We start from the raw sequence: 56,346 nt of genomic DNA, 5'->3' as shown, positions 1-56,346 counted from the left end.
TCCAGACCGAGGATAGCGGCCATGCCACCCTGCCCGGCCGGAACCGCCTCTTGCATCAACTGGCCACGCCGTTCCACCAGCTTTACCGCGTCGCCAAGGCTCAGGCTGCCGGCCGCCACCAGGGCGCTGTACTCGCCCAGGCTGTGACCGGCGACAAACGCCGGACGCGCGCCGCCTTCAGCCAGCCACAAGCGCCACAGCGCAATGGAGGCGGTCAGGATCGCGGGTTGGGTCTTGTCGGTCTGGTTGAGCTGCTCTTCCGGCCCTTGCTGAGTCAGTGCCCACAAGTCGTAGCCGAGTGCATCGGATGCTTCTTTGAATGTTTCCAGGATCAACGGGTATTGCGCGCCCAACTCGGCCAGCATGCCGAGGGACTGCGAGCCCTGTCCTGGAAAGACGAATGCGAGGGAAGCAGACATGAAAACAAAGCCCCTAATGATCTTGTCGTCAAAAATTGACGCCCCTGGGGGCGCTAGGAAACTGACAGTTGGATGGCGGGTTGAACCGACCGGTCACATTTAAGCATTGTCGGACGAAAACGCCTAAGTTAACAAATCTTCAAGACGGCCATGCAGACGCTCAGGCAGGTTTTCCTCGATTTCAATCACCGCCCGGTTGATTGCACTCTGAAAGCCCTGCACCCCAGCCGAACCATGACTCTTGATCACGATGCCCTGCAGCCCGAGAAAACTCGCACCATTGTGCCGCGCCGGGGCCAGGTCCGCCTGCAGACGACGCATCAGCGGCAATGCCAGCGCACCCACCGCCCTGGAAGCCAGGCTCTGCTTGAACAGGGCCTCGATGCGGCCGCCAATCATGGTCGCCAGGCCTTCGCTGGACTTGAGCAGGATATTGCCGACAAAACCGTCGCATACCACCACGTCAGCCTCGCCGCGATATAGCCCGTCACCCTCGACAAAACCGATGTAATTGATGCCCCGGGCGCTTTGCAACAATGTGGCCGCGAGCTTGACCTGCTGATTACCCTTGATGTCTTCGGTGCCGATATTCAGCAGTGCCACGCGAGGGCGAGCGATGCCCAGGGTTTCAGCCGCGACCGAGCCCATCACCGCGAACTGCAGCAAATGCTCGGCGCTGCAGTCGACATTGGCGCCCAGGTCCAGTAGCTGGCAGAAACCGCGCTGGGTCGGGATCGCCGCGACCATGGCGGGCCGATCGATCCCCGGCAGGGTTTTCAGCACGTAGCGGGACAGCGCCATCAACGCCCCGGTATTACCCGCACTGACACACGCCTGGACCTTGTCGTCGCGCAGCAGCTCCAGCGCAACACGCATCGAGGCGTCGGGCTTGCCGCGCAGAGCCTGGGCAGGCTTCTCGTCCATGGCGATGACTTCGGCTGCCGGCGTAATCGTCAGGCGCGCGCGATCCGCAGCAGGATAACCACTGAGCAATTCTTCCAGGAGGGAGGGTTGACCGACGAGGGTCAGGTGCAGCGAGGGCGTAGCATTCAGGCAAGCGAGACTGGCCTGAACAATGCTGCGGGGACCGAAGTCCCCGCCCATTGCGTCAATCGCGATGACTTGAGCGGACAAGTGATTACTCGTCGGCGCCCTTGTCGATCACTTTACGGCCACGGTATACGCCTTCTGGCGATACGTGGTGACGCAGGTGAACTTCACCGGTGGTTTTTTCTACAGACAGGGTGCTAGCCTCGAGAGCGTCGTGCGAACGGCGCATGTCACGGGCAGAGCGGGATTTTTTGTTCTGCTGAACAGCCATAATTGATTAACTCCTAAACGTTTGGGTCACGCTTTAACTGCGCCAATACACTGAACGGGTTGGACCGCGTTACCTCGTCCTCGCTCGGTTCGGGCTCATCTGCTCCCGCCGGCTGCTGGCATTCTTCCGGATGATGAGCAGGCACAATGGGCAAGGCGAGCAGAAGCTCCTCCTCGATCAGTGACTGCAGATCCAATGGATCTTCGCCCAGTTCCAGCACGTCATAACCTTTCGGCAACGACTGGGTATTCGCACCCTCCTTCACCACGGCGTAACTGCATTCGCTGTGGATCGGCAGGGTGACCAGCTCAAGACAACGCTGGCAAACCATTTTGACTTCAGTGTCGATAAAGCTGTGGATCACCACAGATTTACGTTCATCTCGTTCAAAAACGAATTTGGCCTGGACCGTACCGACATCGTCGGAAAGCGGGTCGCAGAGTCTCTTCAAATCGGCCAGCAGCAATTCACCTTGAAGGGTGGTGCCACGGTCAGCCAATTTGCGCGGGTCAACGTGAGGTGGAATCGGGTCATTCAACATAGGCGCAGCATTATAGGGATGCACCGGGCCATGTCAAAGGAAATTCAGCCCTGTCCGTCACTTGCACGCCTCGCTAGAATCCTCTCCTGCCTCCTGGAGACGCCAATGCTGCCTTTATTACTTGCCTCAAGCTCGGTCTACCGTCGGGAACTGCTTGCCCGCCTGGGGCTGCCGTTCGTCTGCGACTCACCGGACATCGACGAAAGCCATCGCGCCGGCGAGGCCGCGCTCGAACTGGTGAAACGCCTGGCCCGGGAAAAAGCCTTCGCCCTGGCGGACCGTTACCCGGCACACCTGATCATTGGCTCGGACCAGGTCGCCGTGCTCGGCGAGCGCATCCTGGGCAAGCCCAACACCTTCGAGAACGCCCGCGAGCAACTGCTGGCCGCCAGCGGGACCAAGGTAACCTTCCTGACCGGCCTGGCACTGCTCAACAGCCAGACCGGCGCCTGCCAGGTCGATTGCGTTCCGTTTACCGTAACCATGCGGACATTGGATCAGGCTCGCGTGGAGCGCTATCTGCGCACCGAGCAACCGTACGACTGCGCCGGCAGCTTCAAGGCCGAAGGCCTGGGCGTGAGCCTGTTCCAGAGCACCGAAGGGCCGGACGCCACCAGCCTGGTCGGCCTGCCGCTGATTCGTCTTGTGGATATGTTGCTGGCTGAGGGTGTGCAGGTTCCCTGAACCGCCCTCCGTGGCGAGGGAGCTTGCTCCCGCTCGGTTGCGCAGCGACCGCAAAAATCCGGGGCCGCTGCGCAGCCCAGCGGGAGCAAGCTCCCTCGCCACAAGGGCAAATGCGTCACGCTTGAATCAGCGCAACGCCGGACCCTGGAAGCCCATCCACATCGCCAGATGCTCGGCGATGCTTGCGCCCAGCTTCTTCGAGAAGCGGTCAAACGGCGATTCTTCGATGGTGAAGTCCACCAGGTCCTTCTGACCGATCACATCCCGAGCCACCGAACTGGCGCTGCCCAGGCCGTCGATCAGGCCCAGCGGCAAAGCCTGCTCCCCGGACCAGACCAACCCGGAAAACAATTCCGGATGCTCCTTGTCCTTCAAGCGCTCGCCGCGGCCTTTCTTAACGCTGGCAATGAATTGCTTGTGAGTCGTGTCGAGTACGCCCTGCCAGAACGCGGTCTCTTCAGGCTTTTGCGGCTGGAACGGATCAAGGAACGACTTGTGCTCGCCAGAGGTATAGACCCGCCGCTCCACACCGAGCTTCTCCATGGTCCCGACAAAACCATAACCGGCCGCCGTCACGCCAATGGAGCCGACCAGGCTGGCCTTGTCGGCATAGATCTGGTCCGCGGCGCTGGCAATGTAATAGGCACCCGACGCGCCGAGATCGGCGATGACTGCATAGACCTTGGTGTTCGGGTGAAGCGCGCGCAACCGGACGATCTCGTCGTAGACGTAACCCGACTGCACCGGACTGCCGCCCGGGCTGTTGATGCGCAGCACCACGCCCTTGACCTTCGGATCTTCGAAGGCGGCCCGCAGACTGCCGACGATGTTATCCGCACTGGCTGGCTCCTTGTCGGCGATCACGCCTTGAATGTCGATCAACGCGGTATACGCCGAACCACTGACCGCACCTTTTTCGATACTCATCAACGGCGTGAACAGCAGCAGCGCAACGAAAAGATAAACGAAGGTCAGCAGCTTGAAGAAGATCCCCCAGCGGCGCGACCGACGCTGCTCTTGCACACCGGCCAGCAGGGTCTTTTCCAACAGCTTCCAGCTTTTTCCATCACCGCTCTCGGCATCTGCCTTGGCCGGTGCTTTCCATTCATCGGTCATGCATGCATCCCCATCAAAACGTCAACCGGCACGCTGGCTCAGCCACGCGTGCAATTCGGGAAAATGGTCAATCGCCAGGCACGGTTCAAACGCCCGGAGCGCCTCGATCGTCTGCGCGCCATAACTGACAGCGACAGAGCCCATGCCGGCATTTCGCGCCATCTGCAGGTCGAACGACGAATCCCCGACCATCAGCGCCTGCTCGGGCCGCACGTTACAGTGGGCCAGGATCTGTTCAAGCATCAGCGGATGCGGCTTGCTGGCGGTTTCGTCGGCGGCGCGGGTGATGTCGAAATAATCGTCCCAGCCATGGGACTTCAGCACCCGATCCAGCCCGCGTCGAGCCTTGCCGGTCGCGACAGCCAGGTGATAGCCCTCCTCCCGCAGGGCCTGGAGCGTGTCGGCCACGCCGTCGAACAGCGGCGAAGGCTCGGCCTCCAGCGCGATGTAGTGGTCGGCATAATGCTGGCGAAAAACGCTCAACTCTTCATCAGCGATTTCCGGGTACAGGCTGCGAATCGCTTCCGGCAGCCCGAGACCGATAATGCCCTTCACCGCAAAATCATCCCGCCGAGCAAAACCCGTACGGTCCGACGCGACGTGCATCGACTCGACAATCCGACCGATGGAGTTGGCCAGAGTGCCGTCCCAATCAAATATCAGCAGCTTGTAGTCAGGATGCACTCAACCGCTCCACGGTCTTGGCCCACATGTCATCCACGGGGGCCTGCAATTTCAGCTCGCCGCCGTCCGGCAACGGCACGGTCAGCATGTAGGCATGAAGGAACAGGCGCTTGCCGCCCAGGTCACGGATTTCCTTGCTGAAGTCATCGTCCCCGTACTTGCTGTCACCGGCAATGCAATGCCCGGCATGCAGGGTGTGGACGCGGATCTGGTGGGTCCGCCCAGTGACCGGCTTGGCCTCGACCATGGTGGCGAAGTCGCCGAAACGGCGCAGCACCTTGAACACGGTCAGCGCTTCCTTGCCTTCCTCGTTGACTTCCACCATGCGCTCGCCGGAGCGCAGGTTGCTCTTGAGCAGCGGCGCGCGGACCTGCTTGACGGATGTATCCCAACGACCGCGCACAAGCGCCATGTAGCGCTTGTCGACGCCATCGCCGCGCAACTGTTCGTGCAGATGGCGCAACATGCTGCGCTTCTTGGCAATCATCAACAGCCCGGAGGTGTCCCGATCCAGACGATGGACCAGCTCCAGCTCCTTGGCATCGGGACGCAGCTGACGGAAGGCTTCGATCACGCCGAAATTCAGGCCGCTGCCGCCGTGGACCGCGATGCCCGCGGGCTTGTTGACCACGATCAGCGCCTTGTCTTCGAAGACGATGGCGGCTTCCAGGCGTTGCAACAAGCCTTGTGCCAGTGGCACCGGCTCATCGCGCTCGGGCACGCGAACCGGCGGTACGCGCACGACGTCGCCCGCCTGGAGCTTGTATTCGGGCTTGATCCGACCTTTGTTCACCCGCACTTCGCCTTTGCGCAAAATGCGATAGATCAAGGTCTTGGGCACGCCTTTGAGCCGGGCAAGCAGGAAATTATCAATTCGTTGGCCGGCATATTCCGGCGAGACCTCAAGCAGTTGAACGCCTGGGGTCGAAGGGGCAGTAGTTGTCATGGCGGCGATGATAACAATTTTTTATGGAATTGAAGCACTTAATCATTGCTGCTATAGTCGCGAACGCCGCCAAAAGTGGCTGGACAGCGGACCAGCGGTCAAAAACCGGCCCTGACCAACGCAATTCACGAGGACGAGAGGCCGTCCTACGGGGCTTTTGCTACGTAACGGTAGAGTTCGCAGGTGTAACGAGCGCAGGTGACATGAGGCCTGAAATACGCCGCAAAGCAGAGTCTTGACTCGCCTTGCGCGCCACATTCACGGCCAGTTCACAAAGTGCAGTCGCCCGCAGACGACCCCGAGCGAGAGCTTCGGAAACAACGCCTAAATGAGCCATGATGCGTGACCTCCCCTTCCGGAGCTCACGGTAAATGCCAACCCGCTGCGGATTCTGCGCGCGGCAGCACCCGAATTATCAGGGATACGTGTAGGGTGGAGATGTACAACCGTCGGACTGTGTAGCACTAGGCTTATATTTAGACGCTTCATCTCGTCCACAGGCGCCGGTTGATTCCTCCTCCTGACTGAGTGCTTGAGTACCAGCAAGCAGGACGCGTCCGTCGCGACTTCGCCATCATTGGGTCGAACTCGCTGGACACTGGAATGGCCCCGCCATCGCCAGGACGCACCTGACACCGACCGTGAGAAGTCGTGTGTGCCGAACGCCGTTTCCGGCAGCCCGGAAACCGACGGTACTACATGAAAAGAATGCTGATTAACGCAACTCAACCCGAAGAGTTGCGTGTTGCACTGGTAGACGGCCAGCGCCTCTACGACCTGGATATCGAATCCGGTGCACGCGAGCAGAAGAAGGCCAACATCTATAAAGGCCGGATTACTCGCATCGAACCAAGCCTTGAGGCTGCCTTTGTCGATTTCGGCTCCGAGCGCCACGGCTTCCTGCCCCTCAAAGAAATCTCCCGCGAATACTTCAAGAAGGCCCCCGAAGGCCGCGTCAACATCAAGGACGTCCTGAGCGAAGGCCAGGAAGTCATCGTCCAGGTCGAAAAAGAAGAACGTGGCAACAAGGGCGCCGCCCTGACCACCTTCATCAGCCTCGCCGGCCGCTACCTGGTCCTGATGCCGAACAACCCACGTGCCGGCGGTATCTCCCGCCGCATCGAAGGCGAAGAGCGCAACGAACTGCGCGAAGCCCTGAACGGCCTGGTCGCACCCGCCGACATGGGCCTGATCGTGCGCACTGCCGGCCTGGGCCGCAGCAGCGAAGAAATGCAGTGGGACCTCGACTACCTGCTGCAACTCTGGACCGCGATCAAGGAAGCCTCGCTGGATCGTTCCGCACCTTTCCTGATCTACCAGGAAAGCAACGTGATCATCCGCGCCATCCGCGACTACCTGCGCCAGGACATCGGCGAAGTGCTGATCGACAGCGTCGAAGCCCAGGACGAAGCCCTGACCTTCATTCGCCAGGTGATGCCGCAGTACGCCAGCAAGATCAAGCTCTACGAAGACAGCGTTCCGCTGTTCAACCGTTTCCAGATCGAAAGCCAGATCGAGACCGCCTTCCAGCGCGTCGTCGAACTGCCGTCGGGCGGCTCCATCGTCATCGACCCGACCGAAGCCCTGGTGTCGATCGACATCAACTCGGCGCGCGCCACCAAAGGCAGCGACATCGAAGAAACCGCCCTGCAGACCAACCTTGAAGCCGCCGAAGAAATCGCCCGCCAGTTGCGCCTGCGCGACATCGGCGGCCTGATCGTCATCGACTTCATCGACATGACCCCGGCCAAGAACCAGCGCGCCGTGGAAGAAAAAGTCCGTGAATGCCTGGAAGCCGACCGTGCCCGCGTACAGGTCGGTCGTATCTCGCGCTTCGGCCTGCTGGAAATGTCCCGTCAGCGCCTGCGTCCATCCCTGGGCGAAAGCAGCGGCATCGTTTGCCCGCGCTGCAACGGCACCGGCATCATCCGTGACGTCGAGTCGTTGTCCCTGGCGATCCTGCGCCTGATCGAAGAAGAGGCCCTGAAGGACCGCACCGCTGAAGTTCGTGCCCAGGTGCCGATCCCGGTGGCCGCGTTCCTGCTCAACGAAAAACGCAACTCGATCACCAAGATCGAACTGCGCACCCGCGCCCGCATCGTGATCCTGCCGAACGACCACCTCGAGACGCCGCACTTCGAAGTGCAGCGCCTGCGTGATGACAGCCCCGAGGCCCACACCAACCAGTCCAGCTACGAAATCGCCGCGGCCGCCGCCGAAGTCGAAGACGTCCAGCCAGCTGCCGCCACCCGCACCCTGGTTCGCCAGGAAGCAGCGGTCAAGACCGCGCCGGCCCGTGCCAACGCTCCGGTCCCGACCGAAGCCGCCGCGCCGGTTGCCGCCCCAGCCGCAGCCCCGGAACCTAGCCTGTTCAAAGGCCTGGTGAAGTCCCTGGTCAGCCTGTTCGCCACCAAGGAAGAGCCTGCCGCCCCGGCCGTTGTCGCCAAGCCTGCCGCTACCGAGCGTCCGGCCCGCAACGAAGAACGCCGCAACGGTCGCCAGCAGACCCGCAACCGCAACGGTCGTCGCGACGAAGAACGCAAGCCGCGCGAAGAACGTGCCCCGCGTGAAGAGCGCGCACCCCGTGAGCCGCGTGAAGAGCGTCAACCACGCGAAGCCCGTGAGGAAGTTCCAGCGGTAGCCCGCGAAGAACGCGCACCGCGTCCGCCTCGCGAAGAGCGCCAGCCACGCGCACCACGTGAAGATCGCAAGCCGCGTGGCGAGCGTGAAGAACGTGTTCGCGAATTGCGCGAGCCTCTGGACGCCGCACCGGCTGTTGCTGCGACTCCTGCGACTCCGGCAGCAGAACGCCCGGCTCGCCAGCCTCGCGAAGAACGTGCACCGCGTCCGCCGCGTGAAGAGCGTCAGCCGCGCGCCGAGCAGGCAGCCGCCGAAGCCAGCGAAGAGGAAGTACTGAACACCGAGGAGCAGTTGCAGGAAGACGGTCAGGACAGCGCCGAGGGCGATCGTCCACGTCGTCGCTCCCGCGGCCAGCGTCGTCGCAGCAACCGTCGCGAGCGTCAACGCGATGCCAACGGCAACGTGATCGAAGGCTCGGAAGAGTCCGAAGCCGGCGAGAACGCCGAAGCGCCTAGCGCTGCCGACCTGGCCGCCGGCCTGGCCGTCACCGCGGCAGTTGCCAGCAGCGCGATCAGCGCCCCAGCCGAGGCCCAGGCACACGAGCAGGCCGAACGGGCCACCGCTGCGGTGGAAGAGGCAGCGGTCGAAGCGCCAGTTGTCGAAGCGACCACTCCGGTAGAAATCACTGCTTCGCCAGAAGTGGAACTCGCACCGGTTCGTGAAGCCGAGCCGCAAGCCGAAGCCGCCGCCGAGCCTGCCCCGGTCGTCGAGCAGCCGGTGGTAGCCGCTGAACCTGCCGTCGAAATGCCTGCCGAGGAAACCGCACCAGAGCCAGTACGCGAAGAGCAGACCGCTTTCAACTGGAATGCCGAGCCAGCCGCACCAGCGCCGGTTGCTGAACCGGAGCCGGTAGTAGTCGTCGAACCGCAAGTGGTCGAGCCTGCGCCAATGGTCGAGGCGCCAGTGATTGCCGAAGCAGTGGTTGCCGAAGCCCCTGCCCCGGTTGAAGCGCCTGCACCGGTCAGTGCCCTGACCCCTAACGGCCGCGCCCCGAACGATCCACGCGAAGTGCGTCGTCGCAAGCGTGAGGCCGAGCGTCTGCAGAAGGAAGCTGAACTGGCCGCCGCTGCTGCCGCTCAAGCGCCTGCCGCCGAACCGGCTCCGGTCGTGGAAGAAGTCGCCGAGGCAGCCCCTGCCCCGGTAGCTGAAGCCCCGACTGAATCGGCCCCGGTGATCGACGAACCTCAGCACGGTGCTGAAGAAGAAGTCGCTCCGCGTCACACTGAAGCCCTGGAAAAAGAGCACGAGCCTAAACCTCACGCCTGATTCCACCGCCCAGTAAAAAGCCCCGCCTGGTGATGCCAGGCGGGGCTTTTTTATGCCTTCGATTTGCAGGTCCCTATGAGAGCCTGGCACGAGATTTATATCCACTGAAAAACCCATGTGGGAGCGAGCTTGCTCGCGAAGGCGGTGGATCAGCTTGCATCACTGTTGAATATCAGACCGCTTTCGCGAGCAAGCTCGCTCCCACAGGGGAATTGCAACCACCATAAATTTTACAATCCTTCAAAAATCTATCTGAAGATCAATGCCTCCGGCACGTCAATGTCCCAAGTCACACCAGGATCGTCCACCGGCACCTCGGACACTTGCGCCCCGGCGAATAACACCTTCGCCCCACGATCACCGGTCAAGGCCATCAACTGCGGGCCAAACCCACGACCAAATCCCACCGGATGCCCATACTCCCCGGCAAAAACCGGCACGCTGATGCCATCCTCGCGAATCCCTGCCACCACCGTTTCGATGCTCGACGGCAGGATAAACGGCATGTCGCCCAGCACGATCAGCCACCCAGCCACATCCGGACAGGCTCGGACGCCGGCGGCAATACTATCTCCCAGTCCCGGTGAATCCAGCTCGACAAAATCGCATCCATAAGCCTGGGCCATGCGAATGGCCTGCGGACGGTCATTGCGGGTGACCAGCACGCGCTTGTCCAGGGAGGCTGGCAGATTGACCAGCACGTGCTCGATCACCGAGCGCACCGCGCCGTCACGGCCTGTGCAATCCGCGAGCAGCTTGTCCTTGTCGGCCCCGGCGACCTGCCGGAAACGGCGGCCCGAGCCCGCCGCGAGGATGATCACGCCAATGGACTCAGACATACCCTTCCCTCCTGGACTACAGCGGTTTCTTTTGACGCAATTCGACGCCATTCTTGATCGCGACGATTTCCGCCAGCAGCGACAAGGCGATTTCCGCCGGGGTGTGGCTGCCAATGTGCAGGCCGATGGGCCCGTGCAGCCGCTCGATGGCCTGTGCTGACAAGCCTAGCTGAGCGAGGTTGTCCCGGCGCTTCTGACTGTTGACCCGTGAGCCGAGGGCGCCCACATAAAAAGCCCTGGAATCCAGGGCGGTGAGCAAGGCCATGTCGTCCAGGCGTGGGTCATGGGTCAGGGCAACGATCGCGGTGCGTTCATCGGTCTCGATGCTCAGCACCGCCTCGTCGGGCATGCCCGGAACAAAGCGGCCATGCTGCTCTTCCCAACCGTAGACGAACTCCTTGCGCGGGTCGCAGATCAGCACTTCGAAATCCAGCAACCGGGCCATTTCCGCGACGTAACGCGACAGCTGTCCGGCGCCGATCAGCAACAGCCGCCAGCGCGGGCCATAAATCGCCCGCAGTGTTTCACCATCGAACATCAATGCATCGCTTTTGCTCGCTGGTGTCAGCACCACAGCGCCGGTCGCGATGGTCAATTCCCGGGCAACTATTTCGTGGGCCTCGCACCGCGCCAGCAACTCCGCGACCCAGCCTGGATCGCCGACTCGCTCCTCTGTCAGGCGCAAGGTGCCGCCGCACGGCAAGCCGAAACGCGCCGCTTCCTCGCGGGTGACACCGTAGGTGATGAGCTGCACGGGCGGGCCATCCGCCGGAATCCGGCCGTCGTGCAGCCGGGCGATCAGGTCATCCTCGACACAACCGCCCGATACCGAACCGATCACTACGCCGTCTTCGCGCAGGGCCAGCATGGCCCCCGGAGGTCTCGGCGCGGTGCCCCAAGTCTGGACCACGGTGAACAGCACCACCCGCTGCCCGGCGCGACGCCATTCCAGCACGCTGCGCAGCACGTTCAGATCAACGCTGTCCATCAGGCTTTGGCCTGCTGCCAGCCTTGCAACTGGTAACGCACAGGCAGATCACGGATGCGCTTGCCGGTGGCGGCGAAGATTGCGTTGCACAATGCCGGCGCGATCGGCGGCACGCCCGGTTCACCAACGCCTCCCAGCGGCACTTCGCCCGGCGGGGTGACCAGGTGCACGGCTACTTCCTTGGGTGCCAGGGACATACGCGCCACTTCGTACATGTGGAAATTGTCCTGCTGGACCTTGCCGTCCTTGAAGCTGATTTCCCCGACCATCGCGTTGCCCAGGCCCATCACGCAGGCGCCTTCGAACTGCGAGCGGATGCGCTCGGGATTGATCTGCGGCCCACAGTCCACGGCAATGTCCGCCTTGTGCACGATCACCGTGCCGTCATCCTTGACCTCGACTTCAATTGCCGCGGCCACGTAGGTGACGAAGCTGTAGTGCACCGCCAGCCCCAAGCCTCGGCCCTTGGGCAATTCACGGCCCCAGCCAGCGGCCTTCGCGGCAGTCTCCAGCACGGTGCGGATCCGCGCCGTATCGATGGGATAACGCTCGGGCGATTCGCCGTAGTTCCAGCTGTCATTCTGGCTGTTGGGGTTGATCTTGCGGTCCGGGCCGAGCAACTTCAGATGGTACTTGAGCGGATCCTGGCCGGCCTTGTGGGCCAGTTCGTCGATGAAGCTCTGGATCGCAAAACCATGGGGAATGTTCGACACCGAGCGATACCAGCCAACGCGGGTGTGGGCCACCGCCTCGGGGTTCTCCAGGCGCAGGTTAGGAATGGCATAGGCCATGTTGGTCACGCCCATGCCCACTTCGAACGGCGCTTCGTGGGTCATGCCCGGCGCGAACAGCGCGGTGATGGTCGGGGCCACGGTGCGATGCAGCCAACCGGAGGGCAGCCCGTCCTTGTTCAGGCCGGCCTTCAGGTATTCGGCCGATACGGTATGGAAATACGAGTGATGAATATCGTCCTCGCGGGTCCATTGCACCCGAACCGCCTGGCCGGGGAATTCCTTGGCGAGCACAGCCGCCTCGACGACGAAGTCGGATTTGGACTTGCGTCCGAAACCGCCGCCCAGCAATGTGATGTTTATCGTGACCTTCTCGAAAGGGATGCCCAGGCGTTCGGCGACGCGCTCGCGGGTGACCTGGGGTGCCTGGCTCGGTGCCCAGGCTTCGCATTGACCGTCCTTGAAGCGGGCGACCGCGACCATCGGCTCCATGGGTGACTGGGACAGGTGCGGCAGGTAGTAGGCAGCCTCCAACGTCGAATCGGCCTTGGCCAATGCGTCGTCAAGGTCGCCAGTGCTATGCAGGACTTTGCCCGGTTTCAGAGCAGCCGCTTGCAGTTCCTTGCGGTAGGCGATGGAGTCATAGCCGGCGTTCGGGCCATCGTCCCATTCGATTTTCAACGCTTCGCGGCCCTTGATCGCCGCCCAGGTGTTTTTCGCTACCACCGCCACGCCGCCCAGCGGCTGGAATTCGGAGGGCAAAGGGCGTCCTTCGATCTGCACGACCTTGATCACGCCCGGCACCTTCAACGCCGCGCTGCTGTCCACGCTCTTGACCTTGCCACCATAGACCCGTGGGCGGGCCACGACGGCGTAAAGCATGCCGTCGAAATGCACGTCGGCACCGAACACCGCTCGGCCGTTGACGATGTCCGCGCCGTCGATGGCACGGCTCGCTTCCTTGCCAATGTAACGAAACTCCGACGGCTGCTTGAGGCGCAGGCTGTCGCGGGCCGGAACCGGCAAGGCCGCCGCGGCGGCGGCCAACTCGCCATAACCCAGTTCGCGCCCCGAAGGCTGATGCACCACTTTATGCAGTTGCGCACGGCATTCGCCCACCGGCACTTTCCACTGGGCAGCGGCGGCCAATTCAAGCATGGTCCGGGCGGCGGCACCGCAGCGGCGCATCGGCTCGTACCAGTGACGCATGCTGCGCGAGCCGTCGGTGTCCTGGTTGCCGAAGCGCGCCTCGTCGGCTGGCGCCTGCCTGACCTTGACGAGCGCCCAGTCGGCGTCGAGTTCGTCGGCCACCACCATGCTCAGGCTGGTGCGCACGCCCTGGCCCATTTCCGAACGGTTGCAGATCACCGTGACGCTGCCGTCAGCGGCAATGCTTACGTAGACCTTGGGGTCGTCGACTGCACCATGGGGCATGCCCTCGGCGCCGAACTTCTTCTCTTCGGCAAAGGCCTCCGGCAGCCCCCAGCTGGCGGCCAGCACCAGCACACCCGTGGCGCTGGCGCCCTTGAGGAAACCCCGACGACTGAGGTTGCTCAGCACAAAATCATTCGGCAAGCGGCTCATGCCTTGGCCTCCTTCAGGTGAGTAGAGGCCTGACGGATCGCGGTCTTGATCCGGTTGTAGGTGCCGCAGCGGCAGAGGTTGCCGACCATGGCCTCTTCGATCTGTTCATCCGTCGGGTTGGGGTTGGTCTTGAGCAATGCCGTGGCGGACATGATCTGCCCGCCCTGGCAAAAACCACACTGGGCCACGGCGGTGTCCAGCCAGGCCTTCTGTACAACCTGGCCGACCGGGTCGACGTGAAGCGCATCAATCGTGCTGACGTTCTGGCCTTTCACCGAGCCGATCGGCGTGATGCAACTGCGCGCCGGGGCGCCATCGATGTGGATCGTGCACGCGCCGCACAGGCCCATGCCGCAGCCGAACTTGGTGCCGTTGTAGCCGGCCACGTCGCGGATCGCCCACAGCAGCGGCATGTCCTCGGTGACATCCAGTTGATGATCTGTTCCATTGAGTTTCAGGGTAATCATGGGCACGCCCGCATTCGTTTCGAGTTATGGGGTCGAGCAATCTGCCGTTGGGTGATCGGTTCGGTGTCGCAGACTGGCTCAGGCTGATCCGGCTCTCTTGTGCAAACGTCAACAGCGTCTGCACCGGGCCTTGGGGATGCGTATGCTCGCATCGTCAGCCAATTAAATTAACCCAGGAACAAGCAAAACGCCCTGCACAATCCTGCACGAATGAGCGTATGCAGGTCATGCAGGGCGTTTTTTTGTTCACGCAGGGCCAAGCGCCCGTCAGTACCGATTCGGCTCCATCTCCAGATCGACCTGGAAACGTTCGGCAATGTCCTTCTGGATCCGTTGAGCCAGGTCCAGCAACTGCAGGCCCGTGGCATTGCCATAGTTGACCAGCACCAGTGCCTGCAACTTATGGACGCCGGCGTCGCCCTCGCGAAAGCCCTTCCAGCCGGCGCGTTCGATCAGCCAGCCGGCAGCGATTTTCATCTGCCCCCCAGGCTGTGGATAAGCCACCAGGTCGGGGTATTGCAGCTTGAGATGGGCCACGTGGGTGGCGTGCACCAACGGGTTCTTGAAGAAGCTGCCGGCGTTGCCGAGTACGGCGGGGTCCGGAAGTTTTTCGCTGCGGATGCTGCAAATCGCCCGGCTGACATCCGAAGGCGTTGCCTGAGCAATGCCTTGCTCGCTCAGGCGCTGGCGGACCGGGCCGTACTCCAAGTGCAGATGCGCGACACGACTGAGGGCAAAACGTACCCGCAGGATCAGCCAGCGCCCCGCCTGCTGCTTGAACAGGCTGTCGCGGTAGGCGAAGGCGCACTCTTCAAGGGTGAAGTCGCGCAACTCGCCGGTATGGCGATCCAGCGCGGTAAGGCCGGCAAAGACATCCTTTATTTCCACGCCATAGGCACCGATATTCTGCATCGGTGCCGCCCCTACCGTACCGGGAATCAGGCTGAGGTTCTCCAGCCCCGACCAACCTTGCGCCAGCGTGTGCTGGACAAAAGGATGCCAGGGCTCCCCGGCCTCGGCCTCGATCACCAGACGTTCGCCGTCGTCGCTGAGCAGGCGGATCCCCCGACTGGCCATGCGCAACACCAGCGCGTCGATGTCGTCGGTCAATAGCAGGTTGCTGCCGCCGCCAATCACCAGCAACGGCAGATCATGCCCGGCGGCATAAGCCAGCGCCTCGCGGACATCGGCATCGCTGTGGGCCTCGGCGAACAACCGTGCGGCGACGTCCACGCCAAAGCTGTTGAACGGCTTGAGGCTGACGCCGGCCTGGACATGCAAGGTCATAACCGCCCCTTCAATTCGATGACCAGGCGATCCGTGGCACGTTCGATCAAGTCGAGTACCTGCTCGAAACCCTGTTCGCCGTCGTAGTACGGATCAGGGACATCATCGAGCTCAGCCTCGTAGCGACGCAGGAACAGATCGAGCTCGGCCTTGCCACTGGCCGGTTGCAGTGCCTTGAGGTTGCGCAGGTTGTTGCTGTCCATCGCCAGGATCAGGTCATAGGCGGCGAAATCGGCGCGGGTGACTTGCCGGGCCCGCTGGGCCGACAGATCGTAGCCACGTCGCAGGGCCGCGGCCATGCTGCGTTTATCAGGGGCCTTGCCGACGTGCCAGTCACCGGTACCGGCAGAGGCGACTTCCACTTGCCCCTCCAGCCCGGCTTCGCGCAGCTTATGGCGCAAAATGCCTTCGGCGGTGGGCGACCGGCAAATGTTGCCAAGGCAGACGAACAGAACCCGCATCAAGCCTCCAGCAGGCGACGAACGCGCTCGAGGTCTTCGGGAGTGTCTACACCGGTCGGCGGCGCGATCAGCGCATCGGCGACATGGATCCGCACGCCATGCCACAACGCCCGAAGCTGCTCGAGGGCTTCGGTGTTTTCCAGCCAGCACGGGCCCCAAGCGACGAAGTCCTGAAGGAAACCGGCGCGGTAGGCATAGATACCGATATGGCGACGGTACGGCACGCCTTCGGGCAACACGTCGCGGTCCTGAGCGAATGCCTCTCGGGCCCAAGGCAAAGTGGCACGACTGAACGTCAGCGCCAGGCCGTCGAGGTCGCTGACCACCTTGACCACGTTGGGATTGAACAGGGTCTGCACGTCCTCGATCGGCTCGGCCAGGGTGGCCATGCGCGCCTCTGGGTGCGCCGCCAGGTTCGCGGCGACCTGATCAATCACGCTCGGCGGGATCAGCGGCTCGTCACCCTGCACGTTGACGACGATGGCGTCGGGCGCCAGACCGAGTTTCCCAGCCACTTCCGCCAGGCGGTCAGTACCGGAGTTGTGATCCTCGCGGGTCATCACCACTTCGGCGCCAAAGCCCTGGCAGGCCTCCACGATGCGCGCATCGTCCGTTGCCACCACCACACGCTGGGCGCTGCTCTTGCAAGCCTGCTCCCAGACATGCTGGATCATCGGCTTGCCGGCGATCAGCAGCAACGGTTTACCGGGCAAGCGCGTGGAGGCAAAGCGCGACGGAATGACAACGGTAAAAGCTGTACTCATTTATCCAGGCGCTCATCAGTGGTCAGGGTACGGGCTTCGCTTTCGAGCATCACCGGGATGCCGTCGCGAATCGGATAGGCCAGGCCGGCGCCCTTGCTGATCAGCTCGGTCTTGTCGGCACTGAGCTTGAGCGGGCCTTTGCAGACCGGGCAAGCCAGGATGTCGAGCAGTTTGGTGTCCATGAAATTCCCCTGGGTATAACGTTTTAAGGCAAGAGCCGATCCGGCAACAGGCGCATCAGCTGCGTATCGAACCAGGCCGCGAAGGCTGGCGAAGGCGCTGCGTCAACCGCCAGGTACCACCAGTCGGGCGCGGCGAAGGCACGGCATTTGACCGCGTCCTTTTCCGTCATGACCACTGGCAATGACGGTTCGAAATCGAAGGCCTGGGCACTGTATTCGGCATGATCGGCAAACCCGTGCGGTACAGGCCGCCAGTGTAGCGTTTCGAGGGTATTGAAGAAACGCTGGGGGTTGCCGATACCGGCCACGGCATGCAGGGCCTGGCCGGGAGGAAAATGGTCGAGGGGGCGCCGTTCGCCACTGGCCAGGTTGATCAGCGCGGTGGGCCGCAACTCGAACGCGAAGCCGTCCTCGCGATCAGCGCTGGCGCCGTTGAACAGCACGGCGTCGACCGAGCGCAGGCGCTCCACCGGCTCGCGCAACGGACCGGCCGGCAGGCAACGGCGGTTGCCCAGGCCACGGACGCTGTCGATCAATACCAGTTCGAGGTCACGGGCCAGGCGGTAATGCTGCATACCATCGTCGGACAGGATCAGGTCCAGTGGCTCGGCGCCCAGCAGTGCCCGGACAGCGCGGCTGCGATCAGGATCGATCATCAACGGCACGCCGCTGCGCTGGACGATGAGCAGCGGTTCGTCGCCCGCGACGTCGGCGCCCTGCTCGGCCTCGACTCGCCATGGCAATTGCGGCGGCCTGGCGCCGTAACCCCGGCTGACCACGCCGACCCGCAGGCCACTGCGCTGGCAATGCTCGATCATCCAGAGGATCAACGGCGTCTTGCCGGTGCCGCCGACGGTAATGTTGCCCACCACAATCAGCGGCACCGGCGGCTGGTAGATCTCGCCCTCGCCCGCCAGGAAGCGCTCGCGCTTGCCGGTCACTACGCGTCGGTACAGCCATTCAAGCGGGCGCAGCAGCACCAGGGCGGGATGCCCCTTGTACCACGCGGCAAGCAATCGATCGGACATGGCCATCAAGGTGCCGGCGCCGCCTCGATCGTGGTCATGCGCAGGTGGCTGAAGCCGAGCTTGCCAGCCGCGTCCATGGCGGTGATGACCGATTGGTGAGGCGTCTTGCCGTCGGCGCTGATGGCAAGCGGCAGGTTGGTATCACCGCCGGACTCCCTCTGCAGGGCCTCGATCAGGCTCGCCAGGTCGCTCTTGGGCAGCAACTGGTTGTTCACCGAGAACGCGCCCTCGGCGCTGATGGTGACTTCCAGGTTTTTCAACTGCTGGTCCTCGGCCGGCGAACCACTCACCGCTTGCGGCAGCTCAACCTTCAACTGGGTTTCCCGGGTGAAGGTGGTGGTCACGACGAAAAACAGCAGCAGGATGAACACCACGTCGATCAGCGACGCCAGGTTGATCTCGATATTTTCCCGTGGTTTGCGGCGGAATTTCACTTCTTGCCCCCGGCCAGGTCCACGTCACGGTCGCCCTGCACCACCTCGACCAGCTTGATGGCTTCCTGCTCCATGCCCACCACCAGCTCGTCGACGCGGCGCTGCAGGAAGCGATGGAAGAACACGGCCGGGATACCGACCATCAGGCCCGCGGCGGTAGTGATCAGTGCCTTGGAAATACCGCCCGCCAGCACGGCGGCATTGGTGGTCATGCCGGAACCGGTGAACGCGCTGAAAATGTCGATCATGCCGAGGACCGTGCCCAACAGGCCCAGCAATGGCGACATGGCCGCGATGGTCCCAAGGGCATTGATGTAGCGCTCCAGGTCATGAATGACGCGCGCGGCGGCCTCCTCGATGCACTCCTTCATGATCTCGCGACCATGCTTGGAATTCGCCAGGCCTGCCGCGAGGATCTCCCCCAGCGGCGAGCTGGCTCGCAGCTCCTTGAGCTTGTCCTTGTTCAGCTGCTTGTCCTTGATCCAGACCCAGACCTGCCCGAGCAGATGCTCCGGGGTCACGCGGCTGGCCCGCAGGGTCCACAGGCGTTCGGCAACGATACCCAGTGCCGCGATGGAACTCAGAATGATCGGCAACATCATCCAGCCGCCGGATTTGACCAATTCCCACACAGTGACAGCCCCCTCGAAAAAGTGCGCCACTTTATCATACAGACTCGCTGTGCAGGCCCGCCCTGCCGACAACACGGCAAGAACGCTGCGCCAGATCAATGCTCCGACGCTGGCCCGGCAGGCGGCGGATCACGCCAGTAACGGCGAATGCCCGCCTGGCCAAGCGCAGGTGTAAAGGCGCCGAGTTGCAGACGAATGGCACCTTGTTCGGCACTGTCGTAGATAACCATGCCCAAGCGTCGATAACGCTCCATCACCCACGGATGGGGATGGCCGAACGCATTGTTGCGCCCCCGGGAAATCAATACCGAATGGGGCTCGAGGCGCGCCAGCAGCGCCATCGACGATGAGCTGCGGCTGCCATGGTGCGGCGCTGCCAGCCACTGGGTCGGCATCGCCAAGGGACTGTCGAGCAAGGCCCGTTCGGCATGGGTATCGATATCGCCGGTCAGCAGCAACCGCTCGCCACCGGCCTCGACCAGCAAGACACAGGATTTCTGGTTGCTCTCGACAGCCGATGCCCAGCGCCACAGTTCGAACCTCACCCCGTCCCATTCCCAGCGTTCGCCGCTATCGCACGCCCCTGCCTGCAGATCGACGGGCAGCGCCTCGGGATCGCCGCTGACCACCCGACGGGTCGGCAATCCGTTGCGTACGGCTTGTGCACCGCCGGCGTGATCGGCATCGGCGTGACTGAGCAGCAGCATGTCCAAGGTACGCACACCGAGCCTGTGCAAGGTCGGCACCACCACGCGCTCGCCCGCATCGGCGTCGCCAAAACGCGGCCCCGCGTCATAAAGCAAGACGTGCCGCTGGGTACGCACGAGGATCGCCAGCCCCTGGCCGACGTCCAGTTGCCAGATTTCGGCTTGCCCGTGGGGTACTTCTTCCCGTGGGGGAAAAACCATCAGCATCAGCATCGGCCAACCCAGGATCCGCAGCGGTACGCCCTGGGGCAGCAACAGCAGCGCAGTGCCGAGCGCCGCCACGCACCAGGCCCACAGCGGCACCGCGGGAGGCACCCAGGCTGGCATCTGCCCGGCTGCCAGCGCGAGCGCCTTGAACAGCAGATCGAGCAAGCCGCCGGCAATCCAGAGGAGGCTCTCGCCTATGTAAGGTATCGGTAGCAACGCGGTGCCAAGCAAGGCCGAAGGCAACACCAGCAGACTGACCCAGGGCACCGCCAGCAGATTGGCCAACGGACCGCTGAGGCTGACCGGCAGCCCGAGGATCAAGAGTAGCGGGCATAGCCCGAGAGCAATCAGCCACTGGGCGCGGGTCCAGGTCTGCCACCAACGCCAGGGGCCCAGGCGACCGCCGAAGGTAAACATCAGAACGGCCACCGCGGCGAACGACAACCAGAACCCCGGCCGCAGGCTCGCCAGCGGATTGAGCAGCAGTACTGCCAGGAGCGCCAACAGCCAGGCTTTCCAAGGATCGGCCTGGCGAAAGCGCAAGCGCCACAGCAGCACCAGTCCGATCATCACACAGGCCCGCCGCACCGGCACTTCGAAACCGGCGAGCAGGCCGTAACCCAGCGCCGCGGTGAACGCCAGCACGCACGCCCAAGGCAGCCATGGCAACCACGCCGGCCAGACACCATGACGCGCCGCGCCGGCGACCAGCAGGTATACGAGGCCGGCGAACAGACCGATGTGCTGCCCGGAAATGACCAGCAGATGGATCGTGCCGGTGTCTTGCAGCACCTGCCAATCTTCGCGACTCAACCCGGAGCCATCGCCAAGGACCAATGCCATCAGCGCCCCGGAACGCCCTTGGGCATCGACTTTCGCCAATGCCTGGCGCACCCCGTCGCGCCAGGCACCCTGGGCCGGTTGCAGGCGTCGCCCTTGCTTGACGCTGCCGGTCGCGCCAATGCCGCGGCTCAACAGCCACGCCTCATAGTCGAAGCCATGGGGATTGAGCAGCCCCGCGGGTCGCTTGAGCTTTACCGCCAGGCGCCATTTCTCACCGCTGCTGACCGGCGGCCCGCCATACCAGGCCAGGCGCATCGAGGTTGGCAAGCGCGTGCGCCTTGACTGGATATCGGCCAATTCGAAACGCACCGCTCCATCGCCGTGTTGCGGCAAACCGACGACCCGCCCTTCGACCCAGCGCGTCTCGCCGTCAAGTGCGGAGGGCAACCGTCCGTCCAGTGCATGGTGTGCGGCGAGGCTCGCCCAGACCAGCCCGAAGAGGAAGCAACCCGCCGGGTACAGGCGAAACGGCAGTACCATCAACGCCAGCGTCGCCATGGCTGCGATCAGCCATGGCGACGGCAGTACCGGTAGAAAAACCGGGGCCAGCAGCCCCAGTGCAAGCGCGACCATTGCCGTGCGCATAAGCCCATCCTTGAGAGTCCCTCTCCAGGCTTAGCCGGTGCGGGGCACCGTGGGCGTTAACAATTGTCACAAAGTCTGAATCTCCCGGTTGTAGAATCCGGACATACTTGCGGCCTTACTGCTTTGACCCGACCGAGAAGCCTTATGCCCCGGCGATTATTCAAACGTTACATGCCTGACCCCGCGAGCATTCGGGAACATAAATCCTTACGCTTTCTCGGCACCCTGCTGCACGATCCCAACCTCTGGCACCTCAATCGTCATTCGGTGGCGCGGGCGATGGCCGTTGGCCTGTTCGCCGCTTTTCTGCCGATACCGCTGCAAATGCTCCTGGCCGCCGCGCTGGCCGTCACGGTTCGCGGCAACATCCCGATCGCGGTAAGCCTGGTCTGGTTGACCAACCCCATCACCATGCCCGCGGTATTCTTCTGCACCTATCAGACCGGCGCCTGGCTGATGGACGTTCCAGCCCGGACGCTGCCGGACGAATTGACCTGGGAGTGGATCACCAACCAGCTGTCAACATTGTGGCAGCCATTTTTGCTGGGGTCGGTGGTCACTGGGTTGGTGCTTGGAGTCTTGGCTTATTTCGTCACCATGGCGTATTGGCGATGGTGGGTTGCCAGGCAGTGGCGGCGGCGCAAGCGCAGTCGGATGAGAGAAAAGCTGGACTGACCGCGTTTCCCCCCAGACACGACATTCGGGGGTAAGCCGAAGTCCTTGTGGGAGCGAGCCTGCTCGCGAAGAGGCCATCACATCCAACATCTGCATCGGATGACGCTCAGCCTTCGCGAGCAGGCTCGCTCCCACAGGTACGACACTTCAGACACGGACAGTGTCAGGTACGCATCCCTCGCCCACTCACCAGCAACCGCGCACAGCCCACATAAAGCACCACGGTCGCCACCAGCATGAAGGTAATTGCAATACTGATGCGAATGTCCGAAACGCCAAGAATCCCGTATCGGAAAGCATTGACCATATGCAGCACCGGGTTGGCCAGCGATACGGTCTGCCAGAACGGTGGCAGCAGGGAAATCGAGTAGAACACCCCGCCCAGATACGTCAGCGGCGTGAGCACGAACGTCGGGATGATGGAGATGTCATCGAAGTTTCTCGCGAACACCGCGTTGATGAAGCCCAGCAGCGAAAAGATCGTCGCCGTCAGGACCACCACCAGGATCGTCACCCCCAGGTGATGCACCTGCAGATCGGTGAAGAACAGCGACAGCAGCGTCACGATCAGGCCGACCGCCAGCCCGCGCAGCACGCCGCCCAGGGTGAAGCCGATCAGGATCGTATGGGGTGAAACCGGCGAAACCATCAGCTCTTCAATGGAGCGCTGGAACTTGCTGCCGAAGAAACTCGATACCACGTTGCCGTAGGAGTTGGTGATCACCGACATCATGATCAGCCCCGGCACAATGTAGTCCATGTACGTGAAACCGCCCATGTCGCCGATCTGCCGGCCGATCAGGTTACCGAAAATCACGAAGTACAGGACCATGGTGATCGCCGGGGGCAGCAAGGTCTGCGGCCAGATCCGCATGAAGCGCCGGACTTCACGATAAACAATGGTATTGAGGGCGATGAGGTTGGGGCGCAGTTCCGAACTCATACTCATACCGCCACCTTCGCCAGGTTTTTTTCCACCAGGGACACGAACAACTCCTCAAGGCGATTGGTCTTGTTGCGCAGGCTCAGCACTTCGATGTTTTGCACGGCCAGCTGGGTGAACAGCCCGGTGATACCAGCGGACTTGTCGACCTGGACCTCCAGGGTATGGCCGTCGAGCAGGCGAGCCGGATAACCCACCAGCTGCGGCGCGGCGCTCAGGTCATGCTTGAGATCCAGCAGGAAGGTTTCCACATGCAGCTGACTCAGCAACTGCCGCATGCTGGTGTTCTCGACGATGGTGCCGTGGTCGATGATGCCGATGTTGCGGCACAGCTGCTCGGCCTCTTCCAGGTAGTGCGTGGTGAGGATGATGGTGATGCCTTTCTGGTTCAGCTCGGTGAGGAAGGTCCACATCGAACGACGCAGCTCGATGTCCACGCCGGCGGTGGGTTCGTCGAGAATCAGCAGGCGCGGTTCATGCACCAGCGCGCGGGCAATCATCAGGCGTCGCTTCATGCCGCCGGACAACGAACGGGACGGCACATCGCGCTTGTCCCACAAGCCGAGCTGGGTCAGATACTGCTCGGCGCGCTCGTTGGCGATCTTCGGCGGGATGCCGTAGTAGCCGGCCTGGGTCACGACGATGTCGAAGGTCTTTTCGAACTGGTTGAAGTTGAATTCCTGGGGCACCACGCCAATGCAGCGCTTGAGCGCGGCGGGCTCGCGGTCCAGGTCATGGCCGAAGACGTTCACCGTCCCGCCGGATTTGTTCACCAGCGTGGAAAGAATGCCGATGGTGGTGGATTTGCCGGCACCGTTGGGGCCCAGCAAGGCAAAAAAATCACCTTCGGCGACATCGAGATCGATACCACTCAGGGCCTGGAAACCGTTGCCGTAGGTTTTGGTTAGCTGCCGTATGGACAGAGCGGAACTCATATCGGATTACGCACCAAGAAGGGGAGGAAGAAGAATAGATAAGGGCCGGCGGCGAGCAATACAACCACGGCGCATGAAGGCAATGGTGCGTGGCGTCGCCGCACAAGTACAGTGAAGTGTGTCGATAGTAAGTATTAAGTCAACGCGGTCATGACGGCCTTGCGATAAGCCGGACGCTGCTGGAGCCGCGCATACCAGGCCTCCAGCCGAGGCAATGCGGCGCGCTCGATGGGCATCTCGAACCAGGCATAAATGAAACTGCCCAAGGGAATGTCGCCCATTCCGATTTCCTCACCGCAGAGGTAAGGCTGTTCGCCGAGGGCTTGCTCCACCATTGCCAGCAACTGGTCGCACTCCTTGATTGCCGCATTGATGGCCGGCCAGTCCTGCTGCTCGGCCGGGGTGCGCAGCACGCCCCAGAACACCGTGCGAAACGGAGCGGCAAAGCTGGACGTGGTCCAGTCCATCCATTTTTCAGCGCTGGCCCGGGCCTGTATGTCATCGGGATACCAGGCCGAGCCTGAGGCATGGCGAGCCGCCAGGTAACGCACGATGGTATTGGATTCCCAGAGCACGAAGCCGTCGTCTTCTATCATCGGAACCCGGCCGTTGGGATTTTTCGCGCGGTACCCGGGCGTATCCACCACGCCAAACGCGCCGCCCGCGTCGATGGCCTCGTAGGCCAGCCCCAGCTCTTCGGCACACCACAGCGCCTTGCGCACGTTCGACGAATTCTTCCGACCCCAGATCTTCAGCATCACGGCTTCCTCAATGGATAAATGCCGCAGCAGCATACGCCGGATCAACCGCGACTCAAATCACCCTGCATGTCGCTGAGCAACAACGGCGTTTCAGCCAAACAATGGCGTTTTCTCACCTGACCAACGAACGATTTCCTACCGGTGTTGCCAACCAGACTGGCGCAATGCATCCAAGGTTTCCCACGAAATCAATCACATCGCGCCGACCGCCGGTTTTACAGAGGACGTCTAAGCTCTGAGGGTCGGTCTTGCCCTGGTTCACGGAGGATTATTTATGCTGTTGTTGTGGATACTGGTTCTGGTCGTCGGGATAGCCTGGCTGGCACACCGCCGCACCGCCCCGCTGCCAGCGCTGGGCATCGTTGCGGTCTACCTGTTGGCGATGGGGATCTTCAGCCATGCGCCCGGGTGGCTGCTGCTTGTCCTATGGCCGGTACTCGCCGCCGTTGCAGCCCCGCTGTTGCTACCTGACCTGCGCCGCAGATATTTCAGCGCGCCGATGTTCGACTGGTTCCAGAAAACCTTGCCACCGATGTCCGAGACCGAGCGCGATGCCATTGATGCCGGCACGGTGTGGTGGGACGGGGAATTATTCAGCGGCCGGCCGGACTGGGACATGCTGCTGGCCTACCCAAAAGTGAAACTGACTGACGAAGAGCAGGCATTTCTTGACGGCCCAACCGAAGAACTCTGCGCGATGGTCAGCGACTGGCAGATCGGCCAGGCCATGGACCTGCCGCCCGAAGCCTGGGCCCATATCAAGGAACATGGTTTCTTCGCCCTGATCATTCCGAAGGAATACGGCGGCAAGGGATTTTCCGCCTATGCCCACTCCCAGGTGGCGATGAAACTGGCGACCCGCAGTGGCGACCTGGCGTCAACCGTGATGGTCCCCAACTCCCTCGGCCCGGCGGAACTGCTGCTGCACTACGGCACCGATGAACAACGCAACCATTATCTGCCGCGACTGGCCCGGGGTGACGATATTCCCTGCTTCGCCCTGACCGGGCCGCTGGCTGGCTCCGATGCGGGGGCGATGCCCGACACCGGGATCATTTGCAAAGGCGAATGGCAAGGCCAGGAAACCATCGGCCTGCGCTTGAACTGGGAAAAACGCTACATCACCCTCGGCCCCGTCGCCACCCTCCTCGGCCTGGCCTTCAAAGCCTATGATCCCGACCACCTGCTGGGTGAAGAAGAGGACCTGGGGATCAGCCTGGCGCTGATCCCCACGGATACGCCCGGTGTCAATATCGGTCGCCGTCACCTGCCTCTTGGCGCCGCCTTCATGAACGGACCGAACTGGGGCAAGGACGTGTTCATCCCGCTGGACTGCCTCATCGGCGGCCAGGCCATGCTCGGCAAGGGCTGGATGATGCTGATGAATTGCCTGTCGGTCGGACGCTCGATTTCCCTGCCGGCGGTAGGGACCGGCGCGGCGAAGTTCACCAGCCTGGTCACCGGCCAGTACGCCCAGGTAAGGGAGCAATTCAACGTGCCGTTGTCCGCCTTCGAGGGCATTCAGGAAGCCATGGCACGGATCGGCGGCAATGCCTGGCTGATGGACGCGGCACGCATGCTGACCGCCAACGCGGTGGACCTCGGCGAAAAGCCTTCGGTACTGTCGGCCATCCTCAAGTACCACCTGACCGAGCGCGGCCGCGAGTGCATCAGCCACGCCATGGACGTGCACGGCGGCAAGGGCATCATCATGGGGCCGAACAACTACCTGGGCCGCAGCTGGCAAGGCGCGCCGATCTTCATCACGGTCGAAGGCGCGAATATCCTCTCGCGCAACCTGATGATCTTCGGCCAGGGGGCGATTCGCTGCCATCCGTTCGTATTGAAGGAAATGGCCCTGGCAACTCGAGAAGACAAAGACCAGGCATTGGTCGAATTCGACGGGTTGCTGCTCAAGCACATCGGTTTTGCCATCGGCAACGCCGCCAGCACCCTGGTCCTGAACCTCGGCCTGGGGCACTTCGACAACGTGCCGGGCAATGCCCTGAGCCAAGGGTATTTCCGTGCTCTCAACCGGCAGGCGGCGGCATTCGCCTTGCTGGCGGACCTGAGCATGATGCTGCTGGGTGGCGAACTCAAACGTCGCGAACGCCTGTCGGCCCGCCTGGGCGATGTATTGAGCAACCTTTACCTGGCCTCGGCGGCGCTCAAGCGCTATCACGACCTTGATTCGCCAGACCATATGGCGCCGCTGTTTCGCTGGGCCATGGAGGAAAGCCTGGGTCAATCGGAGCGGGCACTGGACGAACTGCTGGTCAACTTCCCGAATCGGCTGCTGGGCGGCCTCTTGCGAGTGGTGGTGTTTCCTTTCGGCCGCCGTCACAAGGGACCGAGCGACAGGCTGGACGCCGAGGTGGCTGCCGTTATCGGCCGCGCCAAGGGCGATCCGACTCTGGAAGAGCTGCTCCAAGGCTGTTATCGCCCGCAGTCGGAAGAGGATCCGGTGGGCGCGCTGCAACATGCCGCTGACCTGCTGGCCGCCGCCCAGCCGCTTCACAAAAAGCTCCATGGAGCGTTCAAGCAGGGCCAACTCAACCCTGCGCCCGGCGAACATATCATCGATGCGGCCCTGGAGGCGGGTATCCTGCAAGCCGGTGAGGCGCAGACCCTGCGCGCAGCCGAAGCGGCACGCCGCAAGGTCATCGATGTCGATGATTTCGACAAGGAGGAACTGACCCTCGCCGAGGCCAAGGTGCGGTGATGCTGGCAGCGATCTGATCGATAGCATGTAAAAGCGGGCGCAGGGGCTTTATACTCCTGCGCCCGTTTTGCTCTTGAGGACTTATCTCGTGTCCAACGTCGTTGCCGATCACCTCGTCTTGCTTGACCACTTGCGCAGCATCCTGGTCGCCGTGGGTGAGGCCGAACAGGTTCCCGAAGAAAGCCATGCGCTGTTCCTGGAGCGCTTTGACGAATTGCGCGCGCAACTGCCAGTCGACCCGATCGAAAGCCAGTACCTGGGTCAGGACCTGCTGTGCCAGGTGATCGTGCGTTATCCACAGATCGCCCACCTGGTACCTCGAGACCTGCTGTGGTATTTCGGCGGCGATTGCCTGCACTACATGCCCGACGAAGAGATCGCCCTGTACCAGGCCCTCGAGGAACGTCGTTTCGAAGCCGAGCAAAACGACGAGCCGTTCGACTGGAACCAGGAAAAACAATTGCTGGCCATGTCGGATCAGGACAGCAAGCACTGATTGCAAACAGCACGACAAAGACCCGCATGGCTTAAAAACTCTGCGGGTCTTTTTTTGCTCTTTAATCGAGCCAGGTTTGGCAGTGCGCGCGTGATACTTAGCCTTGAAGTTGAGACAGACTTTTCCTGCGCGCATAAAAAAACGCCGCTCGATGAGCGGCGTTTTTTTGAATTTGGAGCGGGAAACGAGACTCGAACTCGCGACCCCGACCTTGGCAAGGTCGTGCTCTACCAACTGAGCTATTCCCGCAAATGGCGTCCCCTAGGGGACTCGAACCCCTGTTACCGCCGTGAAAGGGCGGTGTCCTAGGCCACTAGACGAAGGGGACACGCTAACTGGAACACATGGTGTGTATCCCAGTGCCCAAATCCGCATCCGAAGATGTCGGCTCTGGTTTCACTCAGCCCTGCCCGAAAGCAACGCTGTTTAAAATTGGAGCGGGAAACGAGACTCGAACTCGCGACCCCGACCTTGGCAAGGTCGTGCTCTACCAACTGAGCTATTCCCGCATTGGCGTCCCCTAGGGGACTCGAACCCCTGTTACCGCCGTGAAAGGGCGGTGTCCTAGGCCACTAGACGAAGGGGACACACGTACAACATTCACTGCTTATCGCGTTTGGCTGAGTGCTTTACGCTGTAAGTGGCGCGCATTCTATGGATGGATTGGAGGGTCGTCAACCCCCGAATATAAATTTATTTAAATCAATGACTTCGCCCGGTTTGAGGAGGATTCGCGGATTTTCCCCGTCCGCTCTCTGGCGCCTATATTCTGTCGCACGCCAAGGGGTTATAGTCGCGCCCGACAAATAGTGGCAATGTGCATCTACTCCGCTACGCGCCGCGTGAACAGTACGTCGCCCGTCTAATCGCGTCGCTCGGGCCTATGCGCTTAAAAGCCAAGCCACTACACTCATGACATGCGAACGCTAATAAAGAGGTCTTACCGGTGACACCACTCATGATCACCCTGCTCGTCGTAGCCGGGATCGCACTGTTGATCGCCATTGGCTACATGAACCATGTGGTGGAAAACAACAAGCTGGAGAAGGCCCGCACCAAAGTCGAACTCAACGACCGCTTGCGGCGTTGCGGCGAGCTCACGGAAACCTTCCCCGGCCAGTTGATGACCCCGGCCCTGAAATTGCTGATGACGCGCCTGGAGATGAATGTCTGCCAGCGCTTGCTCAATCTTGAAAAGTCCAACGCTGCGGTCAAGGCTCGCCTGGATGAACTCTCCGCATTGGCTGCTCAGGGTGAGTCGATTCCGGTAAGCAACCCGCCGGCACCGATACAAACCGAGGCCAAGGCCAAGGATGTGCGGTTTCTGCTCGAAGCGTTGCACGGCCAGATCACCCGCGCCGCGCAGGATGGCTTCCTGCCGCCCAACGAGGCCAAGCGCTGGATCCGTGAAGTGCGGCACCTGCTGGTGCTGCTGCACATCGAGTTCTTCAACAATCTCGGTCAGCAAGCCTTGCAACAGGAGCAACCGGGGCAGGCCCGCCTGGCCTTCGAGCGGGGCGTGCAATACCTGCGCAAACAGCAGGAGCCGCAGGTCTATGCCGAACAGTTGGCCTATCTGGAGAAGCTTCTGGCCCGCGCCAACGCCCAGGTCCTTGCCAGCACCCAGCCGGTCGAGGGCGAGGTTAACCAGTTGACTGAAGGGTTGAAGGAAGACGAAGCGAACGACGAGTGGAAAAAGAAGAAAGTCTACGATTGAGTTCGGACTGATAGCCCGCCCGTTTCTTGTGCAAACACATTTCTCTGTGGGTGGGAGCGAGCCTGCTCGCGAAGAGGCCAGCACATCCAGCATCTCAGTGCCTGACACGCCGCCTTCGCGAGCAGGCTCGCTCCCACAGGGTCTGGTGTCGCACATGATGCAGCGCATACCAAAGATCCAATGTAGGAGCGAGCCTGCTCGCGAAGGCGATCAGTGCAGCCCCACACTCACAACCTGAAATGCCCCACCATCCCCTTCAACTCGCTCCCCAGCTGTGCCAGCTCAATGCTTGAAGCGGCATTGCCCTGCATGGCCATGGACGATTGATCGGCGCTGGCACGGATACTGGTAACACTGCGGTTGATCTCTTCAGCCACCGAACTCTGTTGCTCGGCTGCCGCCGCGATCTGTTGGTTCATCTGCTGGATCAACGACACCGCCGCCGCGATGCTGCCCAGTGCGCTTTCAGTCTGCAGCGCATCGCTGACGGCCATTTTGACCAATTCGCCGCTGCTCTGGATCTGTTGTACGGAGGCCTGTGCGGCCGAGCGCAGGGCGCTGACCAATCGCTCGATTTCCTCGGTGGACTGTTGCGTACGCTTGGCCAGGGCTCGCACCTCATCGGCCACCACGGCAAAACCCCTGCCCTGCTCGCCAGCCCTGGCCGCCTCGATAGCGGCGTTGAGCGCCAGCAGGTTGGTTTGTTCGGCGACGCTCTTGATCACGCTCAGCACCGTGCCGATGTTCTGTATCTCGGCGCTAAGGCTTTCGATGCTGGTGCTGGCCGACGTGGCCGAATCAGCCAGTTGTTCGATACGCACCATGCTCTGGCGCACCACCCGCTGGCCGCTTTCAACCTTGTCGTCGGCGGTCTGGGCTGCTTGCGCGGCCTCTTCGGCGTTGCGCGCCACGTCATGCACGGTGGCGGTCATCTGGTTCATGGCCGTGGCCACCTGCTCGGTTTCCTCCTTCTGGCTGCTGACTTCAAGGTTGGTCTGCTCGGTCACGGACGATAGCGACTGTGCCGAGCTGGCCAATTGCTCGATGCCGGCCTGCAAGCCGCTGACGATGCTGCTCAAGCCGGCCGCCATCTGCTGCATGGCCAGCATCAACTGGCCGATCTCATCCCGACGTGTCACATCGACCTTGGCACTCAAGTCACCTGAAGCAATCTGTTGGGCGACGCGAATGACACTGCGCAGCGGCGTAACGATCAGCCGGGTGATGAGCCAGGCAGCGATCAATCCCACCAGCAGGGCCAGGGCCGACGAACCGACGATCATCAGCGAATTTTTCTTCAGCTCCGCCTGCATTGCACTGTCTTCGGCGTTGTAGGCCTGGTCGACCCGCGCCACAACCTGATCGGCACGCTCATGCAATTGCTGGTAGACGGTTTTCTCCTTGGCCAGCAAACCGGTGTATTCGGCCAACTGCTGATTAAATCCGCCGATGTGCCCGGCCACTTCGTTGAGTACGGTCTGGTAACCTGGATCCTTGACCGCGCCCTTGAGTACTTCGGCCAGTTTCATGGCCTGCTCGGCCTGTTCGATGTTGCCTTGCCCAGCGTTCTCCTCGCTGCCTTTACGGCTCTGGTCCAAGCGAACCCGCGCTTCGTTCATGGCCTGCAGCATCAGCCGCGAGACCTCGCTGACCTGGTTGGCCTGCTCGATGAATTCCGCACCGTCCTTGCCTTCGGACTCTTTCAAGGTATAGGCGCCGTCATCGGCCAGACCCGCCTGCAACACATCCAGGTTGTTGGCGACACTGGAAACCGACCAACTGGCCATTTCCAGGGCCAGGTCCTTGCTCTGGCTCAGATCCACAAACTCATCGAACGCCTTGCGATACGCCGCCAGAGCCTGCTCCACTTCATTCATCACCGGTACATTGGCAGCCGATTGCGCCTTGAGCTCATTCGCCAGGGCAACCAATGCATCGACACCCTGGCGCAAGGCATCGGCCGTCTTGGGGTCGGAGCGCGAGGCGTATTCCTGCTCAAGCAACCGGACCTTGAGCAACCCGCTGTTGAGGGACGACATCTGTTTCAAACCATCGAAACGCTGACTGATGGTTTGCAGGGACCAGACACCGATGGCCGCCACCAACGCGGTGAGCAGCAACACCAGGAAAAACCCGATGCCCAGTTTTTTCGCCATACCGAGGTTGGCAAAACGTCCTTGCACGGCCGTAATCATTGCGCCCAGTCCTCTGCCAGTGTGTGTTGCTTGCAGATTCGCAACGAGACACCTCGCAACACAAGATGCCTGCGTCGGAATAATGGCAAAAAGCTACAGCCGCGTCGTTTTCAGGACACTTGAGGTCGATCCAGAGCCGTGGCATGGAAAAACGCCAGCGCCTTGGGGTCTCGGGCATGAGCCACGTTGATCCGCAACCAGTCAGTGTCGGTGCCTGAAGGACTGAACGCCGTACGCGAGGACAGCTGGATGCCGCAGTACCTGGCCAGACGCTGCAACCTGGCATAGTCGCAAACGGGCGGACGCGCCCAGATGAACAGCCCTCCCGCCGGCTTGCCAAACACTTCCCAGTCGGTCTCGTCGAGCAACTCCAACGTTACAGCCATATCGGCATTCAACCGCTGTCGCTGGCGCTGGACCAGTTTTCGGTAGGCACCGTTGGCCAACAGATTGGTCAACACCGCTTCACAGAATCGCGACCCGCCCATGCTGGTTATTCCCTTGACCTCGCTCAGGCGCGCGATAACGCAGGACCTGGCTGCCACGAAGCCGACTCGCAAAGAACTGCTGAGGGTTTTCGAGAAACTGCCGAGGTAGATCACATCGGCATCCAGAGCGGCCAGTCGGACTCGCGTCGAACCCTGGAAGTCGGCATAGACATCGTCCTCGATGACCAGCATGGCGTGCTCTTTCGCCAGCTCCAGCAACCGCTGGGCCACGGCCAGGGACAGGTTGCTGCCGGTCGGGTTGTGGCAGGCACTGTTGATAAACAGGGCACTGGGGCGATGCATCGCCAACAGACATTCGAGCGCAGCGATGTCCGGGCCGTGGGGAGTCCTCGGCAGTTCGACCATGTCGATCTTGTGCAGCCGGAGCAGGTCGAACAGTTTCGAATAACCCGGGCTTTCCACCACGACGCAGCTCCCTGGTTGCAGAAGTGTCCGCACGATCAGGTCCAGCCCGTGGCTTGCCCCCGTCGTGGTCAGGACCAGGTTTTCATCAGCGTTGATATCAAACTGTTTCAGGCGCCTGGACAATTGCTCCCGCAGTGCCAGCAGCCCCATCGGCGTGCTGTAGTTGAACAGCCCCGCCATGTCGGTTCGAGAGACCTGACGGATCGCATAACCAAGGTCATCGCTTTCACGCCAACTCTCCGGCAACCCGCCGCCACCCAACTCCAGTGGCCCTGGCAAACCGTCCCCCAATCCCGCCTGCTGGTCAGAAATGCCCGGCGGCCAAAACTGATCGACAGGCTCATGCCATGCCAAGGGGCCTGAGGCAACCAGAAAACTTGAGCCGTGACGAGATGCCAGCAACCCCTGGGCCACCAGCCGCTGGCAAGCCTCGTGGACACTCGCCTGGCTTAGCAGGTTTTCCCGCGCCAACTGTCGGATGGACGGCAGTCGGGCTCCTGGCGGTACCACACCCTGGCGGATCCGGCTGGCCAGCGCGTCGACAATTTGCTGCACGACAGGCACCAGGGCCTGCCGGTCGATTCTCAACTCCATGAGTAACCAAGCTCCTAAGCGTATGTGTTTGCGTTCACAAACAGTTAAGCACAGGGCCGGATCGGACGATGTAAGCCAACGGCGTGAAAACGTCTGCTTCTCATTCTTTGAAATACATTGATCGGTCCATCAAGTGAACCTTCCCCAGAAAAAACAAAGCCCGCATCCAGTGCGGGCTTAGTCCTGCGTACAGGGTTGCAACCCTGACGGTCAGAACGCCGTGACCCCGCCGTCCACGGCCAACGAATGCCCGGTGGTGAATGCCGCCCCGTCGCTGCACAGGTACAGCACCGCGCTGGCTATTTCCTCGACCTTGCCAATACGCCCCACAGGATGCATCGCATTGGCGAACTCGCCTTTCTTCGGGTCCGCCTCGTAGGCGCGCCGGAACATATCGGTGTCGATGACCGCCGGGCAGACCGCATTCACGCGAATCTTCTTCTTGGCGTATTCGATGGCGGCCGACTTGGTCAGGCCGATCACCGCATGCTTGGAGGCTGCATAGATGCTCATTTTCGGCGCAGCCCCTAGCCCGGCCACCGAGGCCGTATTGACGATAGCGCCGCCCCCTTGGGCCAGCAGCAACGGCAATTGATACTTCATGCACAGCCAGACGCCTTTGACGTTGACCCCCATGATCGCGTCGAACTCGTCCAGCGTGCCATCGGCCAGCTTGCCCTTCTCGATCTCGATGCCGGCGTTATTGAATGCGTAATCCAGGCGACCGTAGGCACTGATCACCTCGTCCATCAGACGTTGCACATCGCTTTCCACGGTCACGTCACAGCGCACGAACACCGCCTCGCCACCGGCATCGCGAATCAACTGCACGGTGCCCTCGCCGCCGGCCACGTCCAGGTCCGCCGCGACCACTTTCAGGCCTTGCGCCGCGAACGCCTGCGCGGTGGCGCGGCCAATGCCTGCTGCCGCGCCCGTCACCACGGCAACCTGTCCGGAAAACGTCATGCTCATTGTCAATGCCTCGAAGAGTTACGGGAGTCGCTGAATATAGTCATCGCCCGCGCTACTACGGCAGCACTATGCAAATGCCGGTTGGATATTCATGGATGCCAGTGATGACAGCCCCGTCCGCATCATCACCGGGTTGGATCGACGTGCATTCGCTGTGTCGGCAAACCTTGCGGCCAAGTCCCCGAGGGTCTATCAACAAGGCTTCATTCATCTTGAGTGCAAGCCATGACTGCCCAGATCAACCGCCAGTTCCTGCTCGCGAAACGCCCGGTAGGCGCCGCGACCCGCGAGACATTCACTTATCAACAAGTGCCGGTCGGCGAACCGGCAGCCGGTCAGATCCTGGTGAAGAACGAATACCTTTCTCTGGATCCGGCCATGCGTGGCTGGATGAACGAGGGTAAGTCCTATATCCCGCCGGTCGGCATCGGCGAAGTCATGCGGGCCTTGGGCGTAGGCCAGGTTGTCGCGTCGAACAATCCGGGCTTCGCGGTCGGGGACTACGTCAACGGTGCATTGGGCGTGCAGGATTATTTCCTCGGCGAGCCACGAGGTTTCTACAAGGTAGATCCGAACCTGGCGCCGCTGCCGCGTTATTTATCCGCGCTGGGCATGACCGGCATGACCGCCTACTTCGCCCTGCTGGATGTCGGCGCCCCCAAGGCCGGCGAAACCGTAGTGCTCTCGGGAGCCGCTGGTGCGGTAGGCAGCATCGCCGGGCAGATCGCCAAAATCAAAGGTTGTCGCGTGGTCGGCATTGCCGGCGGTGCCGATAAATGCCGGTTTCTCATTGATGAGCTGGGTTTTGACGGCGCCATCGACTACAAGAGCGAAGACGTCCATGCCGGCCTCAAGCGCGAATGCCCCAAAGGCGTGGATGTGTATTTCGACAACGTCGGCGGCGACATCCTCGACGCGGTGCTCAGCCGCCTGAATATGAAGGCCCGCGTGGTGATTTGCGGCGCGATCAGCCAATACAACAACAAGGAAGCGGTGAAAGGACCGGCCAACTATCTGTCGCTATTGGTCAATCGCGCACGCATGGAAGGTTTCGTGGTCATGGACTACGCCGCGCAATTCGCCGCCGCCGGGCAGGAAATGGCCGGCTGGATGGCCAAGGGGCAGCTCAAGAGCAAGGAAGACATTGTCGAAGGTCTGGAGACCTTCCCCGAGACGCTGACCAAGCTGTTCAGCGGGGAGAACTTCGGGAAGTTGGTGTTGAAGGTCTGACGCTCGCGGATCTACCGCAAAACAACTGTGGGAGCGAGCCTGCTCGCGAAGGGGCCGTGTCAGTCAATATCAGCTTGACTGACATACCGCTTTCGCGAGCAGGCTCGCTCCCACAGGTGAGGTGAGCAGAGTTGAACCACAGGTGGCCGTCAGGCCAGTTCGGCCACCACCGCCGCCAAGGCCTTGGCCGGATCGGCGGCCTGGCTGATCGGACGGCCTATCACCAGATAGTCAGAACCGGCATCCAGTGCCTGGCGCGGAGTCAGGATACGGCGCTGGTCGTCCTGGGCGCTGCCCGCTGGACGAATCCCCGGGGTCACCAGTTGCAGTGACGGGTGGGCCGTCTTCAGGGCGCCGGCTTCCAGGGCCGAACAGACCAGACCGTCCATGCCGGCCTTCTGCGCCAGCGCCGCCAGACGCAACACCTGCTCCTGGGGCTCGATGTCCAGGCCGATTCCCGCCAGGTCCTCACGCTCCATGCTGGTCAGCACGGTCACGCCGATCAGCAGCGGTTTCGGACCGCTGCGCTGGTCCAGCACTTCCCGGCACGCCGCCATCATGCGCAGGCCACCGGAGCAGTGCACGTTAACCATCCACACACCCATCTCCGCAGCGGCCTTGACGGCCATGGCGGTGGTGTTGGGGATGTCGTGGAATTTCAGGTCGAGGAAGACCTCGAAGCCCTTGTCCCGCAGGGTGCCGACGATTTCCGCAGCACAACTGGTGAACAGTTCCTTGCCGACTTTGACCCGACAGAGCTTGGGGTCCAACTGGTCGGCCAGCTTCAGGGCGGCGTCACGGGTAGGGAAATCCAGGGCGACGATGATAGGCGTCTGGCAGGCGGACATGAGCGGGCTCTCAGGCAAGTCGAAATCGGCGCGCATTGTAGCGGAACCAGCGCCCGTGCGGGACCCGATGATCGTAAATCGTCATCCAGCCCCGACTTTGATCTTCACCAACTGGCTGATTACCCGCACCGCGCCGCAGGTCAACCTGCAGTCCTAGCGCGCGTGGCTCTTGCTCCAATCCGTCAGCAAGCTGTACGCCACCGCCAACAGCGTCGGACCGATGAACAGGCCGATGAAACCAAAGGCGATCAACCCGCCGAAAACCCCCAGCAGCACGATGACCAGCGGCAGGTTTCCGCCACGGCTGATCAGGTAAGGCTTGAGCACGTTATCCACGCCGCTGATGATGAAGGTGCCCCAGATACCGAGGAACACCGCCATCCCGTATTCGCCCTTCCACGCCAGCCAGGCCGTGGCGGGGATCCAGACCAGCGGCGGGCCCATGGGAATCAGGCTGAGCAGGAAAGTGACAATACCAAGCACCAGTGCTCCCGGCACGCCCGCGATCAGGAAACCGATCAGCGCGAGCACGGCCTGGGCCGCCGCGGTACCGATCACGCCGTTGACCACCCGCTGCACCGTACCGGCCACCAGGTCAACGTAGTACCCGGCCCGGTCACCAATCAACCGCTCCAGCAAGCCTTGGACAAAGGCCGCCAGGCGTGGGCCATCACGGTAGAAAAAGAACACGAACACGATGCTCAACGTCAGTTCGAGAATACCGCCGCCTACTTGCGCGCTGCGGGCCAGCAACCAATTGCCGACCCTTCCGAGGTACGGCTTGATGGACACCATCATCGCCGCGCCCTGTTGATCGATGCTGTCCCAGAGCGTCACCAGCCGCCCGCCTACCAGCGGCACACCAGCCAGCCATTCCGGCGCGGCGGGCAGGCCGTCGACCTGGACATCCCTGATGAACGCCGTGGCATCGCGCACATGATCGGCCAGGTTGAACCCCAGCCACACCAGCGGCACCGCCACGAGTAACATCCAGCCGACCGTCAGCAACGCCGCGGCGAGGGATTCACGCCCGTTGACCCAGCGGGTCAGCAAGCGCATCAGCGGCCAGCTGGCGAAAGCCAGCACGGCGCCCCAGAACAGCGCCGACCAGAATGGCGCCATCACCCAGAGGCTTGCGCCGAACAACACCAGCAGCAGGATCTGCACCAATAGCCGATCGTTATTGAGCATGAAAGGTCTCGAAAAATTAACGGGGCCGGTCAACGGCGTAGGGTGCATCCCTGAAACAGCTTATCGCAACAGTTCAAGGTGCAGACCCTTCGCGTCATCGCTGGACGTCTCCATGCGCGCGGCCCGCACACCCTGGCCAATGAGGGCCTGGCGCCAGACCTCGGCCTGCGGGCCGGCGATACTGACCCGAAGGCCGGTGTCCAGGTTCAGCGCCCGGGAGAGCAAGCGTTGCCAGGCGTCGTCCGGCTCGCCGGCAAGACGCGGCAGATCCAGCACGCCGGTGTCCTTGAGCTGGCGCAGCAACGTCGCAGATGTCGGCAGCAGATCCCCCAGGGGAGCGTTCGCTTCGAACTGTTCGACGTGCAGGTTGGCCTTGCGGTTGCCGCGGGTGATGGCATACAGCGCGATCAGCGTGTTGTCCGCCGGCGGCGCCAGGCGCAACAGCAGATAGGCCTGGCCGCTGTCGGCACCATAGAGCTTGGCATTGCCAAACACCTGGTTGGCCCACAGGCTGCTTTCACCGCAATCACGCGCCTGGCACCAGAAAAGCAGCTCGGCGTCCTGCTTCTGCAATGCTTCGCGAGCAGCGGTAAAAGCCTGGGTGGCGGTGTGCTCCGGCGGTAATTCATAGGTGACCGACGTGACGTTGCCGCGGGCGTCGACCTGCCCATCGAAGCGTAGCTGGCCGCTGATCCTGCGGATCGAGCCCATCGGGTAGATACGCTCAAGGTCGCTGGTTTGCTTGTAATCGACGATTTGCGCGTCGGGCATCCGCGGCACGCGCGCCAGGTCCTGGCTGCCGGACACATCGGCGGCCAGGGCGGCCGGACCGAAAGCGGCCAGCGCCAGCAGGGCGAATGAATACATGGATAGTTTCATCGGATCGACTGTGCCTGGACCCGCGCGACGCGAAGGCGTCTTTTAATGCTGATGCGCAGCAAGGCGAATGTATGGTTTTCTGTCATGGTTGGCTCCCTTTCCACCCGCCAAGCCTCGACAGTTGCCCGGCGCAAGTCAAGAAACGCTGAAGAACCGATTGAAACAGTCTGCTACAAGAGCCGCACCGACCTCATCGTTCAGGTGCAAATGATGACCGCCAGGCAACCGCTCATGACTGAAGGGTAGACGTTCCAGCAACTCCGGATGCTGGGCCAGCATGCCGTCAGCTGCCACCACCAGGTGCGCTGGACAGGCGACTCGGGCCACGAACGCCATGGCCTGTTCATCGGTCAGGCGCAGTGGCGATGGCAAGGTCAGGCGGTTGTCGGTGCGCCAGGTATAGCCGCCCGACACTGGCATCAGGCCGCGCTGGGCGAGCAACTCGGCAGCCTCGCGACTGACCGCCACCAGCCCTTTCATGCGCGCTTCGATGGCTCGGTCGAGGGTTGTGTAGACCGGCTTGCGCTTTTCCTGCAAATCCAGCTGCGCCTGCAGGGCCATGCCCATCCGCTCCGCCGCATTGTCGCCCTTGGCTGTAGGCGGAATCACCCCGTCGATCAGGCCCAGGTGCGTGATCCGCTCCGGCAGAGAGCCGGCCAGCACCAGCGAAACGATGGCGCCCATGGAGTGCCCCAACAACGCGAAACGTTTCAAGCCCAATTGCTCGGCCACTTGCAGCACATCATGGGCGTAGTCCCACAGGGCGTAACCGGCCCCGGGCGGGCGGTGTCCGGAATGACCGTGGCCGGCCATGTCCAGGGCAATCACCCGCACACCCTCCAGCCGTGGGGCAAGCCGGGCGAAGCTGTTGGCGTTGTCCAGCCAGCCATGCAGCGCGATCACCGGCCGGCCATCCTCCGGTCCGAACAGGTGGGCGGCGAGTTCGATATGGGGCAAGCTCAGGCGAACCTCTTCGACGGCGTTCATGCGTCAGGCCCTTGCCAGCGCTGGAGCAGGTCCTTGAGCAGGTTGGCCGTGTCCTGGGGATATTCGAGGGGAAACATGTGGCCACCGGGCATGGTCAGGGATTCACCCTGCGGCATGCGCCCCACCACACGCGTGTGATGACGCATCACCACGCGACTCTGCCGGCCCCGTACTACCGCCAGCGGAACCTGGAGTGTTCCAGCCCTCGCGGGGCGGGTATGGGGCACGCCACGGTAGATGCTGATCTCCGTGGCCGGGTCGAAGCGCAGCCGCAACCGGTCACCGACGGGTTGCAAGCCATGTTGCAGATAAGCTTCAAAGCATTCCGGGTCGAAACCGCGAAACAGCGTTTTGCCGGCAAAATAGGCCCGCGCCGAAGCCAGGTCGCTGAATTCCTCGCGTCGTCCCAGGGTCCGCCCGGCCGGGGTCAGGCGATCAATGAACCCCATGCGCTTGGCGGCCAGGATCAGCCATCGGTCGGCGCGGGTCAGCACCGGGGAATCGAGCATGACCACGCCGCGATACAACCGAGGGCAACGCAACGCCGCGTGCAAGTGCAACACACCGCCCAGGGAATGCCCGACGCCCCACACCGGTTCCGGTTGCTGCTCCAGGTGATGAATCAGCTCGTCCACCAGGTTGTTCCAGTTGTCGTCCACCGGAAACCGTGGGTCGTGACCGTGCAGTTCGAGGTGCGCGACCTCATATTGCGGCGCCAGCGCGGCGAACAGCTTGCCGTAGGTAGCCGAGGGGAAACCATTGGCGTGGGCGAAAAACACCTGTTGCGACATGTTGGCCGATCCGTTGCGAGAACTGCCACCGATTGTCCGCAGAACCCGATAGCCCGGCAATGACCGTAACTGACAGGAATGATGACAGTCGGGGTTGGGATATGGCGCCCTGCCCCGCTGCACCCGTGGCGAGGGAGCTTGCTCCCGCTGGCCTGCGCAGCAGGCCCGAAGCCAGGCGACGCGGTATGTCAGGCTGCGCGAGTCAATTGACCGGGGGCCGCTTGGCGGCCCAGCGGGAGCAAGCTCCCTCGCCACGAAGACGTCCCCGTAGGCAATCAACGCGCCGGCGGCCGCTCGCCCAGCGGCACTACCGCCATGGTCAGGCGCGATACACAGTTGACCTTGCCATCATCATTGACCAGGCGAATGTCCCAGACCTGCGTAGTGCGGCCCAGGTGAACCACGCGAGCCGTCGCGGTGACCCGCCCGCTGCGCACGCCACGCAGGTGGTTGGCGTTGATTTCCAGGCCGACGCAATAGAACTTGCTGGTGTCCACGCACAGGTAGGCGGCCATGGATCCGACCGTTTCGGCCAGCACCACCGACGCGCCGCCGTGCAGCAACCCGAACGGTTGGTGGGTGCGATGATCGACCACCATGCTCGCGGTCAGGGATTCGTCATCGAAGGATTCAAAACGGATGTCCAGCACTTCGCTGATGGTATTTTTACCGGCGGCGTTCAGTTGTTCGATGTTGGGGGTGGTGCGCCAAAGACTCATCGTGCCCTTCCTTCGTGATTTTTTGTTTTGCCCGCCCGCAAGCGGTTTCTCAGGGATGCCTGAGGCTCTTGAGTTTCATCGAGCCGGCCAACGGCAAGTCGCCTTCCAGCTCCGCCAGACCGGCCGTTTGCACCTGTTCAGGTTGCTGCAGGTGGCCGTGCTGCAACAAGCCCAGCAGGCTGCCCACCAGCGGGTTGTGGCTGACCAGCAGTACGTCGTGCTGGTCCTCCAGATGTTTCAACACATCGGCCGGCCGGGTCTCCGGGGTGAGCCAGTCGACCGTGATCAACTCTGGCTCGGACCCCAGGGCTTCACGCACCAGTTGCGCGGTTTGCTGGGCACGCACGTAGGGACTGGCATAAATGGCCCGCAACGGCTCAGCCATCAACTGCCCGGCGCTGCGCAGCACCTCTTCGCGGCCATGGACCGTCAATACCCGCTCAGGGTCCGGACGAGCCCCGTGCGGCTCGGCTTCACCGTGACGCAATACCCACAGTTTCATAGTTTCGGCTCCTCGTCACGGACCGGGTGCGGCGCCGGCGCCACGGTGTGAGGCGCTTCGCCTTCCGGTGTCCGCGGGGTCGGCCAGTCAGCGAAGGGCCAGGGTTTCTGGTCGCTGTGGAAAGTGCCGAAGCGGCCGATCTGCGCGAGGAACTGGCTCAGGCTGTCGCCAAAATTCATCAGGCTGGCGCTGGGTGCGCCGTAGATCAGTCGATAAACCAATTGCACCAGCACCACGGCGCCGAGGATGAATTGCGCCACCTGCCAGACCAGCAGGTAAATCACCATCCACAGCACACGCAGCAGGATGGATTCGTATTGTGGCTGCCCTTTCGGATCGTTCATGGTTCGCTCCTGCTTGCGGTCGATACGGAATCAGTTGAAACCGCTGGTGGAAATGAAATCGACATCGGTCTTCGGTTCGCCACGCATCAACAGTTCGATGACCTGCTCCAGCGTGCGCCCTTCAAACAGAATGGCGTGCAGTCCCGCGACCAGCGGCATATACACGCCGGTCTCCTGGGACTTGGCCTTGAGGACCTTGAGGGTATTGACCCCTTCCGCCACTTCGCCCAGGCGCGACACGGCCTCGTCCAGGCTCAGGCCCTGGCCGAGGGCGAAGCCGACCTGGTAGTTGCGACTCTTGGGCGAAGAGCAGGTGACAATCAGGTCGCCCACCCCGGCCAGCCCGAGGAATGTCATCGGGTTGGCACCCTGGCTGACGGCAAAACGGGTCATCTCCGCCAGCGCCCGGGTGATCAGCATGCTCTTGGTGTTTTCGCCCATGCCCAGCGCGACCGCCATGCCGGCGATGATCGCGTAGACATTCTTCAGCGCCCCGCCCAGCTCCACGCCGAAACGATCGGCGCTGGCATAGACCCGGAAGGTTCGGCCATGAAGGGCGGCCTGGACCCGCCGGCAAAGCTCCTCGTCTTCACTGGCGACCACGGTGGCGGTCAGCGCATGCTCGGCGATTTCCCGCGCCAGGTTCGGCCCGGAAATCACGCCGATGCGCGCCTTGGGGGCGATTTCCTCAAGAATCTCGCTCATCAGCTTGAAGGTCTGCGCCTCAATGCCTTTGGTCAGGCTCACCAGCAACTTGCCGCTCAGGCGTTCGGCGTGGGACGCCAGCACCGAGCGCAGGGCGCTGGAAGGCAAGGCAACGAAGAACAGATCGCTGCCCTCGAGCGTGGCCTGCAAATCGGTGACCGGCTCCACTTCAGGGCGAACCTTGATGCCCTTGAGGTAACGCGGATTCTCCCGGTTGAGCCGGATGGCCTCGGCCTGCTCCGGGTCACGCATCCACTGGCGCACCGCGTGGCCGTTCTCCGCCAGCAGGTTAGCCACGGCGGTGCCGAAACTCCCGCCTCCCAGGACCGCGATCGGGCGCTGTTCAGTCATATGCAATCCGCTCTTCCATACCAAGTGGCAATGCCCGGCATTATACGGAGCAGCCGAACCGCGACCAGCCCCGCCAGCAATTACCGATGGCAGTAGCAAGCTGACAATCAATTGCGAGGAAAATGCTGTCAACGTGAATGGAAAAGTCGCACGGCTCGGTTAACATGCCCGCCATCCCTCCTTCAATCAAAGGCTGTGCCGTGTTCGTTGGCCCTTCCCGTCCAGGTTCATCACTGCTGTTGGCGCTGGTCATCAGCCCCTCCGTGGTTGCCGATGATCTGTTCGTGGACAACCAGCCCCTGCCCCAGGTACTCACCGCCACGCGCCTCAAACAGTCGCCGGCGGCGGTGCCGGGCAGCATGACCGTGCTTGACAGCGAGTTGATCAAGGCCAGCGGTGCCCGGGACATCAGCGAACTGTTGCGCCTGGTGCCGGGCATGATGGTCGGCAACCTCAGCGGCAACCAGGCCACGGTGAATTACCACGGCACCAACGCCAGCGAAGCGCGACGCATGCAGGTGCTGATCGATGGCCGCTCGGTGTACCGCGCCGGCCTCGCCACGGTGGACTGGAGTGACATTCCGGTCGCCATGGAAGACATCGACCGGATCGAAGTCTTCCGCGGCCCCAACACCGTCAGCTACGGCGCCAATGCGCTGATGGCAGTCGTCAATATCATCACCCGCGCCCCGGCAGGTAGCCACGGCACCCGGTTGAAAATGACCCGCGGCCAGCGTGGCATCAGCGACTGGTACGCCAGCCAGGGCAGCGGTTGGGAAAATGGCGATATGCGCCTGTCCTTGTCCGGCCAGGAAGACGACGGTTTCGACAGTGACCGCAACGGCGCGGACTACCGCGACAGTCGGCGCCTGAACCGCATCAACCTCTCCGTCAGCCAGGCCCTGGACGAATGGCAGAGCATCGATTGGCAACTGAGCGCCAAGGAGGGCAGCAACCAGCGGCCCTATACCTATCGCCCGGTTTTCGCCGGGATAACCGCGGCCGGGGACAACTCTGATGTCATTGCCAAGGACTACGCCGGTTCGTTGCGCTGGAACCTCGACCTGGACCCCAACCACAGTCTTTATGTACAAGGCTCGATCCAGCATTGGGATCGCCAGCAGACCTGGCGCGCCTGCGATGCCGAGGTGTCCTTCAGCCCGCAACTGACCGACCTCTGGCAGCTCAACCCGAATTACGCCGAGAAGCTGGCGCGCAATATTCCAAGCTTCCTTGGCACAGGGGCACCTGCCGGCACGGCCCAGGAACAGGCGCTGGCCAACCAGGTAATCGATCAATGGCGCAACGGTGCCTCGCGAACCCTGTGCGGCGACATCGACCAGAGCGCCCGGGAGTCACGTTACGACCTGGAAATCCAGGACACCCTGAGCCTGTCCGATAGCCTGCGCCTGGTCACCGGGGCGAATTATCGCTACGACCGGGCCGACTCCGAGACGTACTTCGATGGCACGCTGGACGACACCACCTGGCGTCTGTTCGGCCAACTCGAATGGCGCGCCAGCGAGCATTGGCTGCTACAGGGTGGGGCGATGTTCGAAGACACCCGCCTGACCGGCAGCTCACTGACCCCGCGAGTCGCGGTCAATTACCTGATCAACCCGCGACACGGGCTTCGGGCGGTGTACTCCGAAGCGGTGCGCTCGCCAGACATGTTCGAGAACAACGTCAACTGGAGCTACCAGGTCACCAACCTGCGGCCCGCCGCGTTCGGCCAGGACAGCGCGCGCTATTTCGTCCGCACGCGCGGCCCGGGGAACCTCGAGCAGGAGCACATGCGTTCGCGAGAGCTGGGCTACAACGGTTATTTCATGGACCTGGGCCTGACGGTGGATGTGAAGCTGTTCCATGACGAAATCACCGGCATGATCAGCGAACCGCTGCGCAACAACCAGTACATCGCCAGCAATGCCAACGACTCGCAGTTCGACGGTGCCGAGACCCAGCTCGACTGGCGCCTGACCAGCGCCGATCGCCTGCGCCTGACCTATGCCTACGTCGATGCCCAGGCCAGCAATCCTCTCGACGAACAACTGACCGCCCGCAACAGCGGCTCGGCCGGATGGCTGCACGACTGGGGCCAGGGCTGGAACAGCGCGGTTTTCTATTACGGGGCCGACGATCTCAATGGCTACCGCTACGAGCGGGTCGATACCCGCGTCGCCAAGCGGATCCCCCTGGGCAAGGCCAGCCTGGAGCTGGCGGGTATCGTGCAGCAGCGCCTCGATAACCAGCCGACCACGTTCGCCGACAATCGCTACGACGCCCGTCACGTCCTGTATTTCAGCGCGGAGCTGTCGTTCTAGATGTCTGCGGACCAACCGCGCAAGACGCCCCTCCGTGGCCGCCTGCCGCTACTCCTGTGCCTGGCGTTTGTCAGTCTGCTGACGACCCTTGATGCCCGGGCCGCCGAGATTCTCTTGACCGGCGCCCAGGATACCCCCGGCGTGCAATCGTTCACCCAGGCCCTGCAAGCCCGACGCCCGCAAGACAACGTGCGGTTCGCGCCATTGGCCAGCCTGCCGTCGCCGGACCGCCTGCCCGGCGATGTGCGCCTGGTCCTGCTTGATCCGCCAAGCCTCGACTGGCGCCTGCAAAAAAACCACGGCCCGGCCACGCTGGTCCTGCGCATCAGTCGCTTGCAGGCATACGAACGCCTGGGCGAGGCAACGCCTGAGCGTCTGAGCCTGCTGTGGAGCGATCCGCCCATGGCGCGGCAACTGCAACTGATCCGCAGGGTACTGCCGCAAGTGCGGCGGGTCGGCGTGCTGTTCGACCGGCACAGCGAATTCCTGCTCAAGGACATCCAGCAGGCAGCCATGCCGCTGGGCCTGGAAATCGTCAGCGAACGCTGGGACGACAGCAGCGACAACCGTCCCTTGCAGAACCTGCTGGGCCGCAGCGACGTACTGCTGGGCCTCGATGACCCCGACCTCTACAACCCCAAGACCGTGAAGAACCTGCTGCTCAGCAGCTACGCCCGGCAACGCGCGCTGATCGGGCCAAGCGCCGCGTTTGTCAGGGCCGGCAGCCTGGCCAGCACCTACAGCGACCAGGACGACTGGCTGGCGATCCTCGACGAATTGCTCGACCGTCCCACCGCCAGTTGGCCGCGCACGCTGTATCCGGTCCGTTTCAAAGTCATGAGTAACCAGCAGGTCGCCCGCTCGCTGGGCATTGAACCGATTGATGCCGAAGCCGTCGCTGCGCAGTTGGCAGAAGGAGAACACCGCCCATGACCTTGCGTCGACGTTGGGATATCAATACCCGCACCCAGCTCATTGCCCTCGGCCCGGCATTGTTGCTGACCGTGCTGTTGATCAGCTTCTTTACCTTCGTGCGAATCCAGGACTTGCGCCAGGAACTCAACCACACCGGGCAACTGATCGCCAACCAACTGGCTCCGGCTGCGGAATACGGGGTGATTTCCGGCAACAACGAAGTGCTGGAAAGTTTGCTCACCGCCACCCTGGCCACCCCTCATGTACGCTTCCTGGAAGTCCAGGACCGCACGGAGCGGATCCTCGTGTACGTCGAGCAACCGGCGCAGACGCGCAACCACTCGCGGCAGGTGGAGGTGTTCCAGGCTCCGGTTCGCCTGCAACGCATTGCGCTGAACAATGACTTCCTGCAAGGCACCAGCCCGTCCACCGAGGCGCCCGGCGAAGACTACCTGGGCCGCGTGATCGTCGGCATGTCCAGTGATGCCTTCAGCGAGCGCCAGCAGGAGATCCTGCTCAAGGCCGCGATCCTGGCGTTGTTCGCCCTGCTCTTTACCTTCCTGGTGGCGCGCCGACTGGCCGCCAGCCTGTCACAGCCGATCCGCGACATCGGCAACGCGGTCAAGGCGATCCAGCAAGGCGACTACAGCACCCCGTTGCCGATCGTCGACGACGGCGAACTGGGCGCTCTGTCGCGGCACATCAACAATCTGGCCGACGGCCTCGAGCAGGCCAGCCGCGAACAGCAGCAAGCCATGGCGCAGTTGATCCAGACCCGCGAGGAAGCGGAAAAGGCCAACAGCGCCAAATCGGAATTCCTGGCCATGATGAGCCATGAACTGCGCACGCCCATGAATGGTGTCCTGGGCATGTTGCAGTTGCTGGAAACCACCCAGATGACCGACGAGCAGCACGAGTACACCGCGCTGGCTTCGGAATCCACCGAGCACCTGCTGAAGGTGATCAACGACATTCTCGACTTCTCGCGCATCGAACGTTCGGCCCTGGAACTTGAACATATCGCTTTCAACCTGGCGGAACTGGTCGGCAGCTGCGCCCAGTCGTTCCAGCACAGCGCCGCGCAACGCAAGCTGGGCCTGGACCTGCTGATCCCCGACGACATGCGGGCCCTGCAAGTGCAAGGCGACCCGACGCGGATCCGCCAGATCCTGGTCAACCTGATTGGCAACGCACTGAAGTTCACCGACCAGGGGCGCGTCACCGTGCAATGCCAGTGGCAGGCGCTGGATCATGAACTGCTGTGGTTCACCTGCACGGTACGCGACAGCGGGATCGGCATCCCGGCCGACAGCCTGGAGCGCATGTTCGATGCGTTCCAGCAGGCCGACAGTTCGATTTCCCGCCGCTATGGCGGCACGGGCCTGGGCCTGCCGATCGCGCGCACCCTGGCCGAACGCATGGGCGGCACACTGCGGGCCCAGAGCGTGGAAGGCCAAGGTTCGGTGTTCACCCTGGAAATCCCGCTCGCGCTGTCGCGGCAGTCTCCGCCGACCCTGGCCCCGCGCGCGCCCGGTGGCGGCAATGATGGCGAGGGCCGCAACGTCTTGCTGGTGGAAGACAATCCGGTCAACCAGACCGTGATCGAAGCCATGCTGCGCAGCCTGGGCTTCACGGTCAGCGTCGCCACCGATGGCGCCCAGGCCGTGCGCAGCGCCGAAAGCCTGATTTTCGAAGTCATCCTGATGGACTGCCGGCTTCCGGTGATCGACGGCTACGAAGCCACGCGACAGATCCGTCAGTTGCCGGGCTGTGCCGAGGTGCCCATCATCGCCCTGACGGCCAACGCGTTGCAGGGCGACCGTGAAGCCTGCCTGGCCGCAGGCATGAACGATTACCTGGCCAAGCCATTCAAAAGAATTGACCTGCAGCAGATTTTGCAGCGCTGGGTACGTTGATCCGGGGCCCCGGACCATCTGTGACTGGCGTGAAAGGCGAAAGTGCGGCAGTCTTAAGCACCCGGACAAGTCTCGATCGGGAAACGAATAACAATTTCAGTGCACAGGTGTACATTCATTTTCCCGTGTGCTGTGACTTTCACTACAACGCAATAGTCTATGAGTAGGCTGCCGACTCGAGGCATGAACGCTTCGATCGGCCGGGAAGATTTGCCCCACCCTGCCGCATGGGACTATTGAGGAGCTCGCATGACCAAACAAAACGCCTTTACTCGGGAAGATCTGCTGCGCTGCAGTCGCGGTGAGCTGTTCGGCCCAGGTAACGCGCAACTGCCCGCCCCGAACATGCTGATGGTGGATCGCATCACCCATATCAGCGACGAGGGTGGCAAGTACGGCAAAGGTGAATTGGTCGCCGAGCTGGATATCACTCCGGACCTGTGGTTCTTCGCCTGCCATTTCGAAGGTGACCCGGTGATGCCGGGCTGCCTGGGCCTGGATGCCATGTGGCAACTGGTCGGCTTCTTCCTTGGCTGGCAGGGCCTGCCGGGTCGCGGTCGCGCCCTGGGTTCGGGCGAGGTGAAGTTCTTCGGTCAAGTGCTCCCGACCGCGAAGAAGATTACCTATAACATTCATATCAAACGCGTCCTCAAGGGCAAGCTGAACATGGCCATTGCCGATGGTTCGGTGGCTGTCGACGGTCGCGAGATCTACACCGCCGAAGGCCTTCGGGTCGGCGTTTTCACCTCCACTGACAACTTCTAAGGGTTATCCGCATGCGCCGCGTCGTTATCACTGGTCTGGGCATCGTTTCGTGCCTGGGCAATGACAAAGAGACCGTCTCCGCTAACCTGCGTGCAAGTCGCCCTGGCATCCGGTACAACCCGGAATACGCCGAAATGGGTCTGCGTAGCCAGGTTTCCGGCTCCATTGACCTCAATCTCGAAGAGCTGATCGATCGCAAGATCTACCGTTTCGTCGGCCACGCGGCAGCTTATGCCTACCTGGCCATGAAGGACGCCATCGCTGACTCCGGCCTGACCGACGAGCAGGTTTCCAACGTGCGCACCGGCCTGATCGCCGGTTCCGGTGGCGCGTCGACCCTGAACCAGATGGAAGCGCTGGACATCCTGCGCGAAAAAGGCGTCAAGCGTGTCGGCCCGTACCGCGTCACGCGGACCATGGGCAGCACCGTGTCGGCCTGCCTGGCCACGCCATTCAAGATCAAGGGCCTGAACTACTCGATCTCCTCCGCCTGCGCCACCAGTGCCCACTGCATTGGCACCGCGGTCGAGCAGATCCAGATGGGCAAGCAGGACATCGTCTTCGCCGGCGGCGGCGAAGAAGAACATTGGAGCCAGTCGTTCCTGTTCGACGCGATGGGCGCCTTGTCCAGCAAGCGTAACGACTCCCCGCAGACAGCTTCCCGTGCCTACGATGCCGACCGTGACGGTTTTGTCATCGCCGGCGGTGGCGGCATGGTCGTGGTCGAGGAACTGGAACACGCCCTCGCCCGTGGCGCGAAAATCTATGCGGAAATCGTCGGCTACGGTGCCACTTCCGACGGCTACGACATGGTCGCGCCAAGCGGCGAAGGTGCCGTGCGCTGCATGCAGATGGCCATGTCCACCGTCGATACGCCAATCGACTACCTGAACACCCACGGCACCTCGACTCCGGTCGGCGACGTCGCGGAGATGAAGGGCGTACGTGAAGTGTTCGGCGACAAGGCCCCGGCCATCAGCTCCACCAAGAGCCTGTCGGGTCACTCCCTGGGCGCCGCCGGCGTTCACGAAGCGATCTACTGCATGCTGATGATGGAAGGCAACTTCATGGCCGGTTCGGCCAACATCGACGAGCTTGACCCGGAAGTGGCCGACCTGCCGATCCTGACCAAGACTCGCGAAAACGCCACTATCAACACCGTGATGAGCAACAGCTTCGGCTTCGGTGGCACCAACGCCACCCTGGTGATGAAGCGCTGGCAGGGCCAGTAAGTCCCGCTGCTACGCCGCACAAAAAAACGCCCCGACTGGTTCGGGGCGTTTTTTTGTCCGGCAAATGTGCCTGGGTTCATTTGTGGGAGCGAGCTTGCTCGCAAAAGCGGAGTGTCAGGCAACGATTCCCTGACTGTCGCCCTGCCTTCGCGAGCAGGCTCGCTCCAACATTTTTGATCTGGGCAAATGAAGGTTCAGCGCACGACAAACCGCTGCTGCGTCAGCAACCGATCACCCTGGAACACCATGAATCGCCACTCCCCCGGCACCACTTCGTGGCTTTCGGTGAATTCGTAGGCCATCACATCCTGCGGCGCGCCAGGCACCAGCTTCTGGATGACTTCGAATTTGTCATGGCGCACGCCATCGGGGGTACGGATGCCCGGGGTGAAATACAACAGGGTCAACGGCTGGTCATCCGCGACCTTGCCGGCCAGCTGGTAGCGCATGCCAAATTTGGTGCCCAGCTTTGCCGGTACGCTCTCGGTCTGGCGGATCTGCTCATTGCTGCGCCGCAAGACCCGCTCGCCCGATTGCAACTCGGCTTGCGGCCCTTCGAAGACACCGTATTCCACCGGACCTTCGACACGGACTTCGGCCTGTGCCAGGCCGCAGGTCAACAACAGCGCGACCAGTGCGCTTGAACGGGTGAGATGCATAGTGCGCTCCTTGATTGAGATGAGCGCGAGGGTATGACGCGGGAGTGACAGCCTGATGACAAAGCGATGTTCGCCATGCCCCCAATGGCCTGGGTTATGGCTGACCTGTGGCGAGGGAGCTTGCTCCCGCTCGGCTGCGCAGCAGTCGCCAGATTTTTGGGCTACTGCGTAGCCCAGCGGGAGCAAGCTCCCTCGCCACAAAAACGGACTTAGCGGGTCACTGAGCGCGGCAACACCGCCAGAAAGTTATCCCGCGCCACTTTCCTCGCGACATCTTCCGGCAAGGCATCAAGGAACGGGTCGAAGCTGTGCAGCTCCTTGCCCAGCTTGTTGAAGCGTCCGACCACATCAGATCCGACCATGAAGCGCTCCGGGAAGCGCTCCACCAGTTTTACCCATTCCTCGCGGGGCTTACCCGCCTCGTCGAGCAAATACGGCGTGAGCATGCTCCAGGACAGGTCGATGAACAGATTGGGATAAGACTCAAGCATCCGCGTCAGGGTGGGCAACAGGAAATCCAGCCGAGTCTGGTGCCGATGGATTTCCATGCTGGTGCCGGCATGAGCCCAGATGAATCGCGTATGGGGATGATTGCGCAACGGCTCTTCGACCTCCGCCAGGTACAGCGGATTTTTCTCACGCTTGGAGGTGATGTTGGAATGCAGCATCACCGGCAGGTCATTTTCCGCCGCGAGGTGATAGATCCGCGTCATCGCTTCGTTGTTGGCGCGCGGTGTGTCGCCGGAGGTCAGCGCCGTCAGGTCATCATGGCGGGTGAAGACTTCGCCGATGCCTTGCCACAGCCCCGGATACAGGTCGAGCATGCGCTGGATATGAGCGTCGGAGTTCTTGTCATTGGGATTGAAGCCGGACAGGAACGGATGGAAGTACTGCCGCTGTTCGGCGGGCAGTTTGTTTACCGCGGCGGCCACAATCACATCGGTGGCGCTGTACCAATAGGCGTCAGCATCGTCACCGGCGTAATAGCGCGGGCGCTTGGGTTCGTCTTCATGCCATTTCTTGGCCACCGGCACGCCGGAGATCATCACATGCTCGATGCGATTGTCCGCCATGGCCTTGAGCAACTTGGGCATGCCGGCCGATTCCTGGAAGAAGTCGACGTAGTGCAGGTGCGCATCACTGTAGGTGTATTCGCGAGCCACAGCGCCAGTGCTCGAAACAGCCAGCAGCCAAATGAAGATCAAACGGGTCAAGGGCACAGGCAGTCTCCGAAAAGCCATAAGCAGCATAGACCCATCCGTCCCGCCTGGGTTCAGCCAGCGCTGCCGTCCGCTGTAGCCTCGGGTTATGCTTTGCGCATTCGTCGTTCAACCTGGAAGACACCATGACCGCTCCCCTGATCGTTCGTCCCCGCGCAGAAGACGTGGAGGGCCAGCCGATTCTTCGCCCGCTGCCGTCCGCCAAATGCCGCAGCGTCGGGCCTTTCGTGTTTTTCGACCATATGTTGCAAACCACCTACCCGGCGGGCAAAGGCATGAACATCCGCCAGCACCCGCACATCGGGTTATCCACCCTCACCTACCTGTTCGAAGGAAAACTCCAGCACAAGGACAGCCTGGGTTCCGACCAGGTAGTGGATGCCGGGGATGTCAGCTGGATGACGGCGGGCAGCGCGATCGCCCATGTCGAGCGTACTCCGCAGTCGTTGCTGGGCAGCGCTTTTGTCATGCATGGCCTGCAGGTCTGGCTGGCCTCGCCCCAGTCTCATGAGCAGGGGCCCGGGCACTACAGCCATCATCCGGCACCGACCCTGCCGGTCAGCGAGAACCTGGGCGTCAGCATCCGCATGATTGCCGGGTCAGGCTTTTGCCTGGAATCGCCGGTACCGGTGCTCTCGCCTACGTTGTATGCCGAACTGACCCTGCAAACCGCGACGACATTGCTGATCCCCACCGAGCATGAAGAGCGTGCACTTTATGTATTGAGCGGCGAGGCGCAACTGGACGGTGAGCCGCTGGAGCCTCATTCGCTGGTCATCCTGCCGGCCGGAGAAGAGATGGCCCTGTTCGCCAGCAGCGACTGCCATGCCGTGCTGTTCGGCGGGGCACCGCTGGACGGGCCACGGCGGATGAACTGGAATTTCGTCGCCAGCGACCCGGCCCGTATCGATGAAGCCCGCCGGCGCTGGGCGGCCGGGGACTGGCCGACTGTGCCGGGGGAAAGCGAGCGGATCGAATTGCCCTGATTTCAGGGGTGTCTCATATGCAGCCATCGCGAGCAGGCTCGCTCCCACACTGGATCGGCGCGGTTCGCAGATCTCGCGTACAACTCGGTTCAATGTGGGAGCGAGCCTGCTCGCGAAAGCAATATGACAGAAGCCAGGGCAATCAGCCCTTGAACACCTCATCCAACAAATTATGCATCGACCGGAACGCCCGCCCGGCGACCTTGGCGTTGTACATCATCTTGCCCGGCACATTGGCCTGAGGATCGGTGAAGGAATGCACCGCGCCGCCATAACTCAGCAGTTGCCAGTCCACCCCGGCGGCGTTCATCTCCTCCTCGAAAGCCGGCAACTGTTCTTTCGGCACCAGCGGATCGGCGGCGCCATGCATCACCAGGACGGCGCCCTGGATATTCTGCGCATCGGCCGGGTTCGGCGTATCCAGGGTCCCGTGGAACGAGATCGCAGCCTTGAGCGGTGCGCCGCTGCGAGCCAGCTCCAGTGAGCAGCAACCACCGAAGCAGAAGCCGAACGTGGCCAGTTTCGCCGTGTCGACCTGCGCTTCGCCCTGGTTCTGCAATTGCTCCAGCGCAACCTGCATGCGCTTGCGCAACAAGGCCCGGTCATTCTTGAGCGGCATCATTGCCGCTCCCGCCTCGTCGGCGTTGCTCGGGCGCAGCGTCTGCCCGTACAGGTCGGCGATCAGCACCACGTAGCCGTTGGCGGCCACCGACCTGGCAATGTCCTCGGCCCCCGCCCCCACGCCCATCCAGTTCGGCGCCATCAGCAAACCCGGACGCGGGCCCTGCTGGTTAACGTCGAAGGCCAGGCGACCTTCATAGCTTTGCCCATCGATCTGATACACCAGTGAACGAACCGTAACCTGACTCATGGCGGACTCCTCTTGATGAAACATTCAAGAAGCCCTTGTGGGAGCGAGCTTGCTCGCGATTTCGGTCCGACATTCAACAGATGCGTTGACTGGTCTACCGTCATCGCGAGCAAGCTCGCTCCCACAGGGGACTTTCTTACGTCAGATCAAGCTGACAGCTCAACCAGCAGCTTGTTCAAACGCCGGACATAGGCCGCCGGGTCCTTCAGGCTGTCGCCGGCCGCCAGGGCCGCCTGGTCGAACAGGATGTGCGAGAGGTCGCCAAAACGCTCTTCGCTCTGCTCGTTGTCGAGTTTTTCCACCAGCGGGTGAGCCGGGTTGAATTCGAAGATCGGCTTGGAATCCGGCACCTTCTGACCGCTGGCCTCAAGGATCTGGCGCATCTGCAGGCCGAGGTCCTGCTCGCCGATGGCCAGGATGGCCGGGGAGTCGGTCAGGCGGTGCGAGACACGCACTTCGCTGACGGCATCGCCCAACGCAGTCTTGATCCGCTCGACCAGGCCTTCCTTGCTCTTGGCGACTTCTTCGGCGGCTTTCTTGTCTTCTTCCGAATCCAGGTTGCCAAGGTCGAGGTCGCCACGGGCCACATCGACGAAGCTCTTGCCGTCGAACTCGTTGAGGTAGCTCATCAGCCACTCGTCGATGCGGTCGGTCAGCAGCAGCACTTCGATGCCTTTCTTGCGGAAGACTTCCAGGTGCGGGCTGTTCTTGACCTGTGCATAGGTTTCGCCGGTCAGGTAGTAGATCTTGTCCTGGCCTTCCTTGGCGCGGGCCAGGTAATCGGCCAGGCTGACGCTCTGCTCGCCGTCGTCACTCTGGGTCGAGGCGAAACGCAGCAGGCCGGCGATCTTCTCTTTGTTAGCGAAATCTTCGGCCGGGCCTTCTTTCATCACCTGGCCGAAGTTCTTCCAGAAGCTCTTGTATTGCTCAGGCTCGCTCTTCGCCAGCTTTTCCAGCATGTCGAGGACGCGCTTGGTCAGCGCCGACTTCATGGAGTCGATGATCGGATCTTTCTGCAGGATTTCCCGCGAAACGTTCAGCGACAGGTCGTTGGAGTCCACCACACCCTTGATGAAGCGCAGGTACAGCGGCAGGAACGATTCGGCCTGGTCCATCACGAACACGCGCTGCACGTACAACTTCAGCCCGCGTGGTGCTTCGCGCTGGTACAGGTCGAATGGCGCACGGGCCGGCACGTACAGCAGCGAGCTGTATTCCAGCTTGCCTTCGACCTTGTTATGGCTCCAGCTCAGCGGGTTCTCGTAGTCGTGGGCGATGTGCTTGTAGAACTCCTGGTATTCCTCGTCCTTGATCTCGGTACGAGGACGGGTCCACAGGGCACTGGCGCGGTTGACGGTTTCCCATTCCACTTCAGGTTTTTCTTCGCCTTCGGCAGCGGTGACTTCCTTCGGCAACTCGATCGGCAGCGCGATATGGTCAGAGTATTTCTTGATGATGTTGCGCAGGCGCCAGCCATCGGCGAATTCTTCTTCACCGGACTTCAGGTGCAAGACGATGCGGGTACCGCGCTCAGCCTTGTCGATGGTCGCGACTTCAAATTCGCCTTCGCCCTTGGATGACCAGTGCACGCCTTCGCTCGCTGCGAGGCCGGCACGGCGGCTGAACACTTCGACCTGATCGGCAACGATGAACGCGGAATAAAAACCGACGCCGAACTGACCGATCAGGTGGGAATCCTTCTTCTGGTCGCCCGACAGGTTTTTCATGAAATCGGCGGTGCCAGACTTGGCGATGGTGCCCAGGTGCGTGATCACCTCGTCGCGGCTCATGCCGATACCGTTGTCTTCGAGAGTGACGGTTTTCGCGTCCTTGTCGAAGCTCACACGGATTTTCAGCTCCGCGCCGCCTTCCAGCAGTTCTGGCTTGGACAGCGCTTCGAAACGTAATTTGTCGACAGCGTCAGAGGCGTTCGAGATCAGCTCGCGAAGAAAAATTTCCTTATTCGAATACAGCGAGTGAATCATCAGGTGCAGCAGTTGCTTCACCTCGGTCTGGAAGCCCAGGGTTTCCTTTTGAGTTTCCACGCTCATGGTCATCAAACTCCAAGTGGATGGTGGTGTCCGCCTCGCTGAGATTGGCGGCGGGATGTCCACAAGGTGGGGGCACCGGTGATGATTTCAAGGGGCGGTCGGCCTGGAGGGTGCAGGGATCTTGAAATGAGCCCTAGCCGTGGCAATCGGTTCGGCTTCGGATTCCTGCCAGGCGGTGATCGCCACATTGGCCACGCGCCGGCCCTGGCGCCAGACCTGACACCGGGCATAGGTGTCACGAAACTGCCCGGCGCGCAGGTAATCCAGGGAAAAATCGATGATCTTCGGCACCCCGGTCGCACGGGTCGCAATCAGTAGATGAACGGCGGCCGACAGCTCCATGAAACCGGCAATCACCCCGCCATGGATCGCGGGCAGTAAAGGGTTACCAATGTTGTCCTTGTTGGCCGGCAGGCAGAACAGCAACTCGTCGCCCTGACGAGAACATTCGACGCCGATGAGGCGCGCATAGGGGATCGAGGCCAGCAGCAGCGCGTAGTCGCCATGCTCGCAGGCCTGGCGCAGGTGTTCCTCGGTGATATCGCTCATGGCTTTTGCGCTGCAGCCGTCAGGCCACCCT

The 56,346-nt window shown here is 62.2% G+C and carries 53 protein-coding genes, 4 tRNA genes and 1 pseudogene (2 of these 58 only partly in view); 13 read left to right on the top strand and 45 right to left on the bottom strand.

Annotated elements, in window-relative coordinates:
* The 4 genes from fabD to J3P97_RS07945 all read right to left on the bottom strand — a co-directional run.
* Window positions 1-419, bottom strand: partial view of an ACP S-malonyltransferase gene (fabD, locus tag J3P97_RS07960; protein WP_434569354.1) — the 5' end (the start) only. Its footprint begins 520 nt before the window's first position; the window shows 419 of its 939 coding nt (coding positions 1-419); its start codon is at window positions 417-419; its stop codon lies beyond the left edge, outside the window.
* Window positions 420-542: 123 nt separating this feature from the next.
* Window positions 543-1,553, bottom strand: coding sequence for a phosphate acyltransferase PlsX (gene plsX / locus J3P97_RS07955; RefSeq protein ID WP_434569355.1), 1,011 nt, complete (start codon window positions 1,551-1,553; stop codon window positions 543-545).
* Between the two features lie 4 nt (window positions 1,554-1,557).
* The gene (rpmF, locus tag J3P97_RS07950; RefSeq protein ID WP_003179396.1) at window positions 1,558-1,740 is read right to left on the bottom strand and encodes a 50S ribosomal protein L32; all 183 of its coding nucleotides are present in this window, start codon (window positions 1,738-1,740) and stop codon (window positions 1,558-1,560) included.
* Between the two features lie 13 nt (window positions 1,741-1,753).
* The gene (locus tag J3P97_RS07945) at window positions 1,754-2,281 is read right to left on the bottom strand and encodes a YceD family protein (RefSeq protein WP_003204262.1); all 528 of its coding nucleotides are present in this window, start codon (window positions 2,279-2,281) and stop codon (window positions 1,754-1,756) included.
* A gap of 105 nt (window positions 2,282-2,386) precedes the next feature.
* On the opposite strand from J3P97_RS07945, the gene J3P97_RS07940 reads away from it, so the two are divergent.
* A complete protein-coding gene (locus J3P97_RS07940) occupies window positions 2,387-2,965 on the top strand; it encodes a Maf family protein (protein ID WP_434603255.1) in 579 nt (192 codons plus the stop codon).
* 126 nt (window positions 2,966-3,091) lie between these two features.
* Here J3P97_RS07940 and J3P97_RS07935 read toward each other — a convergent pair whose 3' ends face one another.
* Genes J3P97_RS07935 through rluC form a run of 3 tightly spaced genes read right to left on the bottom strand, consistent with a single transcriptional unit; the run spans window position 3,092 to window position 5,711 of the window.
* Complete coding sequence (locus tag J3P97_RS07935; RefSeq protein ID WP_434569357.1) at window positions 3,092-4,081, bottom strand: S49 family peptidase; 990 nt, start codon at window positions 4,079-4,081, stop codon at window positions 3,092-3,094.
* A gap of 21 nt (window positions 4,082-4,102) precedes the next feature.
* Window positions 4,103-4,765 (bottom strand): HAD-IIIA family hydrolase, encoded by a 663-nt coding sequence (locus J3P97_RS07930; RefSeq protein WP_434673860.1) that lies wholly within the window; start codon window positions 4,763-4,765, stop codon window positions 4,103-4,105.
* Complete coding sequence (rluC, locus tag J3P97_RS07925) at window positions 4,755-5,711, bottom strand: 23S rRNA pseudouridine(955/2504/2580) synthase RluC (protein WP_434625175.1); 957 nt, start codon at window positions 5,709-5,711, stop codon at window positions 4,755-4,757. The genes J3P97_RS07930 and rluC overlap by 11 nt, the downstream gene beginning before the upstream one ends.
* Window positions 5,712-6,410: 699 nt before the next feature.
* Here rluC and rne point away from each other — a divergent pair.
* A complete protein-coding gene (gene rne, locus J3P97_RS07920; RefSeq protein ID WP_434673859.1) occupies window positions 6,411-9,617 on the top strand; it encodes a ribonuclease E in 3,207 nt (1,068 codons plus the stop codon).
* Window positions 9,618-9,865: 248 nt separating this feature from the next.
* Here rne and J3P97_RS07915 read toward each other — a convergent pair whose 3' ends face one another.
* From J3P97_RS07915 to J3P97_RS07860, 12 genes are all read right to left on the bottom strand, one after another.
* The gene (locus J3P97_RS07915; RefSeq protein ID WP_434673858.1) at window positions 9,866-10,456 is read right to left on the bottom strand and encodes a nucleotidyltransferase family protein; all 591 of its coding nucleotides are present in this window, start codon (window positions 10,454-10,456) and stop codon (window positions 9,866-9,868) included.
* Between the two features lie 16 nt (window positions 10,457-10,472).
* The gene (locus J3P97_RS07910) at window positions 10,473-11,444 is read right to left on the bottom strand and encodes an XdhC family protein (protein ID WP_434603249.1); all 972 of its coding nucleotides are present in this window, start codon (window positions 11,442-11,444) and stop codon (window positions 10,473-10,475) included.
* On the bottom strand, window positions 11,444-13,759 hold the full coding sequence (locus J3P97_RS07905) for a molybdopterin cofactor-binding domain-containing protein (RefSeq protein ID WP_434673857.1): 2,316 nt from the start codon (window positions 13,757-13,759) through the stop codon (window positions 11,444-11,446). The genes J3P97_RS07910 and J3P97_RS07905 overlap by 1 nt, the downstream gene beginning before the upstream one ends.
* Window positions 13,756-14,226: a (2Fe-2S)-binding protein gene (locus tag J3P97_RS07900; protein WP_434574256.1), complete on the bottom strand. Its 471-nt coding sequence runs from the start codon at window positions 14,224-14,226 to the stop codon at window positions 13,756-13,758. Before J3P97_RS07900 ends, J3P97_RS07905 begins: the two co-directional genes overlap by 4 nt.
* Before the next feature lie 267 nt (window positions 14,227-14,493).
* A complete protein-coding gene (murB, locus tag J3P97_RS07895; RefSeq protein WP_434569364.1) occupies window positions 14,494-15,513 on the bottom strand; it encodes a UDP-N-acetylmuramate dehydrogenase in 1,020 nt (339 codons plus the stop codon).
* Complete coding sequence (locus J3P97_RS07890; RefSeq protein WP_434673856.1) at window positions 15,510-15,974, bottom strand: low molecular weight protein-tyrosine-phosphatase; 465 nt, start codon at window positions 15,972-15,974, stop codon at window positions 15,510-15,512. The genes murB and J3P97_RS07890 overlap by 4 nt, the downstream gene beginning before the upstream one ends.
* Entirely contained in the window at window positions 15,974-16,738 is a 765-nt protein-coding gene (gene kdsB, locus J3P97_RS07885) for a 3-deoxy-manno-octulosonate cytidylyltransferase (RefSeq protein ID WP_434603243.1), read from the bottom strand. The genes J3P97_RS07890 and kdsB overlap by 1 nt, the downstream gene beginning before the upstream one ends.
* Window positions 16,735-16,920, bottom strand: a complete 186-nt coding sequence (locus J3P97_RS07880; protein WP_003179363.1) for a Trm112 family protein — start codon at window positions 16,918-16,920, stop codon at window positions 16,735-16,737. Before J3P97_RS07880 ends, kdsB begins: the two co-directional genes overlap by 4 nt.
* 23 nt (window positions 16,921-16,943) lie before the next feature.
* The gene (lpxK, locus tag J3P97_RS07875) at window positions 16,944-17,954 is read right to left on the bottom strand and encodes a tetraacyldisaccharide 4'-kinase (RefSeq protein ID WP_434673855.1); all 1,011 of its coding nucleotides are present in this window, start codon (window positions 17,952-17,954) and stop codon (window positions 16,944-16,946) included.
* Window positions 17,954-18,382, bottom strand: a complete 429-nt coding sequence (locus J3P97_RS07870; RefSeq protein WP_434569368.1) for an ExbD/TolR family protein — start codon at window positions 18,380-18,382, stop codon at window positions 17,954-17,956. The genes lpxK and J3P97_RS07870 overlap by 1 nt, the downstream gene beginning before the upstream one ends.
* Window positions 18,379-19,014, bottom strand: coding sequence for a MotA/TolQ/ExbB proton channel family protein (locus J3P97_RS07865; protein WP_305496069.1), 636 nt, complete (start codon window positions 19,012-19,014; stop codon window positions 18,379-18,381). Before J3P97_RS07865 ends, J3P97_RS07870 begins: the two co-directional genes overlap by 4 nt.
* A gap of 95 nt (window positions 19,015-19,109) precedes the next feature.
* A complete protein-coding gene (locus J3P97_RS07860) occupies window positions 19,110-21,356 on the bottom strand; it encodes a DNA internalization-related competence protein ComEC/Rec2 (RefSeq protein WP_434673854.1) in 2,247 nt (748 codons plus the stop codon).
* Window positions 21,357-21,500: 144 nt separating this feature from the next.
* Here J3P97_RS07860 and J3P97_RS07855 point away from each other — a divergent pair, with 144 nt between their 5' ends.
* Window positions 21,501-22,031, top strand: coding sequence for a DUF2062 domain-containing protein (locus J3P97_RS07855; protein ID WP_434569369.1), 531 nt, complete (start codon window positions 21,501-21,503; stop codon window positions 22,029-22,031).
* A gap of 163 nt (window positions 22,032-22,194) precedes the next feature.
* Here the strand turns inward: J3P97_RS07855 and J3P97_RS07850 are convergent, their stop codons facing one another.
* The 3 genes from J3P97_RS07850 to J3P97_RS07840 form a co-directional block, all read right to left on the bottom strand.
* On the bottom strand, window positions 22,195-22,974 hold the full coding sequence (locus J3P97_RS07850) for an ABC transporter permease (RefSeq protein WP_181289921.1): 780 nt from the start codon (window positions 22,972-22,974) through the stop codon (window positions 22,195-22,197).
* A 2-nt stretch (window positions 22,975-22,976) separates the two neighbouring features.
* Window positions 22,977-23,909, bottom strand: coding sequence for an ABC transporter ATP-binding protein (locus tag J3P97_RS07845; RefSeq protein WP_305496072.1), 933 nt, complete (start codon window positions 23,907-23,909; stop codon window positions 22,977-22,979).
* 134 nt (window positions 23,910-24,043) lie between these two features.
* Complete coding sequence (locus J3P97_RS07840; protein ID WP_434673853.1) at window positions 24,044-24,667, bottom strand: glutathione S-transferase family protein; 624 nt, start codon at window positions 24,665-24,667, stop codon at window positions 24,044-24,046.
* Between the two features lie 277 nt (window positions 24,668-24,944).
* On the opposite strand from J3P97_RS07840, the gene J3P97_RS07835 reads away from it, so the two are divergent.
* Window positions 24,945-27,392, top strand: a complete 2,448-nt coding sequence (locus tag J3P97_RS07835; protein WP_434673852.1) for an acyl-CoA dehydrogenase — start codon at window positions 24,945-24,947, stop codon at window positions 27,390-27,392.
* An 88-nt stretch (window positions 27,393-27,480) separates the two neighbouring features.
* On the top strand, window positions 27,481-27,888 hold the full coding sequence (locus tag J3P97_RS07830) for a PA2817 family protein (protein ID WP_305496075.1): 408 nt from the start codon (window positions 27,481-27,483) through the stop codon (window positions 27,886-27,888).
* Window positions 27,889-28,061: 173 nt separating this feature from the next.
* On the opposite strand, the gene J3P97_RS07825 is transcribed toward J3P97_RS07830, so the two are convergent.
* The 4 genes from J3P97_RS07825 to J3P97_RS07810 form a co-directional block, all read right to left on the bottom strand.
* Window positions 28,062-28,137, bottom strand: a tRNA-Gly gene (locus tag J3P97_RS07825).
* Window positions 28,138-28,140: 3 nt separating this feature from the next.
* Window positions 28,141-28,216 (bottom strand) — tRNA-Glu (locus tag J3P97_RS07820).
* A gap of 105 nt (window positions 28,217-28,321) precedes the next feature.
* Window positions 28,322-28,397: transfer RNA gene (locus J3P97_RS07815), tRNA-Gly, on the bottom strand.
* 2 nt (window positions 28,398-28,399) lie between these two features.
* Window positions 28,400-28,475, bottom strand: a tRNA-Glu gene (locus J3P97_RS07810).
* 371 nt (window positions 28,476-28,846) lie between these two features.
* Here J3P97_RS07810 and J3P97_RS07805 point away from each other — a divergent pair.
* A complete protein-coding gene (locus J3P97_RS07805) occupies window positions 28,847-29,605 on the top strand; it encodes a hypothetical protein (protein WP_305496076.1) in 759 nt (252 codons plus the stop codon).
* A gap of 227 nt (window positions 29,606-29,832) precedes the next feature.
* Here the strand turns inward: J3P97_RS07805 and J3P97_RS07800 are convergent, their stop codons facing one another.
* The 4 genes and pseudogenes from J3P97_RS07800 to J3P97_RS07785 form a co-directional block, all read right to left on the bottom strand.
* Complete coding sequence (locus J3P97_RS07800) at window positions 29,833-30,537, bottom strand: methyl-accepting chemotaxis protein (protein WP_434674518.1); 705 nt, start codon at window positions 30,535-30,537, stop codon at window positions 29,833-29,835.
* A 204-nt stretch (window positions 30,538-30,741) separates the two neighbouring features.
* A pseudogene (locus J3P97_RS07795) lies at window positions 30,742-30,888 on the bottom strand (HAMP domain-containing protein); the annotation flags it as partial.
* 1,022 nt (window positions 30,889-31,910) lie between these two features.
* Window positions 31,911-33,308: a PLP-dependent aminotransferase family protein gene (locus J3P97_RS07790; protein ID WP_434673851.1), complete on the bottom strand. Its 1,398-nt coding sequence runs from the start codon at window positions 33,306-33,308 to the stop codon at window positions 31,911-31,913.
* A gap of 210 nt (window positions 33,309-33,518) precedes the next feature.
* Entirely contained in the window at window positions 33,519-34,280 is a 762-nt protein-coding gene (locus tag J3P97_RS07785) for an SDR family oxidoreductase (protein WP_434603215.1), read from the bottom strand.
* Window positions 34,281-34,505: 225 nt separating this feature from the next.
* Here J3P97_RS07785 and J3P97_RS07780 point away from each other — a divergent pair, with 225 nt between their 5' ends.
* On the top strand, window positions 34,506-35,510 hold the full coding sequence (locus tag J3P97_RS07780) for an NADP-dependent oxidoreductase (RefSeq protein WP_434603213.1): 1,005 nt from the start codon (window positions 34,506-34,508) through the stop codon (window positions 35,508-35,510).
* A 149-nt stretch (window positions 35,511-35,659) separates the two neighbouring features.
* Here the strand turns inward: J3P97_RS07780 and pyrF are convergent, their stop codons facing one another.
* The 9 genes from pyrF to J3P97_RS07735 all read right to left on the bottom strand — a co-directional run bounded on the left by pyrF (window position 35,660) and on the right by J3P97_RS07735 (window position 42,827).
* Window positions 35,660-36,358: an orotidine-5'-phosphate decarboxylase gene (pyrF, locus tag J3P97_RS07775; protein WP_434569389.1), complete on the bottom strand. Its 699-nt coding sequence runs from the start codon at window positions 36,356-36,358 to the stop codon at window positions 35,660-35,662.
* Between the two features lie 153 nt (window positions 36,359-36,511).
* Window positions 36,512-37,549, bottom strand: a complete 1,038-nt coding sequence (locus J3P97_RS07770) for an AI-2E family transporter (protein ID WP_434603211.1) — start codon at window positions 37,547-37,549, stop codon at window positions 36,512-36,514.
* A gap of 60 nt (window positions 37,550-37,609) precedes the next feature.
* A complete protein-coding gene (locus J3P97_RS07765) occupies window positions 37,610-38,416 on the bottom strand; it encodes a DUF4892 domain-containing protein (RefSeq protein ID WP_434673850.1) in 807 nt (268 codons plus the stop codon).
* Between the two features lie 147 nt (window positions 38,417-38,563).
* Complete coding sequence (locus J3P97_RS07760) at window positions 38,564-39,415, bottom strand: alpha/beta hydrolase (RefSeq protein WP_434569391.1); 852 nt, start codon at window positions 39,413-39,415, stop codon at window positions 38,564-38,566.
* Entirely contained in the window at window positions 39,412-40,206 is a 795-nt protein-coding gene (locus tag J3P97_RS07755) for an alpha/beta fold hydrolase (protein ID WP_434569392.1), read from the bottom strand. The genes J3P97_RS07760 and J3P97_RS07755 overlap by 4 nt, the downstream gene beginning before the upstream one ends.
* Before the next feature lie 275 nt (window positions 40,207-40,481).
* Window positions 40,482-40,925 carry a hotdog fold thioesterase gene (locus tag J3P97_RS07750; RefSeq protein ID WP_434673849.1) on the bottom strand — a complete coding sequence of 148 codons (444 nt, stop codon included), beginning with the start codon at window positions 40,923-40,925 and terminating at the stop codon, window positions 40,482-40,484.
* 49 nt (window positions 40,926-40,974) lie between these two features.
* Window positions 40,975-41,427, bottom strand: a complete 453-nt coding sequence (gene sixA / locus J3P97_RS07745) for a phosphohistidine phosphatase SixA (protein WP_434673848.1) — start codon at window positions 41,425-41,427, stop codon at window positions 40,975-40,977.
* Complete coding sequence (locus J3P97_RS07740) at window positions 41,424-41,771, bottom strand: DUF4389 domain-containing protein (RefSeq protein WP_434569395.1); 348 nt, start codon at window positions 41,769-41,771, stop codon at window positions 41,424-41,426. Before J3P97_RS07740 ends, sixA begins: the two co-directional genes overlap by 4 nt.
* A 30-nt stretch (window positions 41,772-41,801) precedes the next feature.
* On the bottom strand, window positions 41,802-42,827 hold the full coding sequence (locus J3P97_RS07735; protein WP_434673847.1) for an NAD(P)H-dependent glycerol-3-phosphate dehydrogenase: 1,026 nt from the start codon (window positions 42,825-42,827) through the stop codon (window positions 41,802-41,804).
* 164 nt (window positions 42,828-42,991) lie between these two features.
* Between J3P97_RS07735 and J3P97_RS07730 the strand changes: the two genes are divergently transcribed.
* The 5 genes from J3P97_RS07730 to fabB all read left to right on the top strand — a co-directional run bounded on the left by J3P97_RS07730 (window position 42,992) and on the right by fabB (window position 49,979).
* Window positions 42,992-45,151: a TonB-dependent receptor plug domain-containing protein gene (locus tag J3P97_RS07730; protein WP_434673846.1), complete on the top strand. Its 2,160-nt coding sequence runs from the start codon at window positions 42,992-42,994 to the stop codon at window positions 45,149-45,151.
* Window positions 45,152-46,084 carry an ABC transporter substrate-binding protein gene (locus J3P97_RS07725; protein ID WP_434673845.1) on the top strand — a complete coding sequence of 311 codons (933 nt, stop codon included), beginning with the start codon at window positions 45,152-45,154 and terminating at the stop codon, window positions 46,082-46,084.
* On the top strand, window positions 46,081-47,982 hold the full coding sequence (locus J3P97_RS07720) for an ATP-binding protein (protein ID WP_434569399.1): 1,902 nt from the start codon (window positions 46,081-46,083) through the stop codon (window positions 47,980-47,982). Before J3P97_RS07725 ends, J3P97_RS07720 begins: the two co-directional genes overlap by 4 nt.
* Before the next feature lie 249 nt (window positions 47,983-48,231).
* Window positions 48,232-48,747 carry a 3-hydroxyacyl-[acyl-carrier-protein] dehydratase FabA gene (gene fabA, locus J3P97_RS07715; RefSeq protein WP_030138344.1) on the top strand — a complete coding sequence of 172 codons (516 nt, stop codon included), beginning with the start codon at window positions 48,232-48,234 and terminating at the stop codon, window positions 48,745-48,747.
* 11 nt (window positions 48,748-48,758) lie between these two features.
* Window positions 48,759-49,979 (top strand): beta-ketoacyl-ACP synthase I, encoded by a 1,221-nt coding sequence (fabB, locus tag J3P97_RS07710; protein WP_434569400.1) that lies wholly within the window; start codon window positions 48,759-48,761, stop codon window positions 49,977-49,979.
* Window positions 49,980-50,173: 194 nt separating this feature from the next.
* Here the strand turns inward: fabB and J3P97_RS07705 are convergent, their stop codons facing one another.
* Window positions 50,174-50,638 carry a DUF3859 domain-containing protein gene (locus J3P97_RS07705; RefSeq protein WP_018610122.1) on the bottom strand — a complete coding sequence of 155 codons (465 nt, stop codon included), beginning with the start codon at window positions 50,636-50,638 and terminating at the stop codon, window positions 50,174-50,176.
* Between the two features lie 209 nt (window positions 50,639-50,847).
* Window positions 50,848-51,864 carry an amidohydrolase family protein gene (locus tag J3P97_RS07700; RefSeq protein ID WP_434674517.1) on the bottom strand — a complete coding sequence of 339 codons (1,017 nt, stop codon included), beginning with the start codon at window positions 51,862-51,864 and terminating at the stop codon, window positions 50,848-50,850.
* A 119-nt stretch (window positions 51,865-51,983) separates the two neighbouring features.
* On the opposite strand from J3P97_RS07700, the gene J3P97_RS07695 reads away from it, so the two are divergent.
* Window positions 51,984-52,844: a pirin family protein gene (locus J3P97_RS07695; protein ID WP_434653251.1), complete on the top strand. Its 861-nt coding sequence runs from the start codon at window positions 51,984-51,986 to the stop codon at window positions 52,842-52,844.
* 142 nt (window positions 52,845-52,986) lie between these two features.
* Here J3P97_RS07695 and J3P97_RS07690 read toward each other — a convergent pair whose 3' ends face one another.
* The 4 genes from J3P97_RS07690 to J3P97_RS07675 form a co-directional block, all read right to left on the bottom strand.
* On the bottom strand, window positions 52,987-53,715 hold the full coding sequence (locus tag J3P97_RS07690; protein WP_434673844.1) for a dienelactone hydrolase family protein: 729 nt from the start codon (window positions 53,713-53,715) through the stop codon (window positions 52,987-52,989).
* A gap of 146 nt (window positions 53,716-53,861) precedes the next feature.
* Window positions 53,862-55,766: a molecular chaperone HtpG gene (gene htpG / locus J3P97_RS07685; RefSeq protein WP_305496099.1), complete on the bottom strand. Its 1,905-nt coding sequence runs from the start codon at window positions 55,764-55,766 to the stop codon at window positions 53,862-53,864.
* An 87-nt stretch (window positions 55,767-55,853) separates the two neighbouring features.
* The gene (locus tag J3P97_RS07680) at window positions 55,854-56,315 is read right to left on the bottom strand and encodes a PaaI family thioesterase (protein WP_434603189.1); all 462 of its coding nucleotides are present in this window, start codon (window positions 56,313-56,315) and stop codon (window positions 55,854-55,856) included.
* A protein-coding gene (locus tag J3P97_RS07675; RefSeq protein ID WP_434569405.1) for a PaaI family thioesterase crosses the window boundary here: on the bottom strand, window positions 56,312-56,346 show its 3' portion. It continues 442 nt past the right edge of the window; the window shows 35 of its 477 coding nt (coding positions 443-477); the start codon falls outside the window, past its right edge; it ends in the stop codon at window positions 56,312-56,314. The genes J3P97_RS07680 and J3P97_RS07675 overlap by 4 nt, the downstream gene beginning before the upstream one ends.

The organism is Pseudomonas sp. R1-15, assembly GCF_051132085.1.
Classification (GTDB): Bacteria; Pseudomonadota; Gammaproteobacteria; order Pseudomonadales; family Pseudomonadaceae; genus Aquipseudomonas.
The sequence above is the reverse complement of the archived record's forward strand: the minus strand, read 5'-3'. Positions and strand labels throughout refer to the sequence as shown.

Coding starts and splice junctions, on each gene's coding strand:
- rpmF (WP_003179396.1), bottom strand. CDS start 1,740: ATGGCTGTTCAGCAGAACAAAAAATCCCGCTCTGCCCGTGACATGCGC.
- J3P97_RS07945 (WP_003204262.1), bottom strand. CDS start 2,281: ATGTTGAATGACCCGATTCCACCTCACGTTGACCCGCGCAAATTGGCT.
- J3P97_RS07940 (WP_434603255.1), top strand. CDS start 2,387: ATGCTGCCTTTATTACTTGCCTCAAGCTCGGTCTACCGTCGGGAACTG.
- J3P97_RS07935 (WP_434569357.1), bottom strand. CDS start 4,081: ATGACCGATGAATGGAAAGCACCGGCCAAGGCAGATGCCGAGAGCGGT.
- rluC (WP_434625175.1), bottom strand. CDS start 5,711: ATGACAACTACTGCCCCTTCGACCCCAGGCGTTCAACTGCTTGAGGTC.
- rne (WP_434673859.1), top strand. CDS start 6,411: ATGAAAAGAATGCTGATTAACGCAACTCAACCCGAAGAGTTGCGTGTT.
- J3P97_RS07915 (WP_434673858.1), bottom strand. CDS start 10,456: ATGTCTGAGTCCATTGGCGTGATCATCCTCGCGGCGGGCTCGGGCCGC.
- J3P97_RS07910 (WP_434603249.1), bottom strand. CDS start 11,444: ATGGACAGCGTTGATCTGAACGTGCTGCGCAGCGTGCTGGAATGGCGT.
- J3P97_RS07905 (WP_434673857.1), bottom strand. CDS start 13,759: ATGAGCCGCTTGCCGAATGATTTTGTGCTGAGCAACCTCAGTCGTCGG.
- J3P97_RS07900 (WP_434574256.1), bottom strand. CDS start 14,226: ATGATTACCCTGAAACTCAATGGAACAGATCATCAACTGGATGTCACC.
- murB (WP_434569364.1), bottom strand. CDS start 15,513: ATGACCTTGCATGTCCAGGCCGGCGTCAGCCTCAAGCCGTTCAACAGC.
- J3P97_RS07890 (WP_434673856.1), bottom strand. CDS start 15,974: ATGCGGGTTCTGTTCGTCTGCCTTGGCAACATTTGCCGGTCGCCCACC.
- kdsB (WP_434603243.1), bottom strand. CDS start 16,738: ATGAGTACAGCTTTTACCGTTGTCATTCCGTCGCGCTTTGCCTCCACG.
- J3P97_RS07880 (WP_003179363.1), bottom strand. CDS start 16,920: ATGGACACCAAACTGCTCGACATCCTGGCTTGCCCGGTCTGCAAAGGC.
- lpxK (WP_434673855.1), bottom strand. CDS start 17,954: ATGGCCATGTCCGATCGATTGCTTGCCGCGTGGTACAAGGGGCATCCC.
- J3P97_RS07860 (WP_434673854.1), bottom strand. CDS start 21,356: ATGCGCACGGCAATGGTCGCGCTTGCACTGGGGCTGCTGGCCCCGGTT.
- J3P97_RS07855 (WP_434569369.1), top strand. CDS start 21,501: ATGCCCCGGCGATTATTCAAACGTTACATGCCTGACCCCGCGAGCATT.
- J3P97_RS07850 (WP_181289921.1), bottom strand. CDS start 22,974: ATGAGTTCGGAACTGCGCCCCAACCTCATCGCCCTCAATACCATTGTT.
- J3P97_RS07845 (WP_305496072.1), bottom strand. CDS start 23,909: ATGAGTTCCGCTCTGTCCATACGGCAGCTAACCAAAACCTACGGCAAC.
- J3P97_RS07840 (WP_434673853.1), bottom strand. CDS start 24,667: ATGCTGAAGATCTGGGGTCGGAAGAATTCGTCGAACGTGCGCAAGGCG.
- J3P97_RS07835 (WP_434673852.1), top strand. CDS start 24,945: ATGCTGTTGTTGTGGATACTGGTTCTGGTCGTCGGGATAGCCTGGCTG.
- J3P97_RS07805 (WP_305496076.1), top strand. CDS start 28,847: ATGATCACCCTGCTCGTCGTAGCCGGGATCGCACTGTTGATCGCCATT.
- J3P97_RS07800 (WP_434674518.1), bottom strand. CDS start 30,537: ATGACCGCCACCGTGCATGACGTGGCGCGCAACGCCGAAGAGGCCGCG.
- J3P97_RS07790 (WP_434673851.1), bottom strand. CDS start 33,308: ATGGAGTTGAGAATCGACCGGCAGGCCCTGGTGCCTGTCGTGCAGCAA.
- J3P97_RS07785 (WP_434603215.1), bottom strand. CDS start 34,280: ATGAGCATGACGTTTTCCGGACAGGTTGCCGTGGTGACGGGCGCGGCA.
- J3P97_RS07780 (WP_434603213.1), top strand. CDS start 34,506: ATGACTGCCCAGATCAACCGCCAGTTCCTGCTCGCGAAACGCCCGGTA.
- pyrF (WP_434569389.1), bottom strand. CDS start 36,358: ATGTCCGCCTGCCAGACGCCTATCATCGTCGCCCTGGATTTCCCTACC.
- J3P97_RS07770 (WP_434603211.1), bottom strand. CDS start 37,549: ATGCTCAATAACGATCGGCTATTGGTGCAGATCCTGCTGCTGGTGTTG.
- J3P97_RS07765 (WP_434673850.1), bottom strand. CDS start 38,416: ATGTATTCATTCGCCCTGCTGGCGCTGGCCGCTTTCGGTCCGGCCGCC.
- J3P97_RS07760 (WP_434569391.1), bottom strand. CDS start 39,415: ATGAACGCCGTCGAAGAGGTTCGCCTGAGCTTGCCCCATATCGAACTC.
- J3P97_RS07755 (WP_434569392.1), bottom strand. CDS start 40,206: ATGTCGCAACAGGTGTTTTTCGCCCACGCCAATGGTTTCCCCTCGGCT.
- J3P97_RS07750 (WP_434673849.1), bottom strand. CDS start 40,925: ATGAGTCTTTGGCGCACCACCCCCAACATCGAACAACTGAACGCCGCC.
- sixA (WP_434673848.1), bottom strand. CDS start 41,427: ATGAAACTGTGGGTATTGCGTCACGGTGAAGCCGAGCCGCACGGGGCT.
- J3P97_RS07740 (WP_434569395.1), bottom strand. CDS start 41,771: ATGAACGATCCGAAAGGGCAGCCACAATACGAATCCATCCTGCTGCGT.
- J3P97_RS07735 (WP_434673847.1), bottom strand. CDS start 42,827: ATGACTGAACAGCGCCCGATCGCGGTCCTGGGAGGCGGGAGTTTCGGC.
- J3P97_RS07730 (WP_434673846.1), top strand. CDS start 42,992: ATGCCCGCCATCCCTCCTTCAATCAAAGGCTGTGCCGTGTTCGTTGGC.
- J3P97_RS07725 (WP_434673845.1), top strand. CDS start 45,152: ATGTCTGCGGACCAACCGCGCAAGACGCCCCTCCGTGGCCGCCTGCCG.
- J3P97_RS07720 (WP_434569399.1), top strand. CDS start 46,081: ATGACCTTGCGTCGACGTTGGGATATCAATACCCGCACCCAGCTCATT.
- fabA (WP_030138344.1), top strand. CDS start 48,232: ATGACCAAACAAAACGCCTTTACTCGGGAAGATCTGCTGCGCTGCAGT.
- fabB (WP_434569400.1), top strand. CDS start 48,759: ATGCGCCGCGTCGTTATCACTGGTCTGGGCATCGTTTCGTGCCTGGGC.
- J3P97_RS07705 (WP_018610122.1), bottom strand. CDS start 50,638: ATGCATCTCACCCGTTCAAGCGCACTGGTCGCGCTGTTGTTGACCTGC.
- J3P97_RS07695 (WP_434653251.1), top strand. CDS start 51,984: ATGACCGCTCCCCTGATCGTTCGTCCCCGCGCAGAAGACGTGGAGGGC.
- J3P97_RS07690 (WP_434673844.1), bottom strand. CDS start 53,715: ATGAGTCAGGTTACGGTTCGTTCACTGGTGTATCAGATCGATGGGCAA.
- htpG (WP_305496099.1), bottom strand. CDS start 55,766: ATGAGCGTGGAAACTCAAAAGGAAACCCTGGGCTTCCAGACCGAGGTG.
- J3P97_RS07680 (WP_434603189.1), bottom strand. CDS start 56,315: ATGAGCGATATCACCGAGGAACACCTGCGCCAGGCCTGCGAGCATGGC.